The sequence below is a fragment of the Flavobacterium nitrogenifigens genome (genome assembly GCF_003254565.1).
GTDB lineage: Bacteria > Bacteroidota > Bacteroidia > Flavobacteriales > Flavobacteriaceae > Flavobacterium > Flavobacterium nitrogenifigens.
The window spans coordinates 1-48,679 of record NZ_QJRI01000156.1 but is presented as its reverse complement, the minus strand read 5'-3'; the positions used below and the strand labels follow the sequence as shown (position 1 = coordinate 48,679).

General features: G+C 35.2%; 42 protein-coding genes and 3 pseudogenes. 23 read left to right on the top strand and 22 right to left on the bottom strand.

The window, feature by feature from the left end; translation table 11 throughout:
- The coding region (locus tag DM397_RS02415; RefSeq protein WP_162615452.1) for a T9SS type A sorting domain-containing protein at nucleotides 1–837 on the top strand (837 nt) is incomplete at its 5' end.
- A gap of 304 nt (nucleotides 838–1,141) precedes the next feature.
- Nucleotides 1,142–1,240 (top strand): annotated as a pseudogene (locus DM397_RS24245) (IS1 family transposase); the annotation flags it as partial.
- Between the two features lie 457 nt (nucleotides 1,241–1,697).
- Here DM397_RS24245 and DM397_RS02405 read toward each other — a convergent pair.
- Nucleotides 1,698–4,562 (bottom strand): hypothetical protein, encoded by a 2,865-nt coding sequence (locus DM397_RS02405; protein ID WP_111376028.1) that lies wholly within the window; start codon nucleotides 4,560–4,562, stop codon nucleotides 1,698–1,700.
- Nucleotides 4,563–5,102: 540 nt separating this feature from the next.
- On the opposite strand from DM397_RS02405, the pseudogene DM397_RS24240 reads away from it, so the two are divergent.
- Nucleotides 5,103–5,608: pseudogene (locus tag DM397_RS24240) on the top strand (IS1 family transposase); the annotation flags it as partial.
- A 103-nt stretch (nucleotides 5,609–5,711) separates the two neighbouring features.
- Here DM397_RS24240 and DM397_RS02395 read toward each other — a convergent pair.
- The 14 genes from DM397_RS02395 to DM397_RS02330 all read right to left on the bottom strand — a co-directional run bounded on the left by DM397_RS02395 (nucleotide 5,712) and on the right by DM397_RS02330 (nucleotide 19,389).
- Complete coding sequence (locus DM397_RS02395; protein WP_111376027.1) at nucleotides 5,712–6,947, bottom strand: IPT/TIG domain-containing protein; 1,236 nt, start codon at nucleotides 6,945–6,947, stop codon at nucleotides 5,712–5,714.
- Complete coding sequence (locus DM397_RS02390) at nucleotides 6,911–7,693, bottom strand: GLPGLI family protein (protein WP_111376026.1); 783 nt, start codon at nucleotides 7,691–7,693, stop codon at nucleotides 6,911–6,913. Before DM397_RS02390 ends, DM397_RS02395 begins: the two co-directional genes overlap by 37 nt.
- Nucleotides 7,694–7,696: 3 nt before the next feature.
- Nucleotides 7,697–10,495 (bottom strand): outer membrane beta-barrel family protein, encoded by a 2,799-nt coding sequence (locus DM397_RS02385; RefSeq protein WP_111376025.1) that lies wholly within the window; start codon nucleotides 10,493–10,495, stop codon nucleotides 7,697–7,699.
- Nucleotides 10,496–10,930: 435 nt separating this feature from the next.
- Nucleotides 10,931–11,953 (bottom strand): ligand-gated ion channel, encoded by a 1,023-nt coding sequence (locus DM397_RS02380; RefSeq protein WP_111376024.1) that lies wholly within the window; start codon nucleotides 11,951–11,953, stop codon nucleotides 10,931–10,933.
- On the bottom strand, nucleotides 11,950–13,230 hold the full coding sequence (locus tag DM397_RS02375; RefSeq protein ID WP_111376023.1) for a glutamate decarboxylase: 1,281 nt from the start codon (nucleotides 13,228–13,230) through the stop codon (nucleotides 11,950–11,952). Before DM397_RS02375 ends, DM397_RS02380 begins: the two co-directional genes overlap by 4 nt.
- Before the next feature lie 77 nt (nucleotides 13,231–13,307).
- A complete protein-coding gene (locus DM397_RS02370) occupies nucleotides 13,308–14,378 on the bottom strand; it encodes a hypothetical protein (protein ID WP_111376022.1) in 1,071 nt (356 codons plus the stop codon).
- A gap of 59 nt (nucleotides 14,379–14,437) precedes the next feature.
- Nucleotides 14,438–15,256, bottom strand: coding sequence for a hypothetical protein (locus DM397_RS02365; RefSeq protein ID WP_111376021.1), 819 nt, complete (start codon nucleotides 15,254–15,256; stop codon nucleotides 14,438–14,440).
- Between the two features lie 18 nt (nucleotides 15,257–15,274).
- Nucleotides 15,275–16,516 carry a TolC family protein gene (locus tag DM397_RS02360; RefSeq protein WP_111376020.1) on the bottom strand — a complete coding sequence of 414 codons (1,242 nt, stop codon included), beginning with the start codon at nucleotides 16,514–16,516 and terminating at the stop codon, nucleotides 15,275–15,277.
- Nucleotides 16,517–16,537: 21 nt separating this feature from the next.
- Complete coding sequence (locus DM397_RS02355) at nucleotides 16,538–16,750, bottom strand: hypothetical protein (protein ID WP_111376019.1); 213 nt, start codon at nucleotides 16,748–16,750, stop codon at nucleotides 16,538–16,540.
- Between the two features lie 105 nt (nucleotides 16,751–16,855).
- Nucleotides 16,856–17,245: a hypothetical protein gene (locus tag DM397_RS02350; RefSeq protein ID WP_111376018.1), complete on the bottom strand. Its 390-nt coding sequence runs from the start codon at nucleotides 17,243–17,245 to the stop codon at nucleotides 16,856–16,858.
- Between the two features lie 32 nt (nucleotides 17,246–17,277).
- Nucleotides 17,278–17,733, bottom strand: coding sequence for a DUF2589 domain-containing protein (locus DM397_RS02345; protein ID WP_111376017.1), 456 nt, complete (start codon nucleotides 17,731–17,733; stop codon nucleotides 17,278–17,280).
- A 17-nt stretch (nucleotides 17,734–17,750) separates the two neighbouring features.
- A complete protein-coding gene (locus DM397_RS02340; protein WP_111376016.1) occupies nucleotides 17,751–18,032 on the bottom strand; it encodes a hypothetical protein in 282 nt (93 codons plus the stop codon).
- Nucleotides 18,033–18,059: 27 nt separating this feature from the next.
- Nucleotides 18,060–18,734, bottom strand: coding sequence for a DUF2589 domain-containing protein (locus DM397_RS02335; protein WP_204251864.1), 675 nt, complete (start codon nucleotides 18,732–18,734; stop codon nucleotides 18,060–18,062).
- Nucleotides 18,735–18,792: 58 nt separating this feature from the next.
- Nucleotides 18,793–19,389 (bottom strand): hypothetical protein, encoded by a 597-nt coding sequence (locus DM397_RS02330; RefSeq protein WP_111376014.1) that lies wholly within the window; start codon nucleotides 19,387–19,389, stop codon nucleotides 18,793–18,795.
- Nucleotides 19,390–20,428: 1,039 nt separating this feature from the next.
- On the opposite strand from DM397_RS02330, the gene DM397_RS02320 reads away from it, so the two are divergent.
- The 15 genes from DM397_RS02320 to DM397_RS02250 all read left to right on the top strand — a co-directional run bounded on the left by DM397_RS02320 (nucleotide 20,429) and on the right by DM397_RS02250 (nucleotide 33,963).
- Nucleotides 20,429–21,175 carry a LytR/AlgR family response regulator transcription factor gene (locus DM397_RS02320; RefSeq protein ID WP_111376012.1) on the top strand — a complete coding sequence of 249 codons (747 nt, stop codon included), beginning with the start codon at nucleotides 20,429–20,431 and terminating at the stop codon, nucleotides 21,173–21,175.
- 511 nt (nucleotides 21,176–21,686) lie between these two features.
- On the top strand, nucleotides 21,687–22,079 hold the full coding sequence (locus DM397_RS02315) for a hypothetical protein (protein WP_142479134.1): 393 nt from the start codon (nucleotides 21,687–21,689) through the stop codon (nucleotides 22,077–22,079).
- 338 nt (nucleotides 22,080–22,417) lie between these two features.
- Nucleotides 22,418–22,720 carry an urease subunit gamma gene (ureA, locus tag DM397_RS02310; protein ID WP_111376010.1) on the top strand — a complete coding sequence of 101 codons (303 nt, stop codon included), beginning with the start codon at nucleotides 22,418–22,420 and terminating at the stop codon, nucleotides 22,718–22,720.
- Nucleotides 22,721–22,738: 18 nt separating this feature from the next.
- The gene (gene ureB, locus DM397_RS02305) at nucleotides 22,739–23,110 is read left to right on the top strand and encodes an urease subunit beta (protein ID WP_111376009.1); all 372 of its coding nucleotides are present in this window, start codon (nucleotides 22,739–22,741) and stop codon (nucleotides 23,108–23,110) included.
- Entirely contained in the window at nucleotides 23,107–24,828 is a 1,722-nt protein-coding gene (ureC, locus tag DM397_RS02300; RefSeq protein ID WP_111376008.1) for an urease subunit alpha, read from the top strand. The genes ureB and ureC overlap by 4 nt, the downstream gene beginning before the upstream one ends.
- 78 nt (nucleotides 24,829–24,906) lie before the next feature.
- Nucleotides 24,907–25,494: a hypothetical protein gene (locus tag DM397_RS02295; RefSeq protein ID WP_111376007.1), complete on the top strand. Its 588-nt coding sequence runs from the start codon at nucleotides 24,907–24,909 to the stop codon at nucleotides 25,492–25,494.
- Nucleotides 25,494–25,997, top strand: a complete 504-nt coding sequence (ureE, locus tag DM397_RS02290; RefSeq protein ID WP_111376006.1) for an urease accessory protein UreE — start codon at nucleotides 25,494–25,496, stop codon at nucleotides 25,995–25,997. Before DM397_RS02295 ends, ureE begins: the two co-directional genes overlap by 1 nt.
- 1 nt (nucleotide 25,998) lies before the next feature.
- Nucleotides 25,999–26,688, top strand: a complete 690-nt coding sequence (locus tag DM397_RS02285; RefSeq protein ID WP_111376030.1) for an urease accessory protein UreF — start codon at nucleotides 25,999–26,001, stop codon at nucleotides 26,686–26,688.
- Between the two features lie 45 nt (nucleotides 26,689–26,733).
- Nucleotides 26,734–27,372 carry an urease accessory protein UreG gene (ureG, locus tag DM397_RS02280; protein WP_111376005.1) on the top strand — a complete coding sequence of 213 codons (639 nt, stop codon included), beginning with the start codon at nucleotides 26,734–26,736 and terminating at the stop codon, nucleotides 27,370–27,372.
- A 4-nt stretch (nucleotides 27,373–27,376) separates the two neighbouring features.
- A complete protein-coding gene (locus DM397_RS02275) occupies nucleotides 27,377–28,174 on the top strand; it encodes an urease accessory protein UreD (protein ID WP_111376004.1) in 798 nt (265 codons plus the stop codon).
- Nucleotides 28,175–28,180: 6 nt separating this feature from the next.
- On the top strand, nucleotides 28,181–28,879 hold the full coding sequence (locus DM397_RS02270) for a hypothetical protein (protein ID WP_111376003.1): 699 nt from the start codon (nucleotides 28,181–28,183) through the stop codon (nucleotides 28,877–28,879).
- Between the two features lie 34 nt (nucleotides 28,880–28,913).
- Nucleotides 28,914–29,798 carry an urea transporter gene (locus tag DM397_RS02265; RefSeq protein ID WP_111376002.1) on the top strand — a complete coding sequence of 295 codons (885 nt, stop codon included), beginning with the start codon at nucleotides 28,914–28,916 and terminating at the stop codon, nucleotides 29,796–29,798.
- A gap of 5 nt (nucleotides 29,799–29,803) precedes the next feature.
- Nucleotides 29,804–31,861, top strand: a complete 2,058-nt coding sequence (locus DM397_RS02260) for a TonB-dependent receptor (RefSeq protein ID WP_111376001.1) — start codon at nucleotides 29,804–29,806, stop codon at nucleotides 31,859–31,861.
- Between the two features lie 12 nt (nucleotides 31,862–31,873).
- The gene (locus DM397_RS02255; protein WP_111376000.1) at nucleotides 31,874–32,677 is read left to right on the top strand and encodes a DUF2490 domain-containing protein; all 804 of its coding nucleotides are present in this window, start codon (nucleotides 31,874–31,876) and stop codon (nucleotides 32,675–32,677) included.
- A 59-nt stretch (nucleotides 32,678–32,736) separates the two neighbouring features.
- Nucleotides 32,737–33,963, top strand: a complete 1,227-nt coding sequence (locus tag DM397_RS02250) for a RidA family protein (protein WP_239457774.1) — start codon at nucleotides 32,737–32,739, stop codon at nucleotides 33,961–33,963.
- Nucleotides 33,964–34,082: 119 nt separating this feature from the next.
- Here DM397_RS02250 and DM397_RS02245 read toward each other — a convergent pair whose 3' ends face one another.
- A complete protein-coding gene (locus DM397_RS02245) occupies nucleotides 34,083–34,967 on the bottom strand; it encodes a helix-turn-helix domain-containing protein (RefSeq protein WP_111375998.1) in 885 nt (294 codons plus the stop codon).
- A 347-nt stretch (nucleotides 34,968–35,314) separates the two neighbouring features.
- Here DM397_RS02245 and DM397_RS02240 point away from each other — a divergent pair, with 347 nt between their 5' ends.
- The 3 genes from DM397_RS02240 to DM397_RS02230 all read left to right on the top strand — a co-directional run bounded on the left by DM397_RS02240 (nucleotide 35,315) and on the right by DM397_RS02230 (nucleotide 38,309).
- Nucleotides 35,315–36,175 carry an AraC family transcriptional regulator gene (locus DM397_RS02240; protein ID WP_111375997.1) on the top strand — a complete coding sequence of 287 codons (861 nt, stop codon included), beginning with the start codon at nucleotides 35,315–35,317 and terminating at the stop codon, nucleotides 36,173–36,175.
- A 122-nt stretch (nucleotides 36,176–36,297) separates the two neighbouring features.
- Complete coding sequence (locus DM397_RS02235) at nucleotides 36,298–37,629, top strand: amidohydrolase (RefSeq protein WP_111375996.1); 1,332 nt, start codon at nucleotides 36,298–36,300, stop codon at nucleotides 37,627–37,629.
- Nucleotides 37,630–37,640: 11 nt separating this feature from the next.
- Nucleotides 37,641–38,309, top strand: a complete 669-nt coding sequence (locus DM397_RS02230; protein WP_111375995.1) for an ankyrin repeat domain-containing protein — start codon at nucleotides 37,641–37,643, stop codon at nucleotides 38,307–38,309.
- A gap of 73 nt (nucleotides 38,310–38,382) precedes the next feature.
- Here DM397_RS02230 and DM397_RS02225 read toward each other — a convergent pair whose 3' ends face one another.
- The 5 genes from DM397_RS02225 to DM397_RS02205 all read right to left on the bottom strand — a co-directional run bounded on the left by DM397_RS02225 (nucleotide 38,383) and on the right by DM397_RS02205 (nucleotide 47,535).
- On the bottom strand, nucleotides 38,383–39,219 hold the full coding sequence (locus DM397_RS02225; RefSeq protein WP_111375994.1) for a sigma-70 family RNA polymerase sigma factor: 837 nt from the start codon (nucleotides 39,217–39,219) through the stop codon (nucleotides 38,383–38,385).
- Nucleotides 39,220–39,324: 105 nt separating this feature from the next.
- Complete coding sequence (locus DM397_RS02220) at nucleotides 39,325–39,633, bottom strand: hypothetical protein (RefSeq protein ID WP_111375993.1); 309 nt, start codon at nucleotides 39,631–39,633, stop codon at nucleotides 39,325–39,327.
- Nucleotides 39,634–39,871: 238 nt separating this feature from the next.
- Entirely contained in the window at nucleotides 39,872–41,302 is a 1,431-nt protein-coding gene (locus DM397_RS02215; RefSeq protein ID WP_111375992.1) for a hypothetical protein, read from the bottom strand.
- 23 nt (nucleotides 41,303–41,325) lie between these two features.
- Nucleotides 41,326–45,906, bottom strand: coding sequence for a molybdopterin cofactor-binding domain-containing protein (locus tag DM397_RS02210; protein WP_111376029.1), 4,581 nt, complete (start codon nucleotides 45,904–45,906; stop codon nucleotides 41,326–41,328).
- A gap of 651 nt (nucleotides 45,907–46,557) precedes the next feature.
- Entirely contained in the window at nucleotides 46,558–47,535 is a 978-nt protein-coding gene (locus tag DM397_RS02205; RefSeq protein ID WP_111375991.1) for a GlxA family transcriptional regulator, read from the bottom strand.
- Between the two features lie 140 nt (nucleotides 47,536–47,675).
- Between DM397_RS02205 and DM397_RS02200 the strand changes: the two genes are divergently transcribed.
- Nucleotides 47,676–47,987 (top strand): EthD family reductase, encoded by a 312-nt coding sequence (locus DM397_RS02200; protein ID WP_111375990.1) that lies wholly within the window; start codon nucleotides 47,676–47,678, stop codon nucleotides 47,985–47,987.
- Nucleotides 47,988–48,219: 232 nt separating this feature from the next.
- Nucleotides 48,220–48,462, top strand: coding sequence for a hypothetical protein (locus DM397_RS02195; RefSeq protein WP_111364648.1), 243 nt, complete (start codon nucleotides 48,220–48,222; stop codon nucleotides 48,460–48,462).
- 21 nt (nucleotides 48,463–48,483) lie between these two features.
- Here the strand turns inward: DM397_RS02195 and DM397_RS02190 are convergent.
- A pseudogene (locus tag DM397_RS02190) lies at nucleotides 48,484–48,679 on the bottom strand (DNA-deoxyinosine glycosylase); the annotation flags it as partial.

The window sequence follows — 48,679 nt, the reverse complement described above, 5'->3', positions numbered from 1 at the left end:
ACCTGGCCGGCAAATGGCACTACCTATACAGCTTCTGGAAATTATACCTATTCTTCAGGATGCGACACCAAGACTTTAGCATTAACGATTACTAATTCTACAGGTTCTACGCAGACTGAAACCGCTTGCGATAGCTATACCTGGCCGGTAAATGGCATTACCTATACAGCTTCTGGAAATTATACTTATTCTTCGGGCTGCGACACCAAGACTTTAGCATTAACGATCACTAATTCTACAAGTTCTACGCAAACTGAAACCGCTTGCGATAGCTATACCTGGCCGGTAAATGGCACTACCTATACAGCTTCTGGAAATTATACCTATTCTTCGGGATGCGACACTAAAACTTTAGTATTAAGTATTAACAATTCTTCTGCAATTCTGAAAACAGTAACATTAAATTCTGGAATCTTAACATCGGATCATTCTGGAGCCATTTATCAATGGTATAAATGCCCTAACACACTATTGACAAATGAAACTAATCAATCATTAAAACCATCAATAGTTGGCGATTATAAAGTTGAAATTACCGTTGCAGGTTGTACAATTGTTTCTGATTGTATTTCTGTAAGTACTTTGGGGCTAGACGATTTCAAAATATCCGATTTTAAAATGTACCCTGTTCCAAGCAAGGGAATTTTAAATATTGTTACTAAATACAATGGAAATTACAACATAATTGATGCCTCTGGAAAAATTGTAAAATCAGTAAATCTAGATGCAGATATTCTAAATACAATTCACTTGGAAAATCTTACAGATGGTGTTTATTTAATTAAAAAAACAGATCGTAATTCATTTAAAGCTCAGAAATTTATTTTGAAAAAATAAGGTAATGTGCTAGATGTGTCGGTGCTAAATTACTCCATCTGCATTTGCGAAAAATCAATGAATTATATTAATATTGCATAAAATAAAAAAACAGCCTTCGGGCTGTTTTTTTATTTTATGATGTATTTAGGTAGTTTATCAGATTAGGTGTTTTACATATTAGCAATTTAACTGCCTGAAAGAGAATAAAAAATTGTAATTTTTGAATAGTAAAAGAGACGACCTTATGGTCGTCTCTTCTGTTTTTAATATTTTAAAAAGCCTTAAAAGGCTTTTGTTGTACCTTAGTGTATCAAATTAGGTCATGAAAATAAACTGTAATTTTTGCAATAGTAAATGCATAAAAAATGGATTTCAATCTAACGGAAATCAGCGTTATAAATGTTGTGTTTTTACCTGTAAATAGGGCAGGAATGTCACTTTGTTTGAAGGGGAGATTATTTTTCTTTTAAGTTTGTAGTTAGTTAGTTAGTTAGTTAGTTAGTTAGTTAGTTAGTTAGTTAGTTAGTTAGTTAGTTAGTTAGTTATGTTTTTTTCTTTTTCTTTTTCTTTTTCTTTTTCTTTTTGTTTTTGTTTTTGTTTTTGTTTTGATTTTGGCCGGCGAGAGGAAGGTTGGTTGGAAAGGGGCGTTTATTTGAAAGGAGAATTATTTTTAGGGTTCTTTGATTGGAGATGATTTAGTAAAATTTGCAAGAATGGTATAGACTCCTGTTCACGCTGTATAGAGGTCTTAAGCTTTCTCTAAAGCTATTTTATTTTTACGTTCATTTATTTTTCGTAATGTATGTTGTAAATCTATACCTGAAGATTGTTGCTAAACTGAGATTGAAAATTGATTCGCTTCTTGCTGCCGGCTAAAATCAATCGACTATTGTTTTTAAGTTGACAAGCGGTATGTCAATTTTTACGCCGATGCTCAGTATAAAAGCGTCAAATGTCTTATTGTTCACCAATATGCCTGTTTCGGATTTAGATGCTTTTAAAGGTAGAAATTTGGCGCTGGCAAAAGCGACAAATGGCGTTTTCCTGAGGCTGTAGATGCCACTTACGGCTGGACTGAAAACTTCTGAAAAATGGACATCTTTAGGATAGTTTGCGGCCGGTGAAACCAGATAATGGTTGACAATATTTCCCAGATCGATAATATCGGCGGTGAAACCAAAATTATCAGATTTTGGCCCTCTTCCAGACCATGTAAAGGCAAAGCCTATAGGTGCGGTTATTCCTGCCGTATATTGCTTTTCCAATGAGGAATCTTTGCCATTTGGAAAAATTTTGGAAACTTGCGCGCCGACATACCCATTAAGATCGATTGACTGTCTGACTTTCCTTTTGAGTTTGTAGGATGTTGGGGGAAGAGCGTGCGAATCAATCACATTTGCCAAATCCTGCTCGTTTTTCGCGGCCAAAATATCGCTGAAGAAAGCAGTAAGTTTGAACAGCTGGTCTAGATATTTATTTTTTGCTTTATCAAGATCGCTATTTGTAATTTCACTATCTCTATCAGAGTTGTGCTGGGAAGTGGACAAAGATGCCAATTTATTGCGATTTAAGGACAGCTGTCTTGAATTTACATCAGCATCAGTAATTTCGTAAAGGCTCAGCGCTTTTAAAAAGGCTGTTTTCGAGTCCTTTTCCAATTTTAGGCTATCGCAGAAAACAGAAAGCCTTTTATTAAAGGAAGTATCCAGTTTTGTTATAAGGTCATAATTGTAATCTTTTTTTGCATTTCGTACAAAACCCATAAAAGGCTGTATTTTTATAAAGTTTTCGATGGTCATGCTATTTTTGGGATCGCCGTCTATTTTAATTTCCAGCTTTTTTCCGGACAAATTCAATGTTATGTGCTTTTGCACTCCTTTTTCAACAATAACAAAAGAGTCTGCTTTAAAGGAAATTTTTTTGCCCTGCATGTAAAAATCATTGCTTATTGCATTGGCGGAAATTTTTTCAATTACGCCCGTGAGCTCCTTGATTGCAGCCGAATAGTTTTTGGCCTGCATATGGTCATAGATGCCGATGCAGTTTTTGATGAGCGAGACGTCGAAATCTTTTGGCAGGCCGCTCAGATTTGCCGGGCCGGAAAAGGAATAATTTTTATAGTCTAAATTGTCTATAATTTGGGAAGTGATCTGCCAGATATTGTAAAAGCTGTAGTTGGAGAGATCATTTTTGTTTTCAAGAGCTTTCTGAAAGTCTTTGTTGACTTTGTCAAACTGGCTTAAAGATAGCAGCATATTGCCCAACCAGTTTGATATCTTATCCTTATTTGAAGCGATAAAAAGGGGGGCAAAAAAAGCGCTTCCTTGATCAAATCTGTCGCCATATTTGGCTTTTATAAGCTGGCCAAGTGCAATGAGCTGATTTTCGTTAAGGGAATTGATTTCCTCATAGGAAAGCAACCTGAAATTTTTTTCGCCTCCTACCGAATCGATGCTGAAGAATTCATTGGTCAAGATGTAGAGCATGGACACCGATCTGTTTAAAGCCTTTTGGAAGGAATTATTTTTTTGCAGGTTCGAAGTGTTGCTGCTATAATCAAAATTAGGGTTTGTATAAAAATATCTTATGATGTCTCTGTAGCTGTATTTTTCGGCAACAAGCCTGTTGAGATCATAGCTGAAATTTACGCAGCTTGAGAAAATGGCGGCCTTTTCGGGGTTTTCCTCAAATATCAGGTTTTTAACCCATGCTGAAGCGGCAAGATTTTTAGGCATTCTGACAAAATCAGAAGAAATTGCATATCTCCAAGAAGCGCTGAAATTGGGGGTTTTATAATCTTCAAGACCTTCTATGAGCTTTAATGTCTCGGGAAAAGCCTCAAAGATCAGGGGATTATTCATGTTTTCCCTCAGCTGGTCCATAAACCAGATCGCAGCCTCTTGTTGGGCCCTTTTGGCAAGGAAAATGGCCATGGCATTAATAAGGTCAGATTCGCTGGGCAAGTTTATGGAATTTGTTGCGGCTCTCTGCTCTATGGGCTGCACGAAAGAATTTATTTGAATCTGCGTTGCGCTGTATTTTTGTTCGGAGGACTGAAGATTGCCGGATATGGCGGTATTCCCGCTTGGATAGAAGGGTAGGCTGTTTACATAAAGCACTACTTCTTTGTCATATAGGACTTTTTCAATGGAATCATTTTTTTTGATTTCCTTAATTTTATCGGTAATTTGTATTGTCTCTTTTTTTATGGAATCTTCTGTTCTTCCGAGCAGCTCCTTGCTTTTTTTTCCTAATTTGATATAGGCTCCGATTCTTTTTTCCAGACTTTGCAGCGTATCGATATCTTTCATTTTTTTAGCGCGCCCAGCGGCATAATCATTATACTTTTTCTCGAGTGCAGGCATATTTCTGTAAATGATGAAAGTTCCCGATTTTAGGTTTGTGATCATCTCCTGTTTTTTTATTTCTATGTTTTTTGTCCTGTCGTCAAGAAATGCGCCCAGAAAGTCGCGTGTTTTATCCGCAGCGGATGCTCTGTGATAGTTTTGAAGTGCCTCATTGGCTTTACTGGTTCCTAGACAGGCTATAAGCGCGTCATAAACCTGGTCTGATTGCTGGGCCTCAAGATTTGTAGGAATGTATCTGCTCAGATAGTAGAGGTTGTAAGGGGGTAAAGCCAGCGACGTTTTATCGCCTTCGGTTTGAGAGAATATTTTAAATGGTGCCAATAGCAGTAAAATTGTCGTTAGAATTGCGCGATCGTAAAAGTCTTTAATTTTCATGGTGCAGATTTATGTGGCTAAAGAAATTTTTTAGGCAAGTGTATATTCGTGATGCAATATTGGAAAGTTAGTACAATTTTAGTAATAAATTAGTTATTAAAAGTAGGTATTTATACTGTTTTATTATTTTTACAGTATTGGTACCATGTTTATTTAAGGTGGTGATGTATCAGATTAGGGCGGAGAGGTTTGCATATTAGCAATTTAAACTGCGTAAAGAGAATATAAATTTGCAATTTTTGAGTTTAAGGCATGGCTCTAGACAAGGACTAATCTGTTGCCATACAAGTTCGGATATTCAAGGAAAGCTGTAAAAGGGCTTACAGTGTTGGAGATATTTAATTTTGAAGAAGACAATAACTGTAAGACGCAGCTCAGAAAAGGCGGTTGGATTCAGTTTGTGATTGGAGAAGGGAGGGAGGAATCTTTCTTCCTTCCTTTCTTAAGGTGTTGTCAAGTTATGATTTTTTGTCGGTGATGGTAAAATTGATTTGATTAGAGCATTTATTTCAATGGATAGGTAGTGTATCAAATTAGGTCATGAAAATAAAATGTAATTTTTGCAATAGTAAATGCATAAAAAATGGATTTCAATCTAACAGTAATCAGCGTTATAAATGTTGTGTTTGCAAAAAAAGGCAGCAGATTTAGTATGGCTACAACGCTTAAAAAAAGAATATCAATCAGGAAATAGTGCTATTCACAATAGAAGGTTTAGGAATAAGAAGCACTGCAAGAATATTGAAAATATCAGCGATAACATTATTGAAAAGAATCATCTCACATTGTTAAACCAATTATAAGCAAAGGCAAAACTTTTGAAGTAGACAAACTATGCACTTATGTAAGACACAAGAAAAATTATATCTGGTTGGTTTATGCTTTGGAAAAGAATTCCAGAACTGTTGTAAGTTTTAATATTGGCAAACGAACTAATAAAACGCTCAGCCGTGTTTTAGAAACTTTAAAAATTATCTGACACAAAAAATATTTATGGACAGATTAAAAACTACAGGCATCTGATTGACGAGAAACTGCATTCGGTAAATTTGAAGCTTTTTTGTTTTTTAATTTCTTTTAGCCTTTCACAATTGCCTATTAAGGGCAATAAACCTTTTTAAGATGCAACGGCAGACGCTGTATTCTTCTTTAGTCTGTTACAACAAGATAGTCGTAATCATCCTTTAAAATGTTCTTCTCTGATAATGAATTGTTTTTTAAATCTAATTTTAAAAGTTTGTATGTGGGGATTCCATTATTGAAAATGATTTTCTTGCCGATTATTTGGTCAGTTTGTGGGTAATAGGTGAGATGCGATACGTGTTCGTCAGTAATATTTGTTAAAGTTTTGATTTCTGCACCAGTCGAAGGATCGAGTTCAACTATCCTTTTTGTCGCCCTATAGGCGTATAATTTTCCATTAGATGCGGGAATCAATTCGTCATAACCGTAATAGATATTTTCAGTCATGGTATGGTCGGAAAGATTTACCTTGCTGAGTTTGTGAATGTTGTTTCCATTTTTGTCAAGCAGCCATTTATCACCCATTATTTCATTGGTGTGGGGATTATAGATAAAACCATAAACTTGGTCGCTTCCAGTATGTATTAAGCTTCCTATTTCGGAACCCGTATTTGGATTTAATTCAACAATGCCTTCATACAGTCTGTACCCATATAATTTTGTTGTCGTGGCGATCAGTTGGTCATAGCCTTTATAAGCGGTTTCTGTTATGGTTTTGTCTGCAAGCTTTACTTTAAAAAGTCTGTAGGTGTTGCCATTGCCGTTTGAAAATCCCTGCCCGATAATTTCATGGGTCGGGGCAAAATATTCCAGTTCGGTCAGGTAATCAGATTCTGTATTATAGACAAAAAACTTGCTTTCTGCACCCGTAATTGAATTTAGTTCGATAATTTCTCGTTTGTATGCGAATAGACGGTTTTGGCCAATTATGGAGACGTATCCTGCATTGGCTGTTGTGCCCTCTGAAGCCACAATTAGCGGACCGGGAGTTGTGCCGGCAGGTACTATAACACGTATTGCAACTGAAGTGATCTGGACAATCTGGGCATTGGTACCGTTAAATGTGACAGTATAGGCTGCGTTTGGGTTAAAATTTTCTCCTTTAATTGTAATAGTATCACCTATATTGGCTGAATTGGCCGAAATGCTCTGAATAGTGAATAGAGGGCTTTCGGGAGTGGGGTTCTGGACTTCTTCTTCGTTAGTGCCTGAACAGCCAATTAAAAGGCATAGCGTTAAAATCGAAAGCAAATATTTCATTCTGAGAATCTTTTTTGGTGGGTATAAGATAGTTTTTGCGTAAGAAATAAGTTTCTGAAAGTTTTTTACAAGGAGTAGGCTTGTAATGTTTTTCTTGCCCATTTCCCCCAATCTTTTAAAGCTTCCAAAAGTGTTTTGTTTAATTCTTTATTATCAGTAGGCTTACCTTTTACTGGAGGAGCCAAATCTTTTTCGACTATGGGAATTTCGGTAACTTTTGTGGCAAACCATGTAATATTTTCATGTGGTAAGGCCAAGCCTAATATTGTTCCCGGTAGTCCTGTAAAAGATTCAGGGCCGCCAGAGAACGGAATTTGAATTGCGTAATAGGCAACAACATAAACAGAATCGATAATTATGGCATTTGCTCTGCGGCATTCATAACCCGCAATTTCTCTGGTTTCATCGGTAATTTTCCAATCAATTTTGCGTAAACTATCTTTAACTAGGTATAAATCGTCATAAACGTTTTTTTGGGTAATGCTGGTTTGGGTATCTAGATCTGTGGCGATAACGTTTTTTAAATTTGCCATAGCATCATCTGCAATCCAACTGTTGTTGCTTGTGGGTTCACTGGTATTATCCCATTTATATAAACTTTTATTTTTTGAAAAGCTTAATGTACTTTTTGCAGTTTTAAATTGAGGATGGTTTTTTTTATAACCTTCAAAAGCTAATTGATAATAACTCTCAGTTTCTCCTTTTATTTTTTTTGAAATCAAAGCGTACATATTTGATTTTTTTTCAAATTCGATTACCCCATTTTCAATAAAATGATTTTGAGAAAAAATATTAGAAACCGTTAATACAGTCAGCAATAGTAGGATGTGTTTCAGTGTTGTTTTCATAGTTTAGTTTGCTTTAATTTCTCCTCCGCCCATTTTGCTGAAATCCCAGCTAACAGAGAACATAAAGTATCTTTGGATAGTTGTATAAGTACTTTGGTTGATATTTCCATTGAATGCAGAACGGTTAAATCCTACATTTTGGTTCAAAAGATCTCTTCCCGTTATAGAAACTTTTAAATTATCAGATTTTAAAAACTTTTTGGTGATAGATGCATTCCAAATAAAACGTTCAAAGCTTTCCTGGATCACTTCGGTTTTTCCGTTATATTGGTAGTTTCCATCACTGCTAATTTCCAGTTTACCCGGCAACTCTAAATTAGCCCAGAAATTGCCATTAAAACCCCAGCCATTGCTATTGCTTTCTTTATTTATACTTGCATCTGCAACATTGTATGTGGGGCCGAAATTGGCGCTAAAATTATATTTTTTTTCTTTATATTTAGATAAGTTTAAACTTAGGGAGTACATTGAATTTTTAGTTTGATTCAGCTGCGTATTGATGTAATTATAGTTTACATTTTTATTAGCACTTAAGCCAATACCAGCCGAGAGATCTATTGCTTTAATTGTTCTTCCAAAATTACCGTTCAAGTAAAAACTTGTTGTTGCTTTATCTTTTAGGTTTACAAATTTTGATATGCTTTCGCCCCTATCATTTGTAAGCACATTGCTTATTATAGGATTTAGAGTAAAAGTATACGAACTGCTAATAGAAAAATATTGATTGGTAAGCACTTTGTATGAATAATAGCTGCCTCTAAAAATATTTTTAAAAGATGGGTCTAAATTAGGATTCCCCACAATAGTATTCAATTGATTTTGATTGTTTCGGATAGGCTGTAACTGATCTAATGTTGGCTGCTCAGTACTTCCGTTATACGATAGACGCAACGATTCTCTTTGTTTAAAATTATATTGATAGTTCATCTGAGGCATGTAGTTGACAAATTTTTGCTTAAAAGTGCTATCTCTATAAACATCATATTGTTTAAAGTTTACACCACTAAATTTAGAGCCAAAAGAAAAAACAGTTTTATTTTTTTTGTAATTAAAAATCGCTCCAAGCTGGTTTATTGTTTGGTCTAATTCATAATTATTACTAAAGATGGAATCCAAAACATTATAATTTCCATCTGGAGACTTATTAAAAGATTTGCGATCGGCTTTTCCGTTACTAATGTTGAATCCGTAATTAAGAATTACAGATAGACTCTTGGATAACGGTTCGGTATAGATCAAATTTGATTTAAAAGCTATATTGCTAATATTGTTGACTTTGTTTTGATCGACTACTTTGGTGCTATCTGGACTAATTACGGATGGTGTAAAAAATTCAGCTCTAGAGTTTAAATAACCATCACTTTTGCTATCTGTACTTGATTGGTTTAAATTAAGAGATAATGTTCGCCCCGTTTTTTTTAGTCTTTTGGTTAATAATGCATTAATATTAAATGCTTTATCATCAGCATCGTTTGTAGTTGTCTGCTTCAAATTATTCAATTGATTGCCCTGTTCGTCAGTACCTTTTCGCATTTCTGCTTCACTTGAATTACTGTTTTTAAATAATCCATCTGCATTTAATTTTAAAGTTAAAGTAGTATCAATTTTAATTTCATAAGCTAGATCAAGTTTGTTTTTAGTCATGTTTTTCTCAAAACTCTTGTCTGAAGTATTATAAATGCTACTAGAGCTTAAATTTTGCTGGTTAATATCATTGCGATTTCCTGAGAGTTTGATATCGCCAATTTTATAATTTGCATTTATAGATTCTTTATCATTGTTCCATTTATTGTCAAAATGTATTCCGCCAGTTTGAACTACTGGAATTCCTTCACCATTAAATTGTCCGTCCCAACTATCAAATTCATCATTTCCATTGTTTGAAAAATAAATACCGCCGTCATCAGTTACTTGATAACTGCTTTGACCATATTTATCTTTATCTCCCCATCCTAATCCTACTTGTCCTGTGTTGCCCAAAATGCCATAAGCCGCTAGTTTTTTCTTATCCCAAAACTTATTAAGCATGGCTTGACCTTTATAAAAATTATCAGTTCCTCCTCCGAGTTCTACTTTTCCGAAATGACCATTTTTTTTGTCTTCTTTAAGCTTTACATTCAACGTTTTGGTTTTCTGGCCGTCGTCAATTCCTGTAAAAGCGGCTTGATCACTTTTTTTATCGTACAATTGTACTTTATCGACCATATCGGCACGTAGGTTTTTTGTAACTAAAGTGGGGTCATCTCCAAAAAATTCCTCTCCATCAACCAAGACCTTGGTTACGGTTTCGCCCTGAGCGGTAATTTTCCCATCCTTATCAATTTGTATTCCAGGGAATTGTTTTATCAGATCTTCCACTTTTGCATTAGGTTCTATTTTAAATGCTTTTGGATCAAATTCAAGTGTATCTCCTTTGATTTTCATGGCGGCTCTATTGCCTTTTATAATTATTTCGGATAATATTTTTCCTTTATCTTCCAAATTAATTTTGCCATAATCTTTGGTTAGCTTTGTTGAATCAAGAGAAAATTGATCTACAAAATCAGCATATTTAGGATAAGAAACGAGTAAGATAAATTTACCAGCTTTAATATTATTCAACTCAAAATAACCATTTTCTTTGGCTCGGGTGAATTTTACTAAAATGGAATCTTTTGCTCTTAACAAAGAGACTGATGCTTTCGTTAAAGTAGAATGGTTTATGGTATCTGTTACATATCCTTTAACTGTGCCTAATGTTTGTGCCTGTAAAATATTTGATAAAAAAAGAAAGCAACATAATACTTGAATGATTTGTCTCATTAATTGGTTGTGGTTTTTTGAGGAATAGGCATGATGGTTCTATTCCATTTTTTGAGAAATAGAAATAAAATGCATTTGTTATATGATTTGTTTTTGAGTAAGCAGGATTGCTGATTCTAAGATAGAAGTTGGAATAGTACTTTTTGATAAAGGTTTACTGGAGTATAGTGGTTTAATTTTATGAAATTCATATCTTTTTGCTAGGTTTTGATTGTTAGAGGTGTGTATTTTTAATAATTTTCGGTAGTAATTGTTATTATAATAGTTAAATGTGAATACGGCTCAAAAGTATATAAAAAATACTACAATATTTAAAAAAGACTTGCTTTTATTAGCATGATTAATTATTTACATTAACATTTTTTTTGTCAATATCTTTGGTAGTTGGCAAATATGTTATCAGAAAGATAATAGATTGCCTTTTAAATATTGATTCTAGAAAAAGATTACCAAGATGCAGATTGTAATATAAAGGATGTAAAGCAATGGAAAGAATAGTTTAAAAAAAGTATTGATTCTAATCGTTGCCTTATGATTTTTAGAATAAGCATACGTAAAAATTACCGTTATCAATGTTAGGAATATTGATATATATCCCGATATAATTATCAGTTCAATAAAAGTATTGTAAGGTAATGTTGGTAATAATGACGATGTATAAAAATTGAAAGTTACCATAGTAAGCATCAATGTAAAAGAAATATTTAATTGGTTTGCAAAATCTTTGACCCAAAAAACCAGCCAAGAAGCAACAACAAGAATTCCAATAGGTAACATAACTTTCCATATATAATATTCGATTTTTCGCTGTGCAAAAATCTCAAAATTGCAGCGTGAGAAGACTTCTCCTTTTTTATTCGTACTTAGATGATGATAAACTATTTGGTTGACATAATCTTTTTTGCCTAAAATTTTCCATTCTTCAAAATAGGACGGATCCAATACTTTTGGAAAAAGTTGGGGATTGGTAAAAACTAGATCTTTTTTTTCCATAGAAAAAGATTCAAGCTGTATTGTAAAGCATTGTTTATCATTTGGGTATTTATGAAAATCCATATCAGATGTAAATCTTCCATGAAAACGTTCGTTGTAAATTAGCGTATTATCGGGATTGACTATTAATTGCTTATTAATGATTTCGCGGTTGCCTAGAATATTGATGAATTCGAACGAGGGAACCATAATGGTTTCAGGAAATTTTTCATTTTCATATATAATATTAGTTTCATTGTTTCTATGAATCCAATCAGGAATAGACGCGTCATGCCATGAAAGGACCAAATAGGCATCTATCATGTAAGTTTTGTTTACTGAGTTGATTTCATAAATTTTGTTGAGATGAATCGATACACTAACCACCAGCGGATTTGAAGATTTGTGTTCTTTTTTAAACAATCTACCCTCTGCAGAATATGTTGAGATTAAAAAGAATACTATAAGGTAGTAAAACTGTTTCATAAACGATCATTGTTTAAGTTTTGATATACACTAATAAGATCATTGCATAATTGTAATGCCATTACAGAATTGAAATTTTCTTTTATAACTATTCGCATAAGTTTTTCTGGTTCGAAATTTCCCGGGATATCATAAACAGGAAGCATCCAGTTTTTTGATTTAAGATGCAATTGAAATTCGTAAAGGTCGATTGAGCCGCTTGATTTTAATTTGAAAACTACAACAGGCAAAATACCCTCATCGACAACTTCAAAGCAGTCCGATTGCCTTAGATTTTCTCTAATGGTTTGTGCTATTTTACTACAGTTTTTGATTATTTTTTTATACCCTGAAATGCCATGTTGAAGAATCGAAAAGTATTGCGCCAAAATCATAGAGGCTCCTTTAGAATAGTTGAGGGTAAAGGTTTCTATTGGTTTTTCTAGATAATGCGAAGAAAAAATTAAGTCCTTTGGCAAGAAAAAGGCATCTCTAAAAATAAGCCAGCCAATTCCAGGATATACCAACCCGAATTTGTGCCCAGAAAGGTTGATGCTTCGAACCAATGACAGCCTAAAATCCCATTGCTTTTTTTGTGTTTTTAAAAAAGGAAGTACAAAACCGCTAATGGCCGCATCTACATGTATGCCAACGTCCCAGTTGTTTTTTGAGTTGATTTCGGTTATTTTACTATTGAGTTCTTCGATAGGATCAATACCTCCTGTATAGGTATTTCCTGCAATAGCGCCTATACATATAGTATTTTCGTCTATGCTTTCCAGTATTTCTTGCAAGGGGTAACTGTGCAAAGATGAGACCGAAATTTTTCTTGGCTCAACATCAAAATATAAAGCAAATTTATCCCAGCAGACGTGTGCATTACTACTATAAACAATATTTGGTTTTGCAGTACTTAAATTTAAGGACTGCTGTCTTTTTTTCCAGTGCCATTTATGTGCAAGTAAGGCAAGATGTATTGCTTCTGAAGATCCTAAAGTTGATGTTCCTTGTATGGATTTGCAATTAGGGACATTTAGTATTCCTGAAAGTATGGCTATAATTCTGTCATGAATTTTTTTGGTTTGTGCGTACTCGCCATAATCAATAAAATTTTTACCTAATTGCTCTAAAATAAGTTTGTCCGCGTACGGATTCATTATGGTGGTGCTAAAGCTGCCAAGATCAAGATGCACATTTCCATCCATATCAAGTTCTGAGCAGATGGTTTTATAAACTTTTGCTGGCTTGTTTCCTTTTTCAGGGAAGTTATTAAGTGAAATTGCATTATTCTTTTTCATGAGAATATGGGGTTTTGATCTTATAAAAATGAAATATCCCTAAAAGGGTCGAATAGGGATATTTCGAGAGTAATCTATCAATATAGATATCTGTTGTTTGTGTTAATAGTATTTGTAAGAGAATTGTTTTTAATAATGTTTTCTAATGATTCTCCTGAATACGGAATTAAATTGTATGAGTTTTTTGTGGTTCGCTCTGTCAATTTTAGGTTTTTGATATTAGAAGCCAAATTCAACAACGCATTGTTTTCTATTTTTATAATACCTTTTTGAATAGCATTCAGATCACTATTTGAAATCTCTAATTCGTGTTTTACGATTTCTTTCAATAAATTGGTAGGACAATTTACGGTATCATATAATTCACTAATTTCTTCATTTTTATCTACCATTGCAGAATGTCTAAATCCGGCAATATAAAATTTAGTTTCAATCACCGGTTCGTTGTTTTTAGGATTTACAACACTTAAATTATTGCGCTGATTTTCGTAAAAGTCAAGCCAATATTGATCTGCTTTAAATTCATTTCTGGCATCAAATCGTGCTGGAAAATAAATGACTTTGAATAAGTTTGGTTTTTTGCTCTTGGCTGCAATAAAGTCTAATGCGCTTTTTATTTTGTTTTCGCCTTCTAGTGTTTCAAAACCTAGCAAATCATTTTTTGAGCCTAAAAACGATAAACCTCTTACTTCTGAAGAGCCAGGAACAGGATCTACAACGATGAATGTAATTTTTTTAATCAGGCTATTTTCGAATGAATCCCTTTTGCAAGTTTCGCGCAATGATGCAATAAGACCTAAAATTCCAACAGCTGCTCCTCGGCTATGTCCTCCAATGATAAGTTCGACCTCTTCGTCAGCAGAGTTTATTTTATCAGTAATTTTGAAAAAATGTTCAATTTGAGCCAATTGATCGTGCTCTTCACTTCCAAAAGCTAAAGTTTTTTTTTGGTTCAATAAATCAAAGATTCCATCTAAATAAGAAGGTTTCTTGTCTAGTAATGTTTTGGTTGCCGAGAGATTTCCTTTTGTTCCCAGTCCATTTATGTATTCGACTTTTATAGTATCTGTTTCTGCGATATTAAAAAAAATACGCATGTTTTCAGCTTCGGTACCCGTTCCTGAGTACCATAAAAATAGTTTTTTCATGATTATAGTTTTTTTGATTAAAAAATTTGGTTTGGCTTCAAAACCAGATTTGGCTGAAGCTATAGGTGTGCTATTGCCTGAATATTACCGTAGAGAATATCAGCCACAAAACCACAGGCTGCGGCAATAAAAAGGTTGTGCAGGAATGTATCATCTATAAGATAAGGAGCAAATACTTTTGTATTGATCAGTACTATTGCGCTTAGACTTCCAAGTGAAATTGCCAGCCAGTAAAACGGAATTTTAGCAGCTGTTAAAGTGCTGTTATTTACTTGTTTAATTAGTTTTGGGAAGAAATACAATATTGCACCGAGAAAAGCTGTAGCTACTATATAAAGTTGATTTATAACAAATGAAGCAGTGTCTGTAAAGATGTATTTATCGATAAAAATGTCAGATTCAATTACAGCATATCCGAAACCAGAAAGGAGAATGCTAATTATTGTAATTAAGGTAAATTGACGAGCCAATTTTATTTTTAATAAAACAACTCTTGCGTTTAATTTATCCCGATATTGGTTGATGTAATGTATACTTTTTGGCGTTGCAGGATGTATGGCTTCCTTTAGCATTTCGTACAAAACTATTTGATGGGATAGTTTTTTTGTTTCGATTAATGGACCAATTTCAGATGATAGTTTTTTTCCTTTTATAACATTGAATTGCAGCATTGTTTCAATCTCTTTTTCGATTAGAGTTTCAAAAGCCGTTTTGGCATTGGTTGTTACAGGTAAAGGTTTGGTTTCTAATGGAATAAAAGCGTCTTCTTCAATAGGTTTTTCGATTACTATTTCTTCAGGAGTGCTCTCTAATGTTGGTTCAGATGTTTCTGAAGTATAAGCAGAACGATTTTTTACTTTATCAAATATTGCATTCATAATCTTTTGTTTTAGTCGTTATAAAGTTGTTCCTGTATAAAAATCCAGAAGCTTGGCCTGAGTAATCGTTTCGTATTTTAGGACAACAGCTTGGAGCGCATTTTGCCTGTTCCAGTTTCGAGATATCAAATAAGCTTCATAAGTGGAATCTCCTGCTTCTAAATCCTTTGTAGTTTCGTTTAACAAAAGCGTGGTCTTATCAAGGGCAATGAGTATATTTTGATACACAGTTTCTTTGTTCTTTAATTCCTTTAGTATAAAAACCATGGTATTGAATAAGGTCTTTTTTTGATTTTCGAGCTGTGTTTTTTGATAGTTAAAGTCGATAACTGCACGTTCGATATTGGCGTTCTGGCCTTTTACATTGAGTATCGGAATTGCCACACGTAATCCTAAGTAATGCTGAACACCAGATAAGTTATTCGGATCGTTAAAAGCATAGAAGGAACTTCCTTGAAAGCTTATAGCAGGAGAAAGAAAACTCTTGGCAATAGCAATATTTTTTGTCGCAATAGAAACCTGTATCTGATTGCTACTGATTGCCGGATCTGCTAGAATTGCTTTTGGAAATGCCTCTGTTAGTTCTGTAAAAGCAGGGGTAAACGGAGGAATTTCTTCGATGTCAAAAAAAGATGAGTTTTCAAGGTTTATAAGCTGCTTGATTTTTACTAATGCTAATTCATATTGCAGATTTAATGATTCTATTCCATGCTGGTCTTGTTCTAATATTGCATCAAAAAAGATCTGAGCGGCAACTGGAAGCGTTTTTTTTTCAGACAGTTTCTGTCGCAGTTTTAATGCTTCCTGATAAAATCCAACACCGACCAGAAACTGCTCTTTTTTAGAAAGTGCATCTGTATAAGCATACAAAACCTGCAGTTCAATGTCATTTTGAGCACTAGCAATATTATATTCACTTTGTGCGACTATCATATCGGCTTTTTGGAGCTCATTTTTTTTGCGTGAGCCAGAATACAGAATAGCATTAACTTCTAATCCTAAACCTGATTGAAGTATATAGTTTCCTGGAGTTTTTGTATACGAAGGATTTAGTACAGCATTAAACTGAGGAAGATATAAAGCTTCAATGTTTTTTTTATCGGCAGTATAAGTTGCATTTAGTATCGTATTCTCTTCGGCTCTAAAACTTCGTTTTCTGCCATAGGCAATACAATCTTTAAGTGTCCATATTTTTTGAGCCATTAATTTCGGGACAAGGCACAGCAAGGCCAGGCAAATTAATGCAATACGTTTTTTCATGATAAATGGTTTAAATGAAAACTAGTTTTTTGCTAACTCATCCAGGTCAATGAGATGTAATCCGCCGATGTCTACTTTTTGTCTGATTTCACAGTTAGGATAGGGAACACCATTTTTAAGGGCAAAATCGGCAATGGCATAAATGCACAATTCATCATCAAGCGATAGCTTGTTAATACAGGTTTTATACTGTATTTCTTGTTTGTTTCCCTTCACAATAATTATACTTCCCATATTATTATAGTTTTAGTGAATAGATTTCTGTTAACCTCTTTTACATCCGGATGTTTTTTGAGGAACTCTCTAGGGAGTTTTTAAGTTTTAGTTACTTATTGAAGTTTAAGCTCGGTTGCTAGTAACTAGTTGTTTGCTCTTTTTGTCGAAATAAGTAATCTTGATAATTTTTGGCGTTCCATCTGGATTTTGAACAATATAGAAGTGGAATGCCACGTTGGCGGTATTTCTTCCAGTAAAATGAAGACAGAATCCGCCTCCAGGTAAATCTTCTGCCTGATGTGTGCCTTGCTCAATGGTATAAACGTCTGCTGAAGCTACCACTGTTCTAATAAAATCGGCTGCTAAAGGATCTGTAAAATGAGGGTTTGCATCGCTAAATGCTTGCTCAATTAACAATGGTGTTAACGTATCAAGAAAAGCTTGATAGGGACCGTATTTGCTGACATACTTTGCTAAGGCGGTATTCCAGCCAGGTTTAAAATTAAGTGCCATGATATTTATATTTAATAAGTTATTAATTCATGTTATACGACACTTTTTACCAGATAGTCATTAATCCTTAAAAAGGATTCTGACGGATCTCCGGCTTCAAAAGTGATTTCAACCTTTGCAGTGGCTTGTCTTTTTCCAAAAATTCCGCCACCACCACCCATGTCAATATCTAGACTTGGTCCATTTTTGCTATCAGCTTGTTCGACCTTAATTTTACCTAAACCAACTTTAAATTTAAGTTTGAGTTCTTTAATTTTAATTGCAGATGGAGGCAAAAGGCTCAAAAGTGGTACAGTAAGCGTTGTCATCGCTTCAGGATCATCATCAGGATCAAGTGTTGGTACATATAGTTCTTGTACAAGTGGTTTTCCATCTTCATCAAAATATTTTGCGATTTGCATGATATGCTGCTCCTCGGTTAATTCCTGAGCTTTTAATACCGCGCTGTGGATAGCCTGTAATAAATGGTCAAATCTTTGTTGTGACATGGTTTCAATTTTTAAAGTTATTTTTCATCCAGCCAGTATGGCTTTCTTGTAAAACCTATATGATAGGTTGTGCTTTGCATATTGAGTTCGTGTTCGCCTAGCTTGAAACTTCCAATAGAGATATCTTTCCCTATTATCATTCCCTTAGGGTGTTGCGAAAGACATTTGTTAAGCAACACCAATTGGTCTTCCCGCATTTCATCGGTAAAAGGTGCGCTTGGATTTATAGATCCTATCGTTATCTTTTTTATATATCGTATATCTGCGATCGTGATCTTTTCCGAATTATTTGGTAGCATACAATTGGTGTTAGATTACTTAATCAATTACTCATTTCCTTTTTCTGCAGATGGCGTGCTTTCACTGCCGTCTGCGCTTACCAGTTTACCTTGTTCTTTAGGTTTGCCGTCTTCACCTCTTTCAATCTCGCCGTTAGCATTTGGTTTATAAGCCATAATTTGACGTGGTTTTGCAGCGTCATTCATAATGTCAAGCACTCTTGCTAAGCCTTCGGGCATACCATGATTGGTTGCCTTTACTTCTACATGATATTTGGCCGAATGATCTGTTGAGCGCGTGTTTTCTTTGCTTGATGAAATAGAACCCGAAACGCTTGCATTGATAGAGAAAAAAGCAATTTTTGCACTCATTGAGGCACTAAACTCTCCTTTAGATGCAGATGATTCAACAGATTTCGTAGAGCTTTTAACCTCCATATCAAAAGTGATATCCACTAAATCTACCTGCAGGTTAGGGATAGGTACAATGGCAAGCATTGGCACCTTCATTTTAACCTCTTCAACAGTAGTGTTCCCTTCTTTATCAAGCCCAGGACGTTCAAAAACAAAATCTACCATTCGTGCAGGACCGGGAACTATAAGCCCTTCTGCATCTTTTACTTTTTCAAAACCAATGTCGTTAATGAATGCTGCTGTAGCTTTAGCCAAATCGGTATTCGATTTTACAGCTGCTGATAACGGTCCACCGATCAGGTCCTCCATGGGAAGGCCTTTAAATTGATCTCCAATGTTCATAATAATTTTTTTTAAGTGTTAATAATTAAGTAGTAAAGTCTGACTCTTCCAGTAATGTATAAGTGAAAGAATTGCCGTATAGACTTTTAGATTTGTTGCAGATGCCCATAAAGAATTTGAAATCGGCAACTTTTTTGAAAACCGTACAACCAGCAGACCATTTTTCGACCGCTTGAGACTCGGTGTCCGGATTGCTACGGTGAATATTAATTCCGAAAATGCCTTCATGCTGAGGTCCCGAAAAATCCAGTTTGCCGTCTTTATTGGCGTCTCTCCACACTTTTACAGGAGCTTTTTGCACCAATGCTTCATATTGGCCTTTATGCAGCCCGACTTGATGTGATCCTTTGTACTGACCGGGAACCAGTATCGCAGTACCGCTTACGTTTAATGGATTTTTCAGCCAGAATAACCCTGGATCTGTAGTAGCTGCAAAATAGAATATTTGCGGGGTAAGACTGTCATCACTAAAAATTAAACATAATGTATCATCAAAAGAATTGGCGATTACATTTTTGCTTCTAATGCCTATAATGTTTAGATTATAAGGTTTGTTTGTGTCGAAAAAAGTATATCCTTTTTTAGCATAAACGTTTTGAATTTCATTAATAGATGGTTTCATATTTCTTATTTTTTATTTGATGTTTGATTATCAATTATTTACAAGACAATATTACTTCGACCCACTAGTTTTTTTTCTTTTTATGGCACGAGCGGTAAAGTTTTAGTTATGAACGGTTTAAAATGTATTATGTAGGATTTTATTTCTTATTTTTGAATTATGGTATAACCCCAAAAACAAATCATAATTATGACTATTAAAGAAATTAATGTTGAAAAGAGGGTTCAAACATCCTTGCGAAAAAGGAAGGGTTTGAACTATACTGTTTTTTTTAATGCTGTGTCCGAACCAAATCAGTATTATGAAAGCAATGCGTTTAATGCAATTGAAAGTAAAAATTGGCTGCACTTAAAAACTACGCAAAAGACGGCTCATATCATGACCAAATGTATTGGTTTGCCACGGCCATTTTATTAATAGATTGATTTTAGAGTCAATAAAAAAATGCTGTCATACACTATAAAATATGTTTAAAAAATGAACACGCAGTTCCTAATTTATATAGTTTGTGATTAAGTAAAGACATGAAAAGAGGAAACTCCAGGGACTCGATATTTCATTGCTTAATGAATACTGAAATTGAAATCAGCTGTTTAAATTTCAATAGTGTCACTATTGAATTCTGAAATAATATTTTACCAATACAGAAAGTTTAACTGAGATAATGTGTATTATTAGCTCAATAATAGATCTATGCCAATTCCCTAAAAGAATGATGCTATAATTTTTTTAGGAAATTGTTACTGATATTTTCCATTTTTTTAAGCTTAATTTCATTTCTGTTTGAGATTCTTCTGCTGACTTTCCTTTTTTAATATTATTACTTTTTAAGCTCATCAATAGTTTGATGAAGGGTTTTGCATGCTGATTTTTAAATAATTTAAAAACGGCTTTAGAATCTTTTGCCTAAAAAGAGATGAGGTCAAAGTACTGATGCATACATCTTGAGCTTTTAACTATTCGGGATTTTAAAAACCGATTTTAAAGATCATATAGAAGTATGTTAATCGATGTATTATAACAATCAAAGACAAAAATTATGAAAATAAGAATACTAATTATAGAAGATGAAGCTTTGCAGGCGCAATCTTTAAAGGAAGCTCTCGAAGAAAGAGGATTTGAAGTCACGGCTGTAGCCAATAATTTAAAAGATGCATTGGGATATTATTATGCACAAAAACCAGATATTGTAATTGTAGATGTATACCTAAATGGCAAACCAGACGGAATTGTATTTGCTCAGAGAATAAATGAAAATCAATTTACATTAAAACCTTTTGCTTTTCTGACAAGTTCCTTAGACCGAAAAACATTTGAATTAGCTAGAATTACAAATCCATACTGTTATTTAATTAAACCTATTAATGTTCTCGAATTAGAGTTTACTATTGAGCTTGCGATAGAGAAGTTTATGGGCGTGCAAGGGATCTTTTCTGGCGCTCAATCGAAAGCCATTATGATGGATGGCTTTTTTCTGATTAAGAGAAAAGACACTTTGGTAAAAGTATCTTTCAATTGCATAGAGTGCATTTATGTCGAAGGAAAGTATACTTCTATTATTACTAAGGATGAATCATTTTTGACCGAAATATCCCTAAAACAGATTCAACAGCAATTACCCGATAAACAGTTTGTTCAAATACACCGCAATCATATGGTGAATCTAAATGTCATTAAAAGAATTCATATTTCTGATAACCATATTGAATTATTGTCTGGTAAAACAGTGTTAATGAGTAGAAGATTTAAGGAAAAAATTGGAATGCATTATTCGATTCTGAAATAAAAACGGGAGTGGCTATAAAAATAAATGAGCTCAAAGTTGTTTTATAATTATGCCTAAGGGAAGTACTCGACTTTGAATAAAAGCGAAATTTTAAGACTAATCCTAAAAGGTTGTAGAGCCATGTTAGTTTTTGGAAAAGATAATTTTTCATTTGACTAATCTTAGTATTGCCCATATGGATCGCTCAAAATTAGAAGGTCTATATGGGTTTTTTAATTTTCGCATTTCTATAATTTTAGATGTGGAAAATGTTTTTGGCTGGCTTCATGGTAGAATTTGTTAAGTGTTTTTGGCTAGAAAATACCATGTAAATGATTGTAAAATAAAAAGTTATGTGTTTTAAAAAGAAGTTTTATTAATTAAATTATTATAACAAAAGAGAAAATGTTAAATTTCTGTTATTTCTAAATTTGGAAAAGAAAAGTCAAGATTTGTGCTACTCAATTATGTTTTAACCCCACTAATTTTGCGAGTGTAAAAGAACAATTCTCTAATAATTGAAATCTTCACGATGAAGTTAGCTTACATTATATTCTTACAAATTTGCCTTTTAACTATTCCAAGTAGTTATAGCAACTCTATTGTGAAGAAAATGCATGCTCACACAGCAACTGAATCAGTTATTGAAGAACAAACTACCAATAAGGCATCATTAAATAAAGCGCTTTCAGATTCTGATGAGCTAAAATTTGTTTTGTTGGAGAATACTTTTGAAACAGAAAAATCCGATATTTCTTTACCAGAATCTCCGATTAATTTAAATTTCAAAAATGTAAAAGACGACTGTTTTATTTATGTAGAAAACATAAAATTGAACAGTCAAGGAATATGGGAACGAAACATAATTCCTTTTAAGAACACGTCACGAAATATCCTATTTCACAGTTTAAAGATCCACATTTAATTCTTTCTTACTGCTAAGTCAAAATTTAGCGCGATTTGTTCATGATAAAATCTATATTTTTTATCATGAGTAGGGGATTGCGCCAACATTTTAGCAGAAAATAAAGAATACACTAAATCTCAATACGTAAGCATTACAATTTTGCGGTTGATAAGACAAGTGTAAATCCTCCCATAAAAAGATACCACTAGACTTATCCTCATAGAAATCCTATTTGGAAAGGGCAATTGCTGCCATAAGCTTAATCCATTTTTATTCACTTAAAGATATCATTATTGATCTAAAAAAAAGAGATCAGTTATGCGGATCTCTATATACATAACCCAAAATATTTTATTATGCACTTAACACCAAGAGAAGTTGAGAAGCTAATGCTGCATGCAGCTGGCGAACTCGCTCAAAAGAGAAAGGCCCGTGGCTTAAAATTAAATTATCCTGAAACCATTGCTCTTATCAGCAGTGAACTGATGGAACGCGCACGAGACGGTAAGACAGTAGCCGAATTAATGCAATATGGCGCAACACTGCTTCGCAAAGAAGATGTAATGGAAGGCGTTGCAGAAATGATTCATGATATACAGATTGAAGCGACATTTCCTGACGGCACCAAACTAGTAACTGTGCACAACCCTGTGCGATAAACTTAAAGAAAAGTAGCAATGATTCCAGGAGAAATTATATTAAAAGAAAGCGCTATTGTTTGTAATGATAGCCGTGAAACGTTAACTATAAAAGTTACGAATACAGGAGACAGACCGATTCAGGTAGGTTCACATTTTCACTTTTTTGAAGTGAATAGAATGATGTCATTTGACAGAGAAAAAGCATTCGGAATGCGATTAAATATTATTGCTAGTACAGCAGTGAGATTTGAGCCAGGAGAAGAAAAAGAAGTTGAATTGACTCAATTTGGGGGTAATCAACGCCTTTTTGGACACAACAATTTAGTAGATGGAGACTTATCTCCGCATAACAAAGCTGTTGCATTAGAACGTTTAAAAGAAGGCGAATTTAAAAATGTGAAATCATGAGTTTAGAAGTAACTAGAAAAAATTATACAAGTATTTTTGGTCCAACTGTAGGAGATCAAATACGTTTAGGAGATACAGAACTTATTATAGAAATTGAAAAAGATTTCTGTTCTTATGGAGACGAAGCAAAGTTTGGTGGAGGAAAAACGGTAAGAGACGGTATGTGCCAATCTTCAACGGCTCTACGTGATGAAGGTGTTCTAGATTTTGTAATTACTGGTGCAACAATTATTGACCACTGGGGAATTGTAAAGGGGGATATTGGTATTAAAGACGGAAAAATCGTTGGAGTCGGGAGAGCAGGAAATCCAGATACCATGGACAATATTACACCAGGAATGATTATAGGAGCTTCTACAGAAGTTCATGGCGGACATGGCTATATTGTTACTGCTGGAGGAATTGACACGCATATTCACTTTATTAGTCCTACCCAAATAGAAACTGCTTTGTATAGCGGAATTACTACAATGATAGGTGGTGGAACAGGTCCTGCTGACGGGACAAATGCTACCACAGTTACTCCAGGAAAACACAATATTAAAAGAATGTTGCAAGCTGCAGAAGCATTTCCTGTGAATGTTGGTTTCTTCGGAAAAGGAAACGTGGCTACAGAAGCTCCAATCGAAGAACAAATTGAAGCGGGAGCATTGGGAGTAAAAATCCATGAAGATTGGGGAGCAACCCCAGCTGTGATAGACGCTTCGCTAAAAGCAGCAGACAAATATGATGTTCAGGTTGCCATTCACACCGATACGCTTAATGAAGCTGGATTTCTTGAAGATACCATGAATGCGATTGCAGGACGTGTCATTCATACTTTCCATACTGAAGGAGCGGGTGGAGGTCACGCACCTGATATTATCAAGGCTGCAATGTATCCAAATGTATTGCCGGCTTCTACAAACCCAACGAGACCTTATACGACAAATACGATAGATGAGCACTTGGATATGTTGATGGTTTGTCACCACTTGAGTCCAAAAATTCCAGAAGACGTAGCTTTTGCCGATTCACGTATTCGTCCAGAAACTATTGCTGCTGAAGATGTGCTTCAAGATATGGGAGTTTTCAGTATCATGAGTTCTGATTCTCAGGCTATGGGACGTGTAGGAGAGGTAATCACTCGTACTTGGCAGACAGCAGATAAAATGAAGAAACAGAAAGGTCATTTGGCTGAAGATGCTGCAAACAAAAACGACAACTATCGTGCAAAAAGATATGTTTCTAAGTATACCATAAACCCAGCAATTGCACACGGAATTTCGAATTACGTTGGATCTATCGAATCAGGAAAGATTGCCGATTTAGTTATTTGGAAGCCTGCACTATTTGGCGTGAAACCAGAAATTATCGTAAAAGGAGGTTTTATTGCTGCTAGCAAAATGGGTGATGCTAATGCTTCTATTCCAACACCGCAGCCTATTATTATGCGTAATATGTTTGGCGCTTATGGTAAAGCATTAACTAAAACGGTGTTCACCTTTGTTTCTCAGGCTGGTATAGATAATAATATTGCTGAAGAGTATGGTTTGGAGAAGAAATTATTAGCGGTTTCAAATTGCAGAAATATTGGAAAAGCTGATATGATTCATAACAACGCAACTCCAGAGATTATGGTAAATGCTGAAAACTATACTGTGACAATCGACGGTGAAAAAATCACCTGCGAACCAGTAGATAAGCTTCCATTAGCTCAACTATATTATCTGTTTTAATTAATAAACATTCTACTTCTCACTGCAGCAGTTTTTTGTTGCAGTGAGATTAGAAATACTAATATCTAAAAGAATTTTATGAATACTTGGAAAATTAATTTGGGTCTAATCCTTCTCTTAATATGCACGTCTATAACAGCAGTTCATGCACAGAAAGGATCTTTAATGCTTTATGGTTCTTTAACTTATAAAGACAATAATAACACGGGTAGCAGTTTTGGTGCAAATCCAATCGGAGTAGGGTATTTTTTTAACGATCATGTCGTTGCAGGGATGAACTTTGCTTTTGATCAAGAGAAAAACGCCGCAGGAAATCTTACTGATTCTAAACATGAAATAGGTCCTTTTTACAGTGACTCTTGGAATATTGGTGATCACTTTGCCATTATTGCTCAAGCTGACGCACATTATGTATGGGGAAATACACTTATGAATACACCAGGATCGTATAGCTACAACGGTTATCTAGGAAGAATCTATCCAATTGTAGCCGTGCTTCTTGGTCATGGTTGGGCGCTAAAGGCTAAATTCTGCGAATTATCATATGAAAATACTACAGGAAATGATGCAAATAAAACGAGTAATCGAACTTTTATTGCAGGAATAAATGGGTCAACATTAGGACTTGGGGTTTCAAAAAACATCTCCTTTAAAAAATCGAAATAATGATTATACAACAGACAATAGGCAATGCAAAAACACATTCAATTGAGGGTCTTGAGATAGATGTTCTTGAAATTGAGTGGTTTGAAACTACTAAGAGAATTCAGCGCAAGCGAACAAATTCTGGGGTAGAAATTGCGATTAAGTTTATTCAGGAAGGACAGCGATTGAATCAAGATGACATTCTTTATCAAGATGACAAAAAAGCAATTGTTGTGAACATTAAACCGTGCGAAGCAATTGTAATGACACCATCTTCTTTATTAGAAATGGGTACGATTTGCTACGAAATTGGAAACAAACATCTTCCATTATTCATTCAGAATGATCAGATTATGATGCCTTTTGAAATGCCAATGTTTAGATGGCTTGAAGCGAGTGGTTACAAACCAGAAAAACAGGAGATAAAGCTCTTGCATTTGCTAAAATCAAATGTAGCGCCTCATGGTCACGGAAATTCGTCTCTTTTTACAAAAATTCTAAACATGGCTTCTTCAAATGACTAATATAGAAAACACTTATTTAGGAAGTCTTCTTCATTTGGCAGATCCGACTTTACCAATTGGAGGATACACACACTCGAATGGATTGGAGACTTATGTGCAGGATGAAGCGGTAAATTCTGTGGCTTCGGCAAAAGAGTTTGTGTCAAATATGTTAATGTATAACATTAAGTATAATGACGCATCTTTCTTAAAATTAGCATATATAGCTGCATCAGAAAATGATTTAGAAACAATAATAAAACTAGATCAAGAATGTAGTGCCTTGAAGAGTCCGCGTGAAATACGAGAGGCAAGTCAGAAACTAGGAATTCGATTAATTAAGATTTTTAGAAGACAGAAAGCCTTTGATCTCATTAGCCATTATGAACGCGCAATTGCCAATAAAGAAGCAACGGCACATTATTGCATTGCTTTCGGATTGTATGCACAGTTATTAGAAATTCCGTTAGATGAAGCTTTGTTCGCATTCTATTACAATGCCGCTATCGGAATGATTACCAATTCGGTTAAGCTTGTACCGCTGGGACAATTAGAAGGACAAGATGTTTTATTCGAATTACAACCGCTGATTAAAAAATTAGCAAAAGAAACCTTAACAATAGACAGGGAACTTGTAGGTCTGTGCAGCATCGCTTTTGATATTCGATGTATGCAGCACGAGAGACTTTATTCAAGATTGTACATGTCGTAAAAAAGAGAAAAGACTAAAGAGAAAAGACTTAAAAAAATAAAGAAAATGGAAACTAGAAAATATGTTAAAGTAGGAGTTGCAGGGCCTGTAGGTTCAGGAAAAACTGCATTGTTAGAACGTTTGAGCCGAAAAATGCTGAACGATTATAATTTGGGTGTAATCACCAATGATATTTATACTAAAGAAGATGCTGAGTTTATGGTAAAGAACAGTCTTTTGCCAAAAGAGAAAATCATTGGAGTAGAAACTGGAGGTTGCCCTCACACTGCAATTCGTGAAGATGCGAGTATGAATTTGGAAGCGGTAGACGAATTGGTTTCGCGCTTTCCTGATATCGAATTGATTTTAATTGAAAGTGGTGGAGATAATCTTTCAGCAACCTTTTCGCCAGATTTGGCCGATGTAACGATTTTCGTAATTGATGTTGCCGAAGGAGAAAAAATCCCTCGTAAAGGTGGACCTGGTATTACAAGATCAGATTTGCTTTTGATCAATAAAATTGACTTAGCGCCTTATGTTGGGGCAAGTTTAGAAGTGATGGAAAATGATGCAAGAAGAATGAGAAAAGGGGCACCATTTGTATTCTCAAACCTTAGATCTACAGAAGGAATCGATGAGGTTATAGGTTGGATCAAAAAATACGCATTGTTGGAAGATATCGAAGAACCAAATTTAATTCGCTAATCGAATGGTAAGTACCCTAAAAATAGAAATAGAAGAAAGGGATGGGGAATCATTTTTAAGAGACGCTTACGTAACACAACCTTTCAGGATTATGCCTGTGGGACAATACAAATCTGATGGTGCTTCGTATTTGATGATCATGAGTTCATCACCTGGAATTTTAAGCGGTGACGTTTATGATATACAGGTGAATGTAAAAGAAAATGCTCGTTTGCAATTGCAGTCACAATCCTATCAGCGATTGTTTAATATGGAAGGCAGCGCTTCGCAAATCATGAATGTCAAAATGGAAAAAGGAAGTTCGTTCTCGTATGTGCCTCATCCTGTAGTACCTCATGAAGATTCTACTTTCAAAAGCCATAATAAGATCAATATCGAAGATGATTGTGATCTAACGATAAGCGAAATTATTACCTGTGGTCGTAAACATCATGGTGAAACTTTTAAATATGCTCATTTTCAAAATCTTCTTGAAGTGTATCACCATGACCGTCTTATTTTGAAAGACAATGTTCTGTTAAGACCAGATATTATGCCCTTAGCCGCTATGGGATTGTTGGAAGGCTTTACACATCAAGGGACTTTTGTGTATTTAAACACAAAGAATGAGGATGTGAAAGAACATATCGAATTCTTTTTTAAAGTATTGGAAGGATTGGAAAACGTAGCATTTGGAATCAGTGAATTAGAATCAAATGGCTTTGTCATTAGAATTCTTGGTCATGGAGGAGAGCAAATGTTTGATTTCTTTAGAAAAGTGCAGGATGTGCTTTGGGAAGAAAAAGTTGCAATACAAATTTAAATAGTTATGGATTCAAATTTAATAGCATTATCAATTACAGCTATCAGTATTAGCTTTTTTCATACCGCTTCAGGTCCAGATCATTATCTGCCATTTATTGTTTTATCGCGATCTCGAAAATGGAGTTTGTCTAAAACTATTATGCTCACAATAATCTGTGGTTTAGGACATATTCTGAGTTCGGTAGTTTTAGGGATTATTGGAGTTTTCTTAGGATGGCAAATCAATAAAATCACCTTTTTTCAAGATTTCAGAGGCAATATTGCAAGTTGGGCACTGCTGTTATTTGGTGCGATTTACCTTATTTACGGACTTTGGGCTGCTTACAAGAACAAAGCTCACAAACATTTTGATGTAATGGGAGAGGATGTGTTTGTGTATTCGCACAAGCACGGCGAAGTGGTTATGCCAACCAATCGAGTTAAAGTAACACCGCTGGTTTTGTTTGCCATTTTTGTGATGGGGCCAAGCGAGCCATTAATTCCGTTACTATTCTATTCAGGATTAAATCGTTCTGTTGCTGAAATTTCCACCATAATTGGTGTGTTTACATTAAGTACTGTTTTAACAATGCTTGCAATGGTGCTTTTGGGCGTTTACGGATATTCTTTTTTTAAAGCAGAAAAGTTTGAACGCTATACTCCTGCAATTAGCGGAGCAGTGGTTTTAGCTTGCGGTTTTGGAATGGTCTTTTTAGGCTGGTAATTCAAATAATTTTTCACTTCTAGAAGTATAATAAATGAAAAAAATAAAAACATTAGTAGAAACCGTGCTTAAAGGCATTGGTCAAATCATGCTTCAAGAAAGTGCTTGGACAGGTTTGTTATTTTTAATTGCGATATCTTATGATTCTATCCTTATGGGAGTTGCGGCTTTGCTGAGTTCGATAATTGGAACTGTAACGGCAAAAGTTTGCAATTTCAGTGATGAAAATATAAAAGCGGGTTTATACGGATTTAATGCAACATTAGTCGGAGTAGGATTAGTTTTCTTCTTTGAAACCAGTCTTTTAATATGGTTTTTACTTGTTTTAGGATCTGTACTAAGCACGTTGCTTATGGAATTTTCTATTCGCAAGAAAATACCCTTTTTCACCTTTCCTTTTATTGTCATTACTGTAGTTGCTGTTTTGAGCATTCAGCACTTTGGATTAGCAGTTGCAAGAATACCTGCAGCTAATGTAGAGATGCCGGAACTTGAAGATTTTGCAGTAGCGGCACATGCCTATAGTGAAGTGATTTTTCAAGGAACTATTGCCGCAGGCTTGCTATTTTTTATAGGGGTTTTTCTAAACAATCCCACAGCGGCATTGTACGGATTTGTAGCGGCAGTAATTGCAGCGGCAATTGCACATTTTGATCAAGACTCTGTAAAATTAATTGAGGACGGAATGTTCAGTTTCAACGCTGTTTTATGCGGAATTGCATGTAGCGGAACAAAACCGAGAGATGGACTGTATGTTTTGCTGTCAGTGGTTATAGCAACATACTTTGATATTTTTATGATGCATAACGGATGGATTACACTTACGTTTCCATTTGTTTTATCAATGTGGGTAATTGTTTCCTTAAAAAAAATAATAAGTCGTTTTGAAAGTAAAATGGCAATTGTAAAAGAAAATTAATAATAATGAAAAACAAACTTTTTACAGCAATTGTAATAGTATTGTTAGCAGTGCAGAATGGATTTGCCCAAAAGGCAAATAAGCCAGAAGCAAACAAATTAGAAGTAAAAAAATCAGAAGCAGATACAATGCATCTGAGCAAAATAGTTATAAACAACGTCGATTTCAGAAAAAAGATAATGAAAGTCGATTTAAAAATGTCTCCAGTTAATTCTGCACAGGATTTATTGAGAAAAGTTCCCGGACTCTTTATTGCTCAACATGCTGGCGGAGGCAAGGCTGAACAAATATTTTTGCGCGGATTTGATAATGATCATGGAACCGATATCAGCGTGATGGCAGATGGAATGCCTGTTAATATAGTCTCACATGCGCATGGACAAGGATATGCCGATCTGCATTTTCTGATTCCAGAAACGGTCAAAGATATTGATTTTGGAAAGGGAGCTTATTATGCTGATAAAGGAGATTTTAATACTTCGGGTTATGTCAATTTCAGCACTTTTGACAAGTTAGAGAATAATCTTTTCAAAATTGAAGGAGGTTCTTTTAATACCATGCGAGCGGTGACAATGCTCAATCTTTTAAATAAAAACAACCAAGATAAGAATTTCTATGTTGCGGGAGAGTTCAATTATACCGATGGGCCATTTGATGTTAAGCAGGATTTTACGCGAATTAATTTTTTGGCGAAGTACAGCCAGTGGATTGATGAAAAACAATACATCTCTATTTTAGGGTCTACTTTTTCTTCAAGCTGGAATGCTTCGGGACAGATTCCAGAAAGAGCTGTAGAAGAAGGAATTATAAGCAGATGGGGATCTATAGATCCAACAGAGGGTGGAAGGACTTCGAGAACAAATCTGGCAGTAAATTATAGATATTTAGCCAATGAAAATGAAGAATTTTCTAGCAATTTATTCTATTCAAAATACAACTTTAATCTGTTTTCGAATTTTACCTTTTATTTGAATGATCCAGTTTATGGTGATGAGATTCAGCAGACCGATAATCGCTCTATTTATGGCTTGGAAAATAAATATATTCGAAGATTTGCATTTGAAAATAGCAATTTGACATGGACGTCAGGAGCGGGATTCCGTTTTGATGATATTAAGGATTTGCAATTAAATCATGTTTATCAGCGTGACTTATTGTTAGATAGATTATCTGATGGATCTGCTACAGAAGTAAATGTTCATGGCTATACCTCAATTGATTATAGAGTAGGGAAATGGCTCATCAATCCATCAGCGAGGTTAGACTATTTTACTTTTAGTCTTCACGATCGACTTGCTAGTTTGCCTGCAGCGAAAGAGGCTTCGGCGGCTAGAATAAGTCCAAAATTGAATATTTCGTATACACAAAACCAAAATGTGCAATGGTATATTAAATCAGGTTTTGGTTTTCACTCCAATGACGTAAGAGTTGTTGTAGCACAGGATGGAAAAGACATTCTGCCTTATTCTTTCGGAAGTGATTTAGGTGTAATTCTTCGTCCAACAGCCAATATGATCATTCAGCCGGCGATCTGGCATATGTATTTACAGCAAGAATTTGTGTATGTTGGCGACGAAGCCGTGGTAGAGCCATCAGGAAAAACGCGCCGTCTAGGTTTTGACCTAAGTTTGCGATATCAGCCTATTTCATGGCTTTATCTAGACGGAGATCTAAATTATGCTCACGCGCGTTATATTGATGAACCAAAAGGAGAAGATTATATTCCGTTAGTACCAACTCTTACCAGTACTGGAGGAGTAGCGGTAAAACTTCCTTCTGGTTTCTCTGCAAACCTAAGATATCGCTATATGGACTCAAGACCTGCTATTGAAGATAATTCGGTAAGAACACGTGGCTATTTCGTTAATGATCTTGTGTTGGCTTATGGAAAAAAAAGCTGGGAAGTAAATATGCAGTTTCAAAACATCTTTAATACCAAATGGAATGAAGCGCAATTTGAAACAGAAACAAGACTTAGAGACGAAGCTAGTTCAGTATCAGAATTATGTTTTACTCCCGGAACTCCTTTCGCTGTAAAAGCTGGAATAAGCTATAAATTTTAAACTTTAGAAAATATGAAAAACGTGTCTGCAAAAAGCAAATTGCTATTGGCAGTGGTCATTTTTGTGGTCACATTTAGTAAATCATTCGCACAGTTAAGTCCACCAGGTTTGGGAGAAGGTAAAAATGCTTCTTGGTTTGCCTTTGGCGTAAGGCAATCTTTAGATTCGCTTAAACATAAAGAATCGACAACTTATGTAGGTGTTGGTTTAAAGAGTAGTCCTGATGAGAATAATCCATTTTCTAAAATGGCAATTCTGGTAATCAATGAGGAAATTTCCAATAGATACAGCAAGAACTGGGAATACTCCTATGCGCTTAGTTACAGAAGATCTAATAATTATGACTCTGAAGCGCCTTATGAGGAATTGAATCCTGCAATTGAACAGGAATTTAGATTGTACGGACGCTATTCTTATATCACGGAAGGCAACGGGCTGAAATGGAAAAATACGGTAAGGCAAGAATTTAGAAAATTCTTTAATCCTGATTCTAGTAATGCCGAAGAGAATTTTCAGTTGCGTACACGTTTCAAAACACAGCTAAGCCTAGATTTAGGAAGCACTAAAACACATCATATCATAGGTGGTGCCGAAGTTCTTTTTGCAATCAGCAAAGAGAATGAACCCGAGAAAGAATGGTCAAAATTTGATTACAAAGAAAGCAGGTTTACGCTTTACTACTCACTTACTCCACATAAAACGCCATTCATTTTCGATGTGGGCTATATGTATAACCTGATTGGTAAAGGATCTGATATTTCAGACGTGAATTATTTGGCCTTAGATATAATTTGGAAAGATCCTTTTGGAGCATGATAAGCTAATAGAAAGAAGCGCATTAAAAAATAATTATAAAAACAGAAATCAAACAAATTATGAGCGAAATTAAAAAGAATTCGAGAAATACAGAAAAAGCGCCAAAAAGCCCATTTTCAACGCAAACTGTTGCATTTTCTCATTACAACAATTTTTCGGCGCAATTGCCTATTGATCCTAAAACGGGAGAAATTGTTAGTAGCGATATAAAAGAGCAGGCAAAACAATGTTTGACAAATATTCAAGCCATTGTAGAAAGCATTGGCCATGTTATGGATGACGCTGTAAAACTAACTGTTTTCTTAAAGAATATTTCTGATATAGAAGCAGTAGACGAAGTGTACAAAACATTCTTCAAAAGCAATTTGCCAACTCGTACAACTGTAGCTGTAGAAGCTCTACCATTAGATGGTGCTTTAATTCAGATAGATATTCTTATCTCAAACGGCGAAGGAACAACTCCGCAAAAAGCTTTGGACCTTGTTAAAGTGACTAGAAATACAGAAAACGCACCAAAGAGTATACACGCACATAATGTTGCATTTTCTCATTATAGCAATATTTCAGCTCAATTACCTATTGATCAAAAGTCTGGTAAAATTGTTGCAGGTGGTGTAAAAGAACAAGCAGAGCAATGTTTAGAAAATATTAAAGCTATTTTAGAAAGCATCGGACATGTTATGAATGATGTGGTTAAAACTACTGTTTTTCTTAAGGATATTTCAGATGTTGAGGTTGTGAATGGAGTTTTAGCAAAATTCTTCCCAGACTATGTTCCGGCTAGAACCATTGTTAGTGCTTGTGCTTTGCCATTAGGTGCTTTAGTACAGATTGATACTGCAGTTTCACATGGTGACGGAACACCGCCACAACTTCCTGAAGATGCACGTTTTCTAGTTATTGAAGCAAACAATACAGAAAATGCTCCAAAAGTGGCCTATTCACATACAGTTGCGTATTCTCATTACAATCACATCTCAGGCCAATTGCCTTTGGTTCCAGAAAACAATCAAATAGTTGGCAGTGGTATTAAAGAGCAAGCAGTACAATGTTTAAATAATATCAAAGCAATTGTAGAAAGTATCGACCATAAAATGGATGATATTGTTAAAGTGAACATTCAGTTAAAAAATGTGGCTGATATTGCGGTGGTAAACGAAATTTACACTTCATTTTTCAGTGGAGACTTGCCTGCAAGAACAGTAATTGGCGTTTCGGAAATTCCTTTGAATGCCTTAATTCAAGTTGACGCTGTTGTTTCTAACAGCGAGGGTACACCAGCTTAATTTACCAAGTAAAATCTATATTTTTAAGTAGAGTCTTTTTTAGACAAAAACGCTTATAACAGGATTCTTAAAATCCTGTTTAAGCGTTTTCTTTTTTTTATATGAATGAATTTTAAATTTTAATGTTTCAAAAATCGTGTTCTATAATCAGAAGGAGACTCTCCTGTCACTTTTTTAAACATACGCGAAAAATAGGAAGGAGATTGAAAATGCAGTTCAAATGCTATTTCTGCAATTTCTTTCGAATTATCCTGTAAAAGAATTTGGCTGTGTTGGATGGTAATTTCGTTTATCCATTGTTTTGGAGCCTTTCCAGTGGTTTCTTTAACGCATTTGTTCAAATAATTATCTGATATTTTTAAAATATTGGAGTAATAATCTATGTTTTTATGTTGAATATGGTTTTTCTGAACTAACTCCCTAAACTGAAAAGAGATAAAACTTGCGCGACTGAGCGATTTGTTATCGGTATTTTCTGTTCGTATAATTTTTAGCAATGCAGATTGAAGAAGTGCAGTGCTAATTGCATTAATATGTTCAGTCTGGTTTAATTCTTCTTCCAGCAATTCAAACAAACGGATAAGCCAATTGATTTGATCATGATCTAATATCGAGAAGGGTGAAGTGTAAAAAAATCTTAAGTCGCTTGTGGTCAGGGCAATTTCGGTGATAACCTCATTTTCATAGATAACAAAAAAGCCTTCGACATCATCTGATAGTTCTAACGTTGCTGTAAAATTTCCTTGTTTAATACTAAGCGCTTGATTAGCATTGATCTCAAATACAGATGTTTCCAGTTGCTGTTTTACATATCCTTGTGTGACAAAAATCAGAAAGTTAAAAGTGGTTTGATAGGGATTAACAGGGATTACAATTTTTTTTAAATAATTTTCAATTCGGTACAGCTGTATGTTGGAATTGTTAAAAAGATTGTGAGTGGTTATATCTGGAAGAAAGAATTTCTTGTACTCATAATTGCTAATTAATTTAGGGCTATTTTTCATTGAAACCTGATTTTGTATTTTAGCTGTAGTTTAAAAATGTAAAGGCTTTATAAGGGATTGAAAAATTAATATTTAAACCTCATATACCGCTAAAAATGAAACACTAATTTAAGCTTTTTTTATTGGCTTTTCTTATAAATCGAAGAGAAATTTATATTTTTACTGATGTTTATCGGAGCCAATGGAGAGAAGAAAACGGTTTATGGTTTAAAAGGAATCTATATAATTTTAAAGCCCTCAGAGTATAATAGTTAAACGGCATATTCGTTTGATATTTTTTATAAATTTCATTTATGACTTAGTTTCTTTAGAGAGAGTGGTTACGAAAAAAAAACAGCGTCTTCATTATGCATAAACCTGAAAGGAATCATTCTGTATCAGTGATCAGTATACAGGAATTTAGAGATGACCAGTTCGCAGGCAGTGAGGAGATTTTGTTTAATGAACTCCATGGAGAGAGAATTATAGAAAAACCCCATTCGCATGATTTCTTTACCATCAGTTTATTTGAAAAAGCAAAAGGCATTCATTCAATTGATTCTATAGATTACCCTATTAGCGATTATCAGGTTCATGTATTGTTTCCTGGACAAATGCACAAATGGGATATCAAGGCGGGAACAGTTGGTTATCAGCTCATGATTGAACGAACCTTCTTTGAAAGATTTGCTCCATATTTTAGATTTTCTTTTACCAATTACCAGAATCATCCTGTTATACAATTATCTCAAACGGCTTTTGAACTACTTCATTATGAATTTGATGCAATCAAAAATGAACTGAAACGGGCAGATTTCCTGACCTATCTGATTAATGCTCGTGCAGCAGTTATAGCATCCATTATTAGTAGAGAAGCAGAATATACTTTCACTGAATTTAAAGTGTATCAGTCTAATTCGCGGTTAGCTTCTTTTAATATGCTGATAGATGAATTCTTCAAGCAGGAGAAATCTGTGGCATTTTATGCGGTCAAACTAAATGTTTCTGCCAATTACCTTAATGTTCTGTGCAGAAAGCATCTTAAAATTTCTGCTACACAGCTTATACAGCAACGTGTGCTTACAGAAGCTAAAAGACTGCTCGAAAGTGCCGATTTATCCATAAAGGAAATTGCCTTTGAATTGGGTTTTGTAGACCATGCGTATTTTTCTAATTTTTTTAAAAGCCAGATTGGTATCTCGCCAACTGAATTTCGGAAAAAGAGATAAATTCTTCAAGCTGCCGTAGAAATCATGCAAGTTTTCTGGTTTGCAAATCTGTACATTTGAAACCGCTCTCTTATTTTTTGTTTAAATAAGGAAAGCCCTTCATTAATTAAATAAACATAAATATGGACAAGCGAGGTATTTCACGTAAAGATTTTCTAAAGAATTCCGGATTAGGTTTAGCGACTATTGCATTTATGCCGTCAGTGTTGCAAGGAAAAAATAAACCTTTGCATGAAGATAAAACAACAGCATTAGGCAAGACTTATGCTTTGAAAAATGTACGTTTGGAAACTGGTTTTGAATTTGAAGGAGACGAAGTCGTAGCAACTAAAACTGGGCTTTTTTCTGTAGAAATTGAGAATGGCAAAATAAAGAAAATTAGTCCTAATGGGACTGGTAAAGAAGAAATAGATGCTAAAGGAATGCTAATGTTGCCGTCTTTCAGAGACATGCACATTCATTTGGACAAGACTCTATATGCCGAAAAGTGGCGTGCAGTACGCCGTTCGGGAGGAATAAAAGGAATGATTGCACTAGAGCAGAAAACAATGCCCGATATGCTAAAAAATTCTACGTATAAGGCTGAAAAACTTATCGAATTGTTACAGTCACAGGGAACAGGATTTGCTCGTAGCCACGTCAATATTGAACCTACATCTAAACTGGATTCTCTTAAAAATCTTCAAATTGCACTGGCCAATAAAAAGAATAGTTTTGGAGCAGAGCTAGTAGTTTTTCCACAACACGGTTTGTATTATACAGATTCACTTCCTTATATGAAGGAAGCTGCAAAAATGGATATTGATTTTATTGGAGGTTTAGATCCTACAAATGTAGACGGTTCAATTCAGAGAACGATGGACACTACCATTCAGCTCGCTTTAGATAATAATAAAGGAATTGACATCCACTTGCATGAATCGGGAAAATCTGGTCTTGATACTATCGAGTACTTAATTGATAAAGTGAATGAAAATCCAGCTCTAAAAGGAAAAACCTTTGTTAGCCATGCCTTTGCTCTTGCTGCTTTAGATAAAGTAAAACAGGAAACAATAGCCGAACAGTTGGCAGCTGCACAAGTTGGGATTATTTCTACAATACCTTTTGGCGGGATGATTATGCCGATTCCGACATTGTTAAAACACGGAGTAAATGTTATGACGGGAAATGATAGTATTGTAGATTATTGGAGCACTATGGGAACAGGAAGCGTACTGCAGAAAGCCAATCTTGCTGCTCAACTATACGGACAGGTTTCAGAATTCGGATTATCTAGAATGCTAAGGTTGGCAACAGCAGGACCTATTCCGTTAGATGAAAAAGGTGTGCAACAATGGCCAAAAGCAGGCGACGATGCCGATCTGGTACTTGTAGATGCCAGTTGTTCTGCAGAAGCAGTTTCTCGTATATCGCCAATAAAATCTCTTATTTATAAAGGCAATATTGTTTTCTAATTTATCTGTTTATGAAAAATATACTACTTCTTTTAGTAACGATAATAATGTCTGCCCATTCTTGCCAGTCAGTTTGGGCTTCTAAAAAAAATGAAATGATGCAAAAAGATATTGTACAGTTAGTTCATCAGAATGATATTTCTGGAGTTGTGAAAGCTTTAGAAAATGGAGCAAACGTAAATACTATTGACAATGCTAAACGTTCTCTATTGCTGATTGCTACAATGGGCAAACAAATAGAAATGGCAAAAGTCTTAATAAAGTATAAAGCAGATGTGAATCAGCAGGCAGAGAACAAAGACAGTGCTTTTCTGTATGCCGGTGCAAGCGGTCAGACAGAACTTGTACAGCTATTTTTAAACAATGGTGCACGCTTCGATATTTTTAATCGCTACAACGGATCGGCGCTTATACCTGCATGCGAACGTGGCCATGTAGAAACGGTAAGATTGCTTGCCAACACTAAAAATTTTCCGATCGATTATGTTAATCGTTTAGGCTGGACCGCTTTAATGGAAGCTATTGTGTTGGGAGATGGAAGCATAAAATATCAGCAGATTGTCCAGATTCTAAAAGAGGCAGGATCAAGAATGGATATACCTGACCATGATGGGATAACTCCGCTGCAGCATGCTCAAGCAAAAGGATTTAAAGAAATCGTGGCTATTATAAAATCATAAAAAGACCAATTGGATTAAGGAAATGTATAATGCAGTGGTGAGCTTGATGTTAATGAATTGCTTAAGGCGTGTTCTAAATATGAGTGAGTTTGTCTGGGTCAACTACAGAAAAAATATTCACGATTTCACCATTTTCATTAAATTCAAAAATCTGACAGTTTATCAATGTTGTATTTTGGTAAAATAGCAGTGCTGGCTGGTGATTGATTTCTTCTATTTTTATTTGAAATTCTTTCTGATAATGTTCAAAAAGATAAGTGACTAGCTTGATGGTGTCCTCAATACCGGAGGTAAGCTCAGCAACCACAGTCATTTTGCTTCCGCCGTCGGCCATAACCTGAACTTCTTGAGACAGCATTTTCTCAAGTGCTGGTATGTCGCGTAAACGGATGGCTTGGATGTACTGTTCTAAATGTTTTATATCCTTTGCTTGAGGAGCGGCAACAACTGGTTTTCTTAGTTTTAGTTTCTTTTTGGCTCTAGTGAGCAGTTGCCTTGAATTTTCAGTAGAAACCGATAGTAGAGATGCCACCTCTTCATGTTCATAATCAAAAATTTCTTTCAGTAGAAAAACAGCACGCTCTTTCGTATTGAGAGTATCAAGAAGTACCAGCATAGAATAATTTAGAATTTCTTCCATTTCAATTCTGGTTTCAGCATAATTGGTGACAATTGGTTCGGGCAAAGTAACTTTCTTTCGCTGTTCTCTGTCGTTTTTCTTTTTCAAATTGATAGAGCGGTTAATGACTGCCTTAATCAGATAAGCGTCTTGATAAACAATTGAGCCTGTATCTTTTTCTGCAAAATTCATTATCACCTCCTGTATAACATCTTCACAATCGGTTCGATTTCCAAGAATATTGTATGCGTAGGGATATAATTTTTTGGCAGCCGTTTTAAATTTTATCATTTTTAGGTTAATTTTAAATGGGACAGTTCAGCAGAGCAAAATAGAATCTGCTGAACTGTCTCCAAATTTAATTGATTTTGAGGGAATCATTTCATTTTATAAATCTTAAAAAATATTTTGTGCAGCAGCTACGAGATGCATTACCTCTATTTGTGGAGCATTTTCTAAACCGCTTTCATCTCGTTGTTTCTGGAAGGATAGGAAAGAAGGTACCTGAAGCAATTGTTTTTGTATTTTTTCATTTTGATAGTGAGAAATATGGACAAAGGTTTTGCCATCGGAACACAGATAAGCATTATATTGAAACTCTTCAGGGTTCATTTTTTTAAAATCAAGCATAAATAGATTTATATTTTCTTGATTTTTTTTACTGAAATCAGCTTGTACAGTATAAGTAACTTTTACGATAATCATAATTTTATTTTTTTACTAGTTAATAATACTCATAAGACAAAGTGTAGTATTAAAACGTGACAAAAAATATAATTATTATAGATGAAAACTTTAAGTGGTGGTTTGTTGTGATAATTATGCATTGATTTTTCTGTAATTGAAAAATCTATTTTTTTAAAGATTTGTGAGGTATTTGTGCTAAAATATAATCTTACCTGCCTTAATAAGGCAGGTAAGATTTTTTATTTTAAGTATGAAATTATTTGTTCGGAGCAATATCTCCTCGACGAATTGGTACATGAACAGCTTTATACTGTGAAGCAAATTTTCCGTTTTCAGAAGCAGCTTTAGCGGTAAAGAAATTTTCTAGGGCAATAGCTACTTGGAAAGAGAAATCGGTTGAATATACATTCGGATCCATTGAGGTTCCGCATTCTATGTTCTGAAACCATTCCATCCATTTTTTGCCTCCTCCTCCAGCAGGTGGGTTTACGCCTCCGTCTGGAGCTGCGTTAGGCGGAACAAGAGATGTCACCGCTGGATATTGTGCCGCGTTATGGCATGACATGCAGGAAACTGTATTAAGATCGGCAGGACCATCTAATCTACCATTCCATCCAAGATGCTGAGGAGGCAGGTTCGGACTTTCGAAAATTACTGTTTCTTTAAGGTCTTTGTTTACCTCAGTTTTTATTGGTGGATAAGGCGATGTTTTGTTGATCTTGTTTTCAGGATCGTTCCCCCATGTAAGTCCAACAGGTACAAGATTCATCAACTTATTTTTCTTGTTCAGCTTACCGTTGTAACAGAAAGTTCCAAATACCCATCCAGTTCCCTGGGGATTGCTAGGACTTCTATCTGCTCTAGGATCGCGGACAGAAATATCCATTTGCAGAAGATGCACATCAGAAACTACTCTTTTGTCAGATTTCCAAAAATTTTCTGTTATATAAGCTTTCCAAGTTAACGGATTTACAAGGTAATCTACGAAATCTGTACCTTTAGGAGCATCAGTAAAAAGCAGTTTGATAAATACAGTACCTGTTGGGAATCCTCCATTATCATAACGTTTGTCCAATACTTTTATATTAGGACTTTGCGGAGATTTCCACATTTTGCCCATAGCATAACCTGCTTTATCATTGATGAGGGTAATGGCATAAACAGAATAATCTCCCTCAATACCTTTGAGTCCTGGCCCTAATTGCAAAGGACCAAGAGGAGCCTCTTTAATTAAGCCATGAAAGCCTTCTGTTCCTCCGTTTGGCGGATAAGCATTAGGACCTTCAACACTTGGATGCAACCATGGAATGTGGTACCAATTACGAACTTTGTTTTTGTATGGATTCCATTCTTCAGTATTTCCCTCAAAGCCATAATCGCGTACAGCTTCTATATACTTTAAAGGTTCTTTCTTGAAATCGATATCAAGAAATTTAGGCATTTCCTCTGGCAATTCAGTTGGGAAATCTGTTTTTAGACGAAAGATAGGCTGGTCAGCGTATTTATCTCTGTATTCCTGAGGACTTACCATATAACCGAAGTCGGGAAATCCGTCTTCTTCATAATTTTTCTGTTCTAGTGCAGCTAATGCATGGTTCTTTTTTTCTGCAACAGGTTCTTCGCGTTTCTTGTCGCAGGAAGCAAACAAAATCGAAGTTGCTATAATAAGCGGTTTTAAATGTTTCATAAATTGAGGATTGGGTTAATGGTTTATTTAGTAGCTAAATTGTTTTCAGTAATCTCGCAAGCTCTTCGCACTTCTTGTACAGTAGCAGGAGCATCTAATCGAAATAGAGGAGAGAGTCCGCGCTCTACTCTTGAGGCTCTTATAGCATCTTTTATAGCAAAGAAGACACTGTTGGCTAATACCAAAGGAGGTTCTCCCACTTCTTTGGCAGAAAATATCTGGTTAGGATCTTCAGGTATGCTTAGAACAGACTTTTCATCTCTCGGAAAAAGATAGGTGTTCATTTCTAGCGGAATTGTGGTTATTGCAGGAATTTTGTAGCGCCAAGTGTTAGTTGAATTTAATCTTCCTTTATCCGGACCCTCTATCTCTGATACTAATTTCTCAGTTAACAGATATCCAATTCCTTGAACAAAAGCACCTTCAATTTGTCCTATATCAATCGCAGGATTCATACTCCATCCCATATCATAAATGATATCAGAACTGATAATTTTCACTTCTCCAGTAAGAATGTCTACTTCAGTAACCGAACACGCGACAGAATAGGTGAAACCCACAAAAGAATCAACACCGCCTCCTAGCGAAGCATCTTTTATGCGTTCTATACCTGGAATATTTGGCTGATCTTTTTCGGTTTTAAATGTCATGGCAGGAATCTGTATTTCACCGCCTTTTATTTTTGCATTAAAAGTGGCAATAAGATTTACCCTCTGAGAAGCGGCTAAACTGATTAGGTTTTGCCATATCATGGATTTGTTCCCTGGGTTTGGTTTAATCTTTTTTGCCCAACCTTTATTTTCACCAGCACCGTAGTTCCAAAAATCTATATTTTTGTTTGTACACCATTCTTCACCATTTTCATTCAGCATCTGATAGCCAAATTCCATAAGTCTTGATCGCATTTCTTCGCAGGTTTGCTTTACAGCTTCGCACGAATAGGGAGTTCCTGTAGAACCTCCTGTACTTGTTGGATTAGGCGTAATGCTTGTATTTACATTATCAATAAATATCATTTCCATCGGAATTCCTAAGACATACGAAGCGACCTGCTGCGCTTGAGTAACCAGACCTTGTCCAATTTCAACACCGCCCTGATGAATTACAACGGTCCCGTCAGCTGGATTAATTGCTACAACAGCAGCTGATTGTTCCAGCATAAGCAGGTTATATCCTGATCCATATTTTACCGGAATCATAGAAATACCTCTTTTAAACCATTTGTTTTCTTTGTTGAATTTTTGAACTTCTGCATATTTAGCTTCAAATTTTGAAACTTCTTTAGCGTAAGCCCATACCTGTTTCATATAGCAGTAAGTAAGCGCTTGACCAAAAGGAGTTACATCGCCACGGTCGTAAAGGTTTTTTTCACGCAGATCTTCTGGCCTCATGCCAATAGAAACGGCTGCATCATCAATGGCATTCTCTACAATATTTTTTCCTTGTACATCGCCAAAGGCGCGCATTGCTGTGCTCGGTGCGGTATTGGTTCTACACACATCAATTTGGCTTTCAAAATTTTTAATTTTATAGGCATTGTCTGTACGTAGCTGGATGCAATTGGAAACAATAAATGAACAGTCATAAAAAGCACCGCCATCTCCCCACATTTTAAGTTGAAAACCATGAAGGATTCCTTTATTTTCAGGTTTATACTGTCCTGTGTCAACTGCAATTTCGTATTCACCATAATAAGCATGGCGTTTTCCGATCATAGCAGTATCTTCGTCACGTGGCATGGCTATTCTAACAGGCTTTTTAACAGCTTTAGCAGCAACTGCGGCAGGTCCAGCTACAAAACGCGTCTGTTCTGTTTTTCCTCCAAATCCTCCTCCAACAGGCGGAACATTTACTTCTACTTGATGATGATACACTGCTAATGCAGAAGCAACGGTATCGTGCATTCCACCAGGACTTTGAACAGATGGTTGCACCTTAATTCGTCCTTCATCTATAGGAGTTGCAATACATGCTTGCGGTTCCATATAAAAATGAGCTTGTCCGCCACAAAGTTGTGATGAAGTAACCACCGTGCAAGGAATATTGTCTACGTTCTCTTTTCTTTCGGTTATAGATTGTTCACGTACTAGAGTCTTAAGTTTAGTTGGCAGTTCTTTCACCCAATCAAACTGGCTTCCTGGACGTGTTATTTTCCAGATATGGGATATAAATGGCGTTGTAATTGGTGCATCAGGAAAAATACTTTCTTTTTTGATTGCATCAAGAAAATCGAAGATGGGTTCGCTCCATTTCCCCGTCCAAGGAGTTCCGGGTTTTTCATACTGAACGTATTTTTCTGAAACTTCCGCAGCAATTCTGATTGCCTCCTGTTCGTTTGAGGCAAGTACCATAGCAATAGTTTGCCCAACATAACTCACTAATTCTTCAGCAAAAAGCGGCTGGTCATTTCCCATTCCCTGATAATTACGACCTCCGTTTTTAACATTCTCATGAGTAATGATGTCGCTAAAAGAAGGATATTCTTTTTTTAGGTGAATTCGCAATTCTTCAGTCTCAACTTTTTTATTATTTACTGCGAAAGAATAATTCATCAGCGCTTTTCGGCTTTGTACAAATGCGCCGTTTAAAGTTTGAGGAGGAACTGGAAGTTCATGTGTATAATGAATCTGTCCAGAGGTTTGGTACATTGCCGTTACCTTGATATAAGGTTGTGCAACTGGCGCTTTGTAATCTTGTGTTTTGTAATGTTGAACCCCATCACTTGCAGGCCAATGGCTCCATTTATTTTCTGCTGCAGAAATCAAATTTTCTGGAATTTGCGTTCCTTTAGCAACTAAAGCGTTTATAATTGATTTGTAAAAAAAGGATACGGCTAGTTGTGTTCGGTATTCTTTGGTGAAATCCTCATTAGGAACTTCTCTCATGCGTGCTTCTTGATGATCAAGTTCTTTTCGCACTTCTTTTGCCAAAATTTCAGATAATGTAGCAACATCTTTCAGCTCCAACTTTTTATTTATCATCGCTTGTTCGGTTTCTGTTGCTCTCCATGGATATGGTGCAATACCGCCCAGCGCAATTATGGCAGACTCAATAATCTTTTGATCATTAATTTTGAAATTGGTGGTAGCATTTACAATACTGTGAGCGTTTACTTCACGAAGTGCCACTTTTTGAGCAAATACAATAGAATTGGAGTCTTTTAATGGAATTTCGTAAGAGCTAAGAACAATATTATCAGCAAGTTTTGAGTCTTTTTTTATTGCTTCTAGAAGTTCTTCGGCTGTTTTTGTATAAGCTGTAAATTGATTATTTTTCTCTAATTGGAAATAGCTGATTTTTACATTTAAAGCAAACAAGACCGTAAAAAGATCTGATGGAAACGGTTCACCCGTTCCTTTTGGAATATGTTTTAGAACCAGCATTGTGTTTCCGCCAATTGAAGCAGCATTACGCACAATTCGCCCAGCAGTTCTGCGTGCCATATAATCTAGTGCTTCAAGTGATGTAACATCCGATTTGGATTTCTTTTTAGCGTTTTCTCCTTCTATGTATTTCGAAAGTATTTCAATAAAGTTGCTGTAGGTAGTACTGGCAGATATCAGAATATAATCTTCTGTTATTTTAGTATTCTCGTTTAATTCTGGAATAAAGCGAATGTCAGCGTAAAAAGTGCTTGGCAAATACTCATTTTTATAAATGCCGTAAGAGGTGTTTGCGTGGACTAGTCTAACGTCGCGGTTCTCCTTTAAAATTTCTGCAAGTTCTTGCAGTGTAGTAGGAGCAGCCCATCGACTGGTTGAAACGCCTATAGCTGGATGCTGGGCTTCCTTTGGGAAAGGAATTTCTAGTTTGCCAGGTAGTTGGGCTTTACCCACAGGATCTAACGCGCAAGGCATTCTTTTTTTCTCATCATCATCATTCCAGTCAGAAGCAAAAGTTTTCATTCCAGTAAGAATTGATCGATATCCTGTGCAACGGCATAAATTACCGTCAAAGGCTTGTTCGATTTCCTTTTTGGTTGCGTTTTTGTTATTGATTATGAACTCTGACATATTCATTACAAATCCTACACTGCAGTAGCCGCATTGGCTTCCGTTGTTAAGTGCCAATTGATAGGCGACTGGGTTTATCCCTGTATGCGTCTCTTCAGATGGAAAATCGGAAATATTTTTTATAAGTTTTATATCAGCTGTACTGGTTCTGTCTTGAGTGGCACGGGCAACCTGTTTCTGAACAGCAAGATGTTTTATTCCAGCTTGTTTTTCAGCATCTTCCAATACAGGAGAATAGTCTTCACCTGGAAGAGCGGGCATGCGAGTTGAACTGGTTTTTTGTACAAAATGTTCTGGGTCAGGTTTACGTGCGGCGCCAGTTCCTTCGATAGTGGTAATAGAAAGCCCTCCTATAGAACATACCGGTCTGAGGCAGGAGTTTATTGCCAAGTGACTAGGTTTCTTTTCCTGATTATTCCATTCAGATAGAATGACTGTGCATCCGCCACAGCCTCCTTGTCCGCATGGTTTCTTTGGCCCGCAGAGGCCTACTTCGGGAGATCTTAAATAATCAATTAAAAGTAAATCGGGAGAGGGATTCTCAATAACTGTAGGTTTCCCATTTAAAAAGAAATTTACCGTGTTTTTCATAATATCAGAAGAATTGATTTGGTTTTTTGTTTTTCTAACTTTAAAAAAAATGGAATAAATCAATATGAAATTCAGCAGGAACCAGACTGGAAATCTTGCTGTATTGCATACAGATGGTTTTTGGCGCAGAGTTTTGGTGCTATTGAAGTCTTTCTATGACGTATTTTATAACAGAATCTCAATAGAATAGGAGTATAAAAATGGGGATTTTAATAATGTTTTATCTTAGAACAATATAATGTCGAACTTGTCTAGAAGCATTTTAGACAGGACGATATATTAATCTGTAAATATTCGATTATTAAATCATAACAAATGTAAGATGCCGTTTCAAATTGGCATCAGGTAGTAATACGTGTTTTTTTTTAAGATTAAACCTATAAATAATTTAAAGGGTATAAATAACTTTATTCAAACCCTTTAACGCACATTATTTAAGATTTGCCATTTGAAGATTCGGTATTGTAGAAATAGAGATTTTGTACTATTTCTAATCATGATTTTCAGTGATCAGATTAGTTGCCAGTATTTGTGTGGGCAGTTTTTTTTATAATTGCAAAGTTGCAGACTGCATTAAAAAATACTTGAATTTTAAAGTTCTAATAGCCTTCAGTAGATATATAATTATAAGGTAGAATTTTGCGCTAAGTCTTAAGCAGCATCTTTATGATATTTCTTTTTGTATTCTATTGGTGGAATGCCAGTAATTTTTTTAAAAGCGTCTCTAAAGGCTTTTATATCAGAATAGCCTACTTCGTACATTACTTCATTTACTGTTTTCCTGTTTGTCTCAAAAGCTTTTTTGGCAGCTTCGATTTTTACTCTTTGAAGGTATTCGCTTGGCGTATTTCCAGTAGCTTTTATAAATCTTCGGTCAAAATTTCTTCTACTGACATTAAATCTACTAGAAAGATCGTTCATGGATAATTTTTCTCCCAAATTTTGCTCTAAATAAGACTGCGCATGAAGCACCATTTCATCTTCATGTTTCTTCTGTCCCGAGAAAATAATAAACTGCGATTGCGTACTTCTGTTCATTTCAATCTGAAACACCTTTGCACAATAAACCGCTGTAGCTCTGCCGTAATATTTTTCAATTAAGTAAATCATTAGATTTAGAAAAGAATAAGCTCCGCCATTGGTATAAATTCCGTTTTCATCTGTAATCAGTTCATCAATTCGAAGGTTTATTTTTGGAAACATTTTGCTAAAATTTTCTTTGACAGACCAATGTGTAGAACAGCTTTTTCCGTCTAGAAGCCCCGATGCTGCAAGCATAAACGCACCCGTGCAAATAGTGGCAATTTCGGCTCCTTTTTTATGTTGTCTTTGCAGCCATTGCACCAATTCGGCATTATGCTCAAGAGCAAGGTTATAGTTATGGTTCAATGACGGAATGATAATCAGATCGGTTTTGTTAACCTGAGAAATATGAAGATGAGGTTTTACAGTAAAGATTCCTTGGTTGAAGTCTACTTTTTCAGAAATTCCTGCAAGTTGGATATGAAACAATTCCTTTTTGCCATTTGCTTTATTAAAAGCATTTGCTTTTGTGAAGATTTCGTACGCGCCAGAAATACTCGAAAGATTATTATCTCCTTCAGGAACTATGATGGTAAGCTGTTTCATTTTCTTTTTTTATATAAAGGTAATAAAAGTAACTGTCCAAATATACCATTAAGAATGTCTAGTTTTCATATTATACAGTTTTGGATTTGCATTTAAATTTACTCTAAACAATTGTTTAACAATATAAACCAATCAAGATCATGGCAAAAATGACAGTAATCTACAAAACGCCAAAAGACATCAGTTCTTTCGAGAAACATTATTATGGCGTACATATTCCATTAGCAAAAAAGCTTCCAGGATTAATCAAATATGAAGTAAGCAATGGAGCAGTTCGATCAACGACAGGACATTCCGATGTATATCTTGTGGCCAATTTATATTTCGATTCTTTAGAAGCGATGATGGAATCTTTTAAGTCAGATATCGGACAGCAATGCGCCGCTGACCGTAGAATTCTAGCCAATGATGATGAGGTGCAGATTTACGTGTATGATGTGAAAAACGTCTGATTTTACATTGTTTCATTTTAACGGTTCAAGGTTCATTTTATTATTTCTGGTTTCAGATTATAATCTGAAACCATTTCCAGAGGCTCAGAAAGAAAGATTAAAGTTTTTCATTTTAATTTTAAATATTATTTCAATGCCGTTTTTCTAACGCAAAAGAAGAGCTGTTGGCAATTGAGTATGTAATGAACTTATAAAGGTAAAATAAAGTATTAATTTAAATACAACCAGACCTATGGCCGCTATTCCTGACGAATTGTACAATGTTAAATTTGCAGCATACTTCGATTCAATGAAAGAATTATATATACTAGATCAAAAGTTTAAAGTAATGTGCGATGCTTACTGCGCAAGTACGGCTAAAACGGAGCTTTATAAGGATAGAAGCGAAAAAAATTTCCGACGCAGAATGAAATTCGAAAATCTGTCAAGAGAATTAGAAGAAGAAATTCTGTTCTATATCATGCGAAATAGGTAATTCTTCAATATTGCCTGAAAATTAATCTTCATATTTTGAAAGCCCAATTTGCGATACAGCTTTCCATTGTTCTATTTTTTCAGCTTTACTTAAACCAGCATTTAGTCCGCTTGTGGAAGGCAAAATTGTATAAGTTATTCCTTCTTGCGGTACAGTATGTTTGTAAAAGTATTTTGCTGCGGCCTTGCTTTCAAAAAAAACATACTTAATATTCGGA

What these genes read in the sequence shown, in the direction of transcription:
- DM397_RS02195 (WP_111364648.1), top strand. Translation starts at nt 48,220, where the DNA reads ATGGCCGCTATTCCTGACGAATTGTACAATGTTAAATTTGCAGCATAC.
- ureB (WP_111376009.1), top strand. Translation starts at nt 22,739, where the DNA reads ATGATTCCAGGAGAAATTATATTAAAAGAAAGCGCTATTGTTTGTAAT.
- DM397_RS02375 (WP_111376023.1), bottom strand. Translation starts at nt 13,230, where the DNA reads ATGAAAAAGAATAATGCAATTTCACTTAATAACTTCCCTGAAAAAGGA.
- DM397_RS02200 (WP_111375990.1), top strand. Translation starts at nt 47,676, where the DNA reads ATGGCAAAAATGACAGTAATCTACAAAACGCCAAAAGACATCAGTTCT.
- DM397_RS02225 (WP_111375994.1), bottom strand. Translation starts at nt 39,219, where the DNA reads ATGATAAAATTTAAAACGGCTGCCAAAAAATTATATCCCTACGCATAC.
- DM397_RS02235 (WP_111375996.1), top strand. Translation starts at nt 36,298, where the DNA reads ATGGACAAGCGAGGTATTTCACGTAAAGATTTTCTAAAGAATTCCGGA.
- DM397_RS02330 (WP_111376014.1), bottom strand. Translation starts at nt 19,389, where the DNA reads ATGAAACCATCTATTAATGAAATTCAAAACGTTTATGCTAAAAAAGGA.
- DM397_RS02270 (WP_111376003.1), top strand. Translation starts at nt 28,181, where the DNA reads ATGGATTCAAATTTAATAGCATTATCAATTACAGCTATCAGTATTAGC.
- DM397_RS02220 (WP_111375993.1), bottom strand. Translation starts at nt 39,633, where the DNA reads ATGATTATCGTAAAAGTTACTTATACTGTACAAGCTGATTTCAGTAAA.
- ureG (WP_111376005.1), top strand. Translation starts at nt 26,734, where the DNA reads ATGGAAACTAGAAAATATGTTAAAGTAGGAGTTGCAGGGCCTGTAGGT.
- DM397_RS02335 (WP_204251864.1), bottom strand. Translation starts at nt 18,734, where the DNA reads ATGGAGGACCTGATCGGTGGACCGTTATCAGCAGCTGTAAAATCGAAT.
- DM397_RS02275 (WP_111376004.1), top strand. Translation starts at nt 27,377, where the DNA reads ATGGTAAGTACCCTAAAAATAGAAATAGAAGAAAGGGATGGGGAATCA.
- DM397_RS02320 (WP_111376012.1), top strand. Translation starts at nt 20,429, where the DNA reads ATGAAAATAAGAATACTAATTATAGAAGATGAAGCTTTGCAGGCGCAA.
- DM397_RS02345 (WP_111376017.1), bottom strand. Translation starts at nt 17,733, where the DNA reads ATGTCACAACAAAGATTTGACCATTTATTACAGGCTATCCACAGCGCG.
- DM397_RS02245 (WP_111375998.1), bottom strand. Translation starts at nt 34,967, where the DNA reads ATGAAAAATAGCCCTAAATTAATTAGCAATTATGAGTACAAGAAATTC.
- DM397_RS02355 (WP_111376019.1), bottom strand. Translation starts at nt 16,750, where the DNA reads ATGGGAAGTATAATTATTGTGAAGGGAAACAAACAAGAAATACAGTAT.
- DM397_RS02380 (WP_111376024.1), bottom strand. Translation starts at nt 11,953, where the DNA reads ATGAAACAGTTTTACTACCTTATAGTATTCTTTTTAATCTCAACATAT.
- DM397_RS02350 (WP_111376018.1), bottom strand. Translation starts at nt 17,245, where the DNA reads ATGGCACTTAATTTTAAACCTGGCTGGAATACCGCCTTAGCAAAGTAT.
- DM397_RS02265 (WP_111376002.1), top strand. Translation starts at nt 28,914, where the DNA reads ATGAAAAAAATAAAAACATTAGTAGAAACCGTGCTTAAAGGCATTGGT.
- DM397_RS02250 (WP_239457774.1), top strand. Translation starts at nt 32,737, where the DNA reads ATGAGCGAAATTAAAAAGAATTCGAGAAATACAGAAAAAGCGCCAAAA.
- DM397_RS02295 (WP_111376007.1), top strand. Translation starts at nt 24,907, where the DNA reads ATGAATACTTGGAAAATTAATTTGGGTCTAATCCTTCTCTTAATATGC.
- DM397_RS02390 (WP_111376026.1), bottom strand. Translation starts at nt 7,693, where the DNA reads ATGAAAACAACACTGAAACACATCCTACTATTGCTGACTGTATTAACG.
- ureA (WP_111376010.1), top strand. Translation starts at nt 22,418, where the DNA reads ATGCACTTAACACCAAGAGAAGTTGAGAAGCTAATGCTGCATGCAGCT.
- DM397_RS02385 (WP_111376025.1), bottom strand. Translation starts at nt 10,495, where the DNA reads ATGAGACAAATCATTCAAGTATTATGTTGCTTTCTTTTTTTATCAAAT.
- DM397_RS02205 (WP_111375991.1), bottom strand. Translation starts at nt 47,535, where the DNA reads ATGAAACAGCTTACCATCATAGTTCCTGAAGGAGATAATAATCTTTCG.
- DM397_RS02230 (WP_111375995.1), top strand. Translation starts at nt 37,641, where the DNA reads ATGAAAAATATACTACTTCTTTTAGTAACGATAATAATGTCTGCCCAT.
- DM397_RS02365 (WP_111376021.1), bottom strand. Translation starts at nt 15,256, where the DNA reads ATGAATGCAATATTTGATAAAGTAAAAAATCGTTCTGCTTATACTTCA.
- DM397_RS02405 (WP_111376028.1), bottom strand. Translation starts at nt 4,562, where the DNA reads ATGAAAATTAAAGACTTTTACGATCGCGCAATTCTAACGACAATTTTA.
- DM397_RS02210 (WP_111376029.1), bottom strand. Translation starts at nt 45,906, where the DNA reads ATGAAAAACACGGTAAATTTCTTTTTAAATGGGAAACCTACAGTTATT.
- DM397_RS02215 (WP_111375992.1), bottom strand. Translation starts at nt 41,302, where the DNA reads ATGAAACATTTAAAACCGCTTATTATAGCAACTTCGATTTTGTTTGCT.
- DM397_RS02395 (WP_111376027.1), bottom strand. Translation starts at nt 6,947, where the DNA reads ATGGGCAAGAAAAACATTACAAGCCTACTCCTTGTAAAAAACTTTCAG.
- DM397_RS02340 (WP_111376016.1), bottom strand. Translation starts at nt 18,032, where the DNA reads ATGCTACCAAATAATTCGGAAAAGATCACGATCGCAGATATACGATAT.
- DM397_RS02260 (WP_111376001.1), top strand. Translation starts at nt 29,804, where the DNA reads ATGAAAAACAAACTTTTTACAGCAATTGTAATAGTATTGTTAGCAGTG.
- DM397_RS02315 (WP_142479134.1), top strand. Translation starts at nt 21,687, where the DNA reads ATGAAGTTAGCTTACATTATATTCTTACAAATTTGCCTTTTAACTATT.
- ureC (WP_111376008.1), top strand. Translation starts at nt 23,107, where the DNA reads ATGAGTTTAGAAGTAACTAGAAAAAATTATACAAGTATTTTTGGTCCA.
- ureE (WP_111376006.1), top strand. Translation starts at nt 25,494, where the DNA reads ATGATTATACAACAGACAATAGGCAATGCAAAAACACATTCAATTGAG.
- DM397_RS02255 (WP_111376000.1), top strand. Translation starts at nt 31,874, where the DNA reads ATGAAAAACGTGTCTGCAAAAAGCAAATTGCTATTGGCAGTGGTCATT.
- DM397_RS02370 (WP_111376022.1), bottom strand. Translation starts at nt 14,378, where the DNA reads ATGAAAAAACTATTTTTATGGTACTCAGGAACGGGTACCGAAGCTGAA.
- DM397_RS02360 (WP_111376020.1), bottom strand. Translation starts at nt 16,516, where the DNA reads ATGAAAAAACGTATTGCATTAATTTGCCTGGCCTTGCTGTGCCTTGTC.
- DM397_RS02240 (WP_111375997.1), top strand. Translation starts at nt 35,315, where the DNA reads ATGCATAAACCTGAAAGGAATCATTCTGTATCAGTGATCAGTATACAG.